This is a genomic window from Pseudomonas sp. A39, from assembly GCF_058145955.1.
Genome location: NZ_JBYVMD010000009.1, coordinates 110,817 through 166,214 on the forward strand (window position 1 = coordinate 110,817; position 55,398 = coordinate 166,214).

At 61.6% G+C, this 55,398-nt stretch carries 55 protein-coding genes (1 of these 55 cut by a window edge); 26 read left to right on the top strand and 29 right to left on the bottom strand.

Annotation, left to right across the window (positions count from 1 at the left end; genetic code table 11):
• The first annotated feature begins 17 nt into the window (after window positions 1-17).
• From AC3ZU9_RS09665 to AC3ZU9_RS09680, 4 genes are all read left to right on the top strand, one after another.
• Window positions 18-293 (top strand): DUF493 domain-containing protein, encoded by a 276-nt coding sequence (locus tag AC3ZU9_RS09665; RefSeq protein ID WP_015886061.1) that lies wholly within the window; start codon window positions 18-20, stop codon window positions 291-293.
• Window positions 293-940 (top strand): lipoyl(octanoyl) transferase LipB, encoded by a 648-nt coding sequence (gene lipB / locus AC3ZU9_RS09670; RefSeq protein WP_015886060.1) that lies wholly within the window; start codon window positions 293-295, stop codon window positions 938-940. Before AC3ZU9_RS09665 ends, lipB begins: the two co-directional genes overlap by 1 nt.
• Window positions 941-966: 26 nt before the next feature.
• Window positions 967-1,968 carry a lipoyl synthase gene (lipA, locus tag AC3ZU9_RS09675; protein ID WP_057444888.1) on the top strand — a complete coding sequence of 334 codons (1,002 nt, stop codon included), beginning with the start codon at window positions 967-969 and terminating at the stop codon, window positions 1,966-1,968.
• Between the two features lie 164 nt (window positions 1,969-2,132).
• The gene (locus AC3ZU9_RS09680; RefSeq protein WP_015886058.1) at window positions 2,133-3,053 is read left to right on the top strand and encodes a S66 peptidase family protein; all 921 of its coding nucleotides are present in this window, start codon (window positions 2,133-2,135) and stop codon (window positions 3,051-3,053) included.
• 130 nt (window positions 3,054-3,183) lie between these two features.
• On the opposite strand, the gene AC3ZU9_RS09685 is transcribed toward AC3ZU9_RS09680, so the two are convergent.
• The 5 genes from AC3ZU9_RS09685 to leuS all read right to left on the bottom strand — a co-directional run bounded on the left by AC3ZU9_RS09685 (window position 3,184) and on the right by leuS (window position 9,330).
• The gene (locus AC3ZU9_RS09685) at window positions 3,184-4,509 is read right to left on the bottom strand and encodes a lytic murein transglycosylase (RefSeq protein ID WP_015886057.1); all 1,326 of its coding nucleotides are present in this window, start codon (window positions 4,507-4,509) and stop codon (window positions 3,184-3,186) included.
• Window positions 4,510-4,570: 61 nt separating this feature from the next.
• On the bottom strand, window positions 4,571-4,735 hold the full coding sequence (gene arfA / locus AC3ZU9_RS09690; RefSeq protein WP_003176285.1) for an alternative ribosome rescue factor ArfA: 165 nt from the start codon (window positions 4,733-4,735) through the stop codon (window positions 4,571-4,573).
• A 217-nt stretch (window positions 4,736-4,952) separates the two neighbouring features.
• Complete coding sequence (gene holA / locus AC3ZU9_RS09695) at window positions 4,953-5,990, bottom strand: DNA polymerase III subunit delta (protein ID WP_064052972.1); 1,038 nt, start codon at window positions 5,988-5,990, stop codon at window positions 4,953-4,955.
• 39 nt (window positions 5,991-6,029) lie between these two features.
• Window positions 6,030-6,635: an LPS-assembly lipoprotein LptE gene (locus tag AC3ZU9_RS09700; protein ID WP_015886055.1), complete on the bottom strand. Its 606-nt coding sequence runs from the start codon at window positions 6,633-6,635 to the stop codon at window positions 6,030-6,032.
• An 88-nt stretch (window positions 6,636-6,723) separates the two neighbouring features.
• Window positions 6,724-9,330 carry a leucine--tRNA ligase gene (gene leuS / locus AC3ZU9_RS09705; RefSeq protein ID WP_490090639.1) on the bottom strand — a complete coding sequence of 869 codons (2,607 nt, stop codon included), beginning with the start codon at window positions 9,328-9,330 and terminating at the stop codon, window positions 6,724-6,726.
• Between the two features lie 262 nt (window positions 9,331-9,592).
• Here leuS and AC3ZU9_RS09710 point away from each other — a divergent pair, with 262 nt between their 5' ends.
• Together AC3ZU9_RS09710 and AC3ZU9_RS09715 are read left to right on the top strand one after the other, a co-directional pair.
• Complete coding sequence (locus tag AC3ZU9_RS09710) at window positions 9,593-9,910, top strand: hypothetical protein (protein ID WP_043205955.1); 318 nt, start codon at window positions 9,593-9,595, stop codon at window positions 9,908-9,910.
• Window positions 9,911-10,008: 98 nt separating this feature from the next.
• Window positions 10,009-10,770: a YdcF family protein gene (locus AC3ZU9_RS09715; protein WP_122810759.1), complete on the top strand. Its 762-nt coding sequence runs from the start codon at window positions 10,009-10,011 to the stop codon at window positions 10,768-10,770.
• 122 nt (window positions 10,771-10,892) lie between these two features.
• Here AC3ZU9_RS09715 and lnt read toward each other — a convergent pair whose 3' ends face one another.
• From lnt to miaB, 5 genes are all read right to left on the bottom strand, one after another.
• Entirely contained in the window at window positions 10,893-12,416 is a 1,524-nt protein-coding gene (gene lnt / locus AC3ZU9_RS09720; protein ID WP_064052967.1) for an apolipoprotein N-acyltransferase, read from the bottom strand.
• An 8-nt stretch (window positions 12,417-12,424) separates the two neighbouring features.
• Window positions 12,425-13,264, bottom strand: coding sequence for a CorC family transporter (locus AC3ZU9_RS09725; protein WP_010206772.1), 840 nt, complete (start codon window positions 13,262-13,264; stop codon window positions 12,425-12,427).
• A gap of 41 nt (window positions 13,265-13,305) precedes the next feature.
• On the bottom strand, window positions 13,306-13,764 hold the full coding sequence (gene ybeY / locus AC3ZU9_RS09730) for an rRNA maturation RNase YbeY (RefSeq protein WP_046036575.1): 459 nt from the start codon (window positions 13,762-13,764) through the stop codon (window positions 13,306-13,308).
• Entirely contained in the window at window positions 13,757-14,761 is a 1,005-nt protein-coding gene (locus tag AC3ZU9_RS09735) for a PhoH family protein (protein WP_015886050.1), read from the bottom strand. The genes ybeY and AC3ZU9_RS09735 overlap by 8 nt, the downstream gene beginning before the upstream one ends.
• 215 nt (window positions 14,762-14,976) lie before the next feature.
• Window positions 14,977-16,305: a tRNA (N6-isopentenyl adenosine(37)-C2)-methylthiotransferase MiaB gene (gene miaB, locus AC3ZU9_RS09740; RefSeq protein ID WP_015886049.1), complete on the bottom strand. Its 1,329-nt coding sequence runs from the start codon at window positions 16,303-16,305 to the stop codon at window positions 14,977-14,979.
• 131 nt (window positions 16,306-16,436) lie between these two features.
• On the opposite strand from miaB, the gene AC3ZU9_RS09745 reads away from it, so the two are divergent.
• Window positions 16,437-16,763 carry a DUF1820 family protein gene (locus tag AC3ZU9_RS09745; protein WP_003194436.1) on the top strand — a complete coding sequence of 109 codons (327 nt, stop codon included), beginning with the start codon at window positions 16,437-16,439 and terminating at the stop codon, window positions 16,761-16,763.
• Between the two features lie 146 nt (window positions 16,764-16,909).
• Here AC3ZU9_RS09745 and AC3ZU9_RS09750 read toward each other — a convergent pair whose 3' ends face one another.
• From AC3ZU9_RS09750 to AC3ZU9_RS09765, 4 genes are all read right to left on the bottom strand, one after another.
• On the bottom strand, window positions 16,910-17,464 hold the full coding sequence (locus tag AC3ZU9_RS09750) for a tetratricopeptide repeat protein (protein WP_015886048.1): 555 nt from the start codon (window positions 17,462-17,464) through the stop codon (window positions 16,910-16,912).
• 225 nt (window positions 17,465-17,689) lie between these two features.
• Window positions 17,690-18,973: a glutamate-1-semialdehyde 2,1-aminomutase gene (hemL, locus tag AC3ZU9_RS09755; protein ID WP_490090640.1), complete on the bottom strand. Its 1,284-nt coding sequence runs from the start codon at window positions 18,971-18,973 to the stop codon at window positions 17,690-17,692.
• 11 nt (window positions 18,974-18,984) lie between these two features.
• Entirely contained in the window at window positions 18,985-19,614 is a 630-nt protein-coding gene (gene thiE / locus AC3ZU9_RS09760) for a thiamine phosphate synthase (protein WP_015886046.1), read from the bottom strand.
• Window positions 19,615-19,632: 18 nt separating this feature from the next.
• On the bottom strand, window positions 19,633-20,430 hold the full coding sequence (locus tag AC3ZU9_RS09765) for a hydroxymethylpyrimidine/phosphomethylpyrimidine kinase (protein ID WP_015886045.1): 798 nt from the start codon (window positions 20,428-20,430) through the stop codon (window positions 19,633-19,635).
• 276 nt (window positions 20,431-20,706) lie between these two features.
• Here AC3ZU9_RS09765 and AC3ZU9_RS09770 point away from each other — a divergent pair, with 276 nt between their 5' ends.
• The 4 genes from AC3ZU9_RS09770 to AC3ZU9_RS09785 all read left to right on the top strand — a co-directional run bounded on the left by AC3ZU9_RS09770 (window position 20,707) and on the right by AC3ZU9_RS09785 (window position 27,178).
• Window positions 20,707-23,097, top strand: a complete 2,391-nt coding sequence (locus AC3ZU9_RS09770) for a hybrid sensor histidine kinase/response regulator (RefSeq protein WP_490090641.1) — start codon at window positions 20,707-20,709, stop codon at window positions 23,095-23,097.
• A 67-nt stretch (window positions 23,098-23,164) separates the two neighbouring features.
• The gene (locus tag AC3ZU9_RS09775; protein WP_093544230.1) at window positions 23,165-24,820 is read left to right on the top strand and encodes an acyl-CoA dehydrogenase family protein; all 1,656 of its coding nucleotides are present in this window, start codon (window positions 23,165-23,167) and stop codon (window positions 24,818-24,820) included.
• A 178-nt stretch (window positions 24,821-24,998) separates the two neighbouring features.
• Window positions 24,999-26,471 (top strand): AMP nucleosidase, encoded by a 1,473-nt coding sequence (gene amn / locus AC3ZU9_RS09780; RefSeq protein WP_490090642.1) that lies wholly within the window; start codon window positions 24,999-25,001, stop codon window positions 26,469-26,471.
• A gap of 71 nt (window positions 26,472-26,542) precedes the next feature.
• Window positions 26,543-27,178: a pseudouridine synthase gene (locus AC3ZU9_RS09785; RefSeq protein WP_046036578.1), complete on the top strand. Its 636-nt coding sequence runs from the start codon at window positions 26,543-26,545 to the stop codon at window positions 27,176-27,178.
• On the opposite strand, the gene AC3ZU9_RS09790 is transcribed toward AC3ZU9_RS09785, so the two are convergent.
• Both AC3ZU9_RS09790 and AC3ZU9_RS09795 read right to left on the bottom strand, forming a co-directional pair.
• Complete coding sequence (locus AC3ZU9_RS09790) at window positions 27,173-27,382, bottom strand: DUF2788 domain-containing protein (RefSeq protein WP_025999909.1); 210 nt, start codon at window positions 27,380-27,382, stop codon at window positions 27,173-27,175. The two genes, AC3ZU9_RS09785 and AC3ZU9_RS09790, sit on opposite strands and share 6 nt — an antisense overlap.
• Before the next feature lie 199 nt (window positions 27,383-27,581).
• Entirely contained in the window at window positions 27,582-28,061 is a 480-nt protein-coding gene (locus AC3ZU9_RS09795; protein WP_003176264.1) for an Lrp/AsnC family transcriptional regulator, read from the bottom strand.
• Between the two features lie 397 nt (window positions 28,062-28,458).
• Here AC3ZU9_RS09795 and AC3ZU9_RS09800 point away from each other — a divergent pair, with 397 nt between their 5' ends.
• Window positions 28,459-29,532 (top strand): DUF6515 family protein, encoded by a 1,074-nt coding sequence (locus tag AC3ZU9_RS09800; protein WP_046036579.1) that lies wholly within the window; start codon window positions 28,459-28,461, stop codon window positions 29,530-29,532.
• On the opposite strand, the gene AC3ZU9_RS09805 is transcribed toward AC3ZU9_RS09800, so the two are convergent.
• Window positions 29,529-30,422 (bottom strand): cation diffusion facilitator family transporter, encoded by an 894-nt coding sequence (locus AC3ZU9_RS09805; protein ID WP_015886039.1) that lies wholly within the window; start codon window positions 30,420-30,422, stop codon window positions 29,529-29,531. The two genes, AC3ZU9_RS09800 and AC3ZU9_RS09805, sit on opposite strands and share 4 nt — an antisense overlap.
• A 9-nt stretch (window positions 30,423-30,431) precedes the next feature.
• A complete protein-coding gene (locus AC3ZU9_RS09810; RefSeq protein ID WP_490090643.1) occupies window positions 30,432-30,851 on the bottom strand; it encodes a polyribonucleotide nucleotidyltransferase in 420 nt (139 codons plus the stop codon).
• 124 nt (window positions 30,852-30,975) lie between these two features.
• On the opposite strand from AC3ZU9_RS09810, the gene hrpB reads away from it, so the two are divergent.
• Window positions 30,976-33,486: an ATP-dependent helicase HrpB gene (gene hrpB, locus AC3ZU9_RS09815; RefSeq protein ID WP_490090644.1), complete on the top strand. Its 2,511-nt coding sequence runs from the start codon at window positions 30,976-30,978 to the stop codon at window positions 33,484-33,486.
• Between the two features lie 61 nt (window positions 33,487-33,547).
• On the opposite strand, the gene AC3ZU9_RS09820 is transcribed toward hrpB, so the two are convergent.
• Window positions 33,548-34,636: an endonuclease/exonuclease/phosphatase family protein gene (locus AC3ZU9_RS09820; RefSeq protein ID WP_046036581.1), complete on the bottom strand. Its 1,089-nt coding sequence runs from the start codon at window positions 34,634-34,636 to the stop codon at window positions 33,548-33,550.
• 40 nt (window positions 34,637-34,676) lie between these two features.
• Window positions 34,677-35,336, bottom strand: a complete 660-nt coding sequence (locus AC3ZU9_RS09825) for a YciC family protein (protein WP_122810787.1) — start codon at window positions 35,334-35,336, stop codon at window positions 34,677-34,679.
• Window positions 35,337-35,512: 176 nt separating this feature from the next.
• Between AC3ZU9_RS09825 and AC3ZU9_RS09830 the strand changes: the two genes are divergently transcribed.
• The 3 genes from AC3ZU9_RS09830 (at window position 35,513) to AC3ZU9_RS09840 (ending at window position 37,508) form a co-directional block, all read left to right on the top strand.
• Entirely contained in the window at window positions 35,513-36,259 is a 747-nt protein-coding gene (locus AC3ZU9_RS09830) for a DUF2076 domain-containing protein (protein WP_015886034.1), read from the top strand.
• Between the two features lie 117 nt (window positions 36,260-36,376).
• Window positions 36,377-36,853 (top strand): LabA-like NYN domain-containing protein, encoded by a 477-nt coding sequence (locus AC3ZU9_RS09835; protein WP_015886033.1) that lies wholly within the window; start codon window positions 36,377-36,379, stop codon window positions 36,851-36,853.
• Between the two features lie 43 nt (window positions 36,854-36,896).
• The gene (locus AC3ZU9_RS09840; protein ID WP_046036583.1) at window positions 36,897-37,508 is read left to right on the top strand and encodes a 3'-5' exonuclease; all 612 of its coding nucleotides are present in this window, start codon (window positions 36,897-36,899) and stop codon (window positions 37,506-37,508) included.
• A gap of 156 nt (window positions 37,509-37,664) precedes the next feature.
• Here AC3ZU9_RS09840 and AC3ZU9_RS09845 read toward each other — a convergent pair whose 3' ends face one another.
• Window positions 37,665-37,958, bottom strand: a complete 294-nt coding sequence (locus AC3ZU9_RS09845) for a DUF3077 domain-containing protein (protein WP_490090645.1) — start codon at window positions 37,956-37,958, stop codon at window positions 37,665-37,667.
• Between the two features lie 490 nt (window positions 37,959-38,448).
• Here AC3ZU9_RS09845 and AC3ZU9_RS09850 point away from each other — a divergent pair, with 490 nt between their 5' ends.
• Together AC3ZU9_RS09850 and AC3ZU9_RS09855 are read left to right on the top strand one after the other, a co-directional pair.
• Complete coding sequence (locus tag AC3ZU9_RS09850) at window positions 38,449-39,015, top strand: hypothetical protein (RefSeq protein ID WP_122810753.1); 567 nt, start codon at window positions 38,449-38,451, stop codon at window positions 39,013-39,015.
• Window positions 39,005-39,268 carry an acyl carrier protein gene (locus tag AC3ZU9_RS09855; protein WP_122810752.1) on the top strand — a complete coding sequence of 88 codons (264 nt, stop codon included), beginning with the start codon at window positions 39,005-39,007 and terminating at the stop codon, window positions 39,266-39,268. The genes AC3ZU9_RS09850 and AC3ZU9_RS09855 overlap by 11 nt, the downstream gene beginning before the upstream one ends.
• A gap of 89 nt (window positions 39,269-39,357) precedes the next feature.
• Here AC3ZU9_RS09855 and AC3ZU9_RS09860 read toward each other — a convergent pair whose 3' ends face one another.
• A complete protein-coding gene (locus AC3ZU9_RS09860) occupies window positions 39,358-39,819 on the bottom strand; it encodes an Lrp/AsnC family transcriptional regulator (protein WP_490090646.1) in 462 nt (153 codons plus the stop codon).
• A 160-nt stretch (window positions 39,820-39,979) separates the two neighbouring features.
• Here AC3ZU9_RS09860 and yedA point away from each other — a divergent pair, with 160 nt between their 5' ends.
• The gene (yedA, locus tag AC3ZU9_RS09865) at window positions 39,980-40,876 is read left to right on the top strand and encodes a drug/metabolite exporter YedA (RefSeq protein ID WP_015886027.1); all 897 of its coding nucleotides are present in this window, start codon (window positions 39,980-39,982) and stop codon (window positions 40,874-40,876) included.
• Between the two features lie 48 nt (window positions 40,877-40,924).
• Entirely contained in the window at window positions 40,925-42,259 is a 1,335-nt protein-coding gene (gene rhlE1 / locus AC3ZU9_RS09870) for an RNA helicase RhlE1 (RefSeq protein ID WP_015886026.1), read from the top strand.
• 136 nt (window positions 42,260-42,395) lie between these two features.
• On the opposite strand, the gene AC3ZU9_RS09875 is transcribed toward rhlE1, so the two are convergent.
• Complete coding sequence (locus tag AC3ZU9_RS09875) at window positions 42,396-43,622, bottom strand: TIGR03862 family flavoprotein (RefSeq protein WP_490090647.1); 1,227 nt, start codon at window positions 43,620-43,622, stop codon at window positions 42,396-42,398.
• Window positions 43,623-43,793: 171 nt separating this feature from the next.
• Window positions 43,794-44,714, bottom strand: coding sequence for a histone deacetylase family protein (locus AC3ZU9_RS09880; protein WP_015886024.1), 921 nt, complete (start codon window positions 44,712-44,714; stop codon window positions 43,794-43,796).
• Window positions 44,715-44,789: 75 nt separating this feature from the next.
• Here AC3ZU9_RS09880 and AC3ZU9_RS09885 point away from each other — a divergent pair, with 75 nt between their 5' ends.
• The 3 genes from AC3ZU9_RS09885 to AC3ZU9_RS09895 are packed head-to-tail and all read left to right on the top strand — an operon-like array spanning window position 44,790 to window position 46,863.
• The gene (locus tag AC3ZU9_RS09885; protein WP_015886023.1) at window positions 44,790-45,359 is read left to right on the top strand and encodes a GNAT family N-acetyltransferase; all 570 of its coding nucleotides are present in this window, start codon (window positions 44,790-44,792) and stop codon (window positions 45,357-45,359) included.
• A gap of 38 nt (window positions 45,360-45,397) precedes the next feature.
• Complete coding sequence (gene tesB / locus AC3ZU9_RS09890) at window positions 45,398-46,267, top strand: acyl-CoA thioesterase II (protein WP_015886022.1); 870 nt, start codon at window positions 45,398-45,400, stop codon at window positions 46,265-46,267.
• Window positions 46,264-46,863 (top strand): HAD family hydrolase, encoded by a 600-nt coding sequence (locus AC3ZU9_RS09895; RefSeq protein ID WP_093544242.1) that lies wholly within the window; start codon window positions 46,264-46,266, stop codon window positions 46,861-46,863. Before tesB ends, AC3ZU9_RS09895 begins: the two co-directional genes overlap by 4 nt.
• A 57-nt stretch (window positions 46,864-46,920) precedes the next feature.
• On the opposite strand, the gene AC3ZU9_RS09900 is transcribed toward AC3ZU9_RS09895, so the two are convergent.
• The 3 genes from AC3ZU9_RS09900 to AC3ZU9_RS09910 are packed head-to-tail and all read right to left on the bottom strand — an operon-like array spanning window position 46,921 to window position 49,268.
• On the bottom strand, window positions 46,921-47,910 hold the full coding sequence (locus tag AC3ZU9_RS09900) for a hypothetical protein (protein WP_102060223.1): 990 nt from the start codon (window positions 47,908-47,910) through the stop codon (window positions 46,921-46,923).
• Window positions 47,911-48,798: a KPN_02809 family neutral zinc metallopeptidase gene (ypfJ, locus tag AC3ZU9_RS09905; protein WP_490090648.1), complete on the bottom strand. Its 888-nt coding sequence runs from the start codon at window positions 48,796-48,798 to the stop codon at window positions 47,911-47,913.
• Window positions 48,799-48,854: 56 nt separating this feature from the next.
• Complete coding sequence (locus AC3ZU9_RS09910) at window positions 48,855-49,268, bottom strand: membrane lipoprotein lipid attachment site-containing protein (RefSeq protein ID WP_490090649.1); 414 nt, start codon at window positions 49,266-49,268, stop codon at window positions 48,855-48,857.
• Window positions 49,269-49,467: 199 nt separating this feature from the next.
• Between AC3ZU9_RS09910 and AC3ZU9_RS09915 the strand changes: the two genes are divergently transcribed.
• Window positions 49,468-50,346 (top strand): DMT family transporter, encoded by an 879-nt coding sequence (locus AC3ZU9_RS09915; protein WP_046036589.1) that lies wholly within the window; start codon window positions 49,468-49,470, stop codon window positions 50,344-50,346.
• 13 nt (window positions 50,347-50,359) lie between these two features.
• Here the strand turns inward: AC3ZU9_RS09915 and AC3ZU9_RS09920 are convergent, their stop codons facing one another.
• Complete coding sequence (locus AC3ZU9_RS09920) at window positions 50,360-51,694, bottom strand: MFS transporter (protein WP_015886016.1); 1,335 nt, start codon at window positions 51,692-51,694, stop codon at window positions 50,360-50,362.
• Window positions 51,695-51,915: 221 nt separating this feature from the next.
• On the opposite strand from AC3ZU9_RS09920, the gene quiC reads away from it, so the two are divergent.
• A complete protein-coding gene (quiC, locus tag AC3ZU9_RS09925; RefSeq protein WP_015886015.1) occupies window positions 51,916-53,817 on the top strand; it encodes a 3-dehydroshikimate dehydratase QuiC in 1,902 nt (633 codons plus the stop codon).
• Between the two features lie 77 nt (window positions 53,818-53,894).
• The gene (locus AC3ZU9_RS09930; protein ID WP_043205941.1) at window positions 53,895-54,536 is read left to right on the top strand and encodes a TetR/AcrR family transcriptional regulator; all 642 of its coding nucleotides are present in this window, start codon (window positions 53,895-53,897) and stop codon (window positions 54,534-54,536) included.
• Between the two features lie 134 nt (window positions 54,537-54,670).
• Here AC3ZU9_RS09930 and AC3ZU9_RS09935 read toward each other — a convergent pair whose 3' ends face one another.
• Window positions 54,671-55,398, bottom strand: the 3' portion of a protein-coding gene (locus AC3ZU9_RS09935; protein ID WP_236381415.1) for a shikimate dehydrogenase. It continues 121 nt past the right edge of the window; the window shows 728 of its 849 coding nt (coding positions 122-849); its start codon lies beyond the right edge, outside the window — the gene reads right to left on this strand; its stop codon occupies window positions 54,671-54,673.

Sequence of the window (55,398 nt, forward strand, 5' to 3'; positions counted from 1 at the left end):
TACGAGGCCGTTACGCCATGACCGATAAAGAAGTAAAGGCGCCAAAGATCGAATTCCCGGTGGTGGACTATCCCATCAAGGTGATCAGCGATACCGGTGTCGGCCGTAAAGACCTGATCCTCGAGATCGTGCGTAAACACGCGACGATCAACGATCAGCGCGTGGATGAGCGCTCCAGCTCTACCGGCAAATACACCACGATTCAGTTGCACATCGTTGCGACTGATCAAGACCAGCTCTACAACATCAACAGCGAACTGCGGGCCACCGGCTTCGTGCACATGGTGTTGTGATGTCTCACGTCCTGGGCTTTCGCGAGCTCGGCCGGATGGACTATGAGCCCGTCTGGCACGCCATGCAGCGGTTCACGAATGAACGCGGCACGTCGGCTGAAGATGAAATCTGGCTGGTGGAACACCCGCCGGTCTTCACCCAGGGCCAGGCCGGCAAGGCCGAGCATCTGTTGCTGCCGGGTGATATTCCGGTGGTGCAGGTCGACCGAGGGGGTCAAGTGACTTACCATGGGCCCGGTCAACTGGTGGCTTACCTGCTGCTGGACGTGCGCAAGCTTGGGTTTGGCGTGCGTGACCTGGTGAGCCGCATGGAGGCTTGCCTCATCGAGTTGTTGGCCAGTTACGGCGTGACCGCCGCGGCCAAGCCCGATGCGCCCGGTGTGTACGTGGACGGCGCGAAAATCGCTTCCCTGGGGCTGCGTATTCGCCACGGTTGTTCCTTTCATGGCCTGGCGCTGAATGTGGACATGGACCTGGCACCGTTCCGGCGGATCAACCCGTGTGGCTATGCCGGGTTGGCGATGACGCAACTGAGCGACCACGCCACACCGATTAAATTTGCCGAGGTTAGTGCCCGGCTGCGTGCGCAGCTCGTCAAACACCTCGACTATGCTGAGCAGACGACCCTTACGGGCGGAATCGACTGATTATGACTACTGATGCAGTGCAAACCATGATCCCGACGCTGGACATCACCGAGCGTCCGGCCCCGGCCCCGCGTGCCAAGGTGGAAGCCGGCGTCAAGCTGCGTGGCGCCGAGAAGGTTGCACGCATCCCGGTGAAGATCATTCCGACCACCGAACTGCCGAAGAAGCCTGACTGGATCCGAGTGCGCATCCCGGTTTCGCCGGAAGTCGACCGTATCAAGGCGCTGCTGCGCAAACACAAGCTGCACAGCGTGTGCGAAGAAGCCTCCTGCCCGAACCTGGGCGAATGCTTCTCCGGCGGCACCGCCACCTTCATGATCATGGGTGACATCTGCACCCGTCGTTGCCCGTTCTGCGACGTCGGCCACGGCCGTCCGAAGCCACTGGACGTCAACGAGCCGGAAAGCCTGGCTATCGCCATCGCCGACCTGAAACTCAAGTACGTGGTGATCACCTCCGTCGACCGCGACGACCTGCGTGACGGCGGTGCCCAGCACTTTGCCGACTGCATCCGCGAAATCCGCAAGCTGTCGCCGAACGTGATGCTTGAAACCCTGGTGCCGGACTACCGTGGCCGTATGGACGTAGCGCTGGAAATCACCGCCGCCGAGCCGCCGGATGTGTTCAACCACAACCTGGAAACCGTGCCACGCCTGTACAAGGCAGCGCGCCCGGGTTCGGACTACCAGTGGTCGCTGACCCTGCTGCAGAAATTCAAGCAGATGATGCCGCACATTCCGACCAAATCCGGCCTGATGCTGGGCCTTGGCGAGACCGACGAAGAAGTGATCGAAGTCATGAAGCGCATGCGCGAACACGACATTGACATGCTGACCCTGGGCCAGTACCTGCAACCGTCGCGCAGTCACTTGCCGGTGCAGCGTTTCGTGCACCCGGACACCTTCGCCTGGTTCGCCGAGGAAGGTTACAAGATGGGCTTCAAGAACGTCGCGTCGGGCCCGCTGGTACGTTCCTCGTACCATGCGGACGAGCAGGCCAAGCTGGTCAAGGCGAGCCTGGTTTCGTAAGCCGCACCGCTGCCTCAATGTGAGAGGGGGCTTGCTGTGGTGGGAGGGCGTGCTGTGGTGAGCGGGCTTGCCCCGCGCTGGGCTGCGAAGCAGCCCCACCTGATCTTAAGTAAACTCGCCCCCCTCCCACATTTTGTTTGGCGTTATTTCAGGAAGAACTGCGGATGACTGCTGCCGTACCTGCATTGCGTGCCGAAGGCACCATCGCCTTGATCGCCCCCGCTGGCCCCGCCACGCTGGACGTTGAAAAGGCCGGCCAATGGATGCGTACCCGTGGCTACGACCTGCGAATCTTCCCCGGCGTCTATGAACGCGACGGCTACCTTGCTGGCAGCGATGCCGTGCGCCTGCGTGACCTGCATGCCGCCTTCGCCGACCCTGAAATCGATGCCATCTTCTGTCTGCGCGGCGGCTACGGCACCCCGCGTCTGCTCGATAGCTTGGACTTTGACCTGCTGCGCGCCAACCCCAAGCCATTCGTAGGTTATAGCGACATCACCGCGCTGCACCTGGCAATCAGCCGTTACGCGGGCTTCGTGACCTTCCACGGCCCGATGCTCAATGCCGATCTGTTGGGCGACAAGCAACCCCCCACGGAGTCGTCACTGTTCAGCCTGTTGCGCGGTCAGTTGGGCGCCGGCAGCGAGTTGGTGCACCCGGTGGCCTACCCGTTGACCACGATCGAGCCTGGCATCGCCTGCGGGCGCTTGCTGGGTGGCAACCTGTCGATGATCGCGGCGGTCATGGGCACGCCTTACGAAATCGACGCAGGAGGCATCATCCTGTTTATTGAAGACGTCAACGAGCCGATCTACCGCATCGACCGGCTGCTGACGCATCTGCGTCTGGCGGGCAAGCTGGCACACGTTGCGGGTGTGCTGGTGGGGGATGTGGCGGGTGTGGACAAGGCTGCGCTGGAGCGGCTGCTCAAGCAGACCTTTGCGCCGTTATGCATTCCGGTATTGTCAGGCTGGCGCAGTGGGCATTGTGATCCGAACCTGACGTTGCCGATGGGCGCGTTGGTGAGGTTGGATGCGGGGGAGCAGCGGGTGGTGTTGGAGCAGGATGTGGTGTTCAGAGCCTGAAGCTGTTGTCGTCTGCAAAACGCTATCGGGAGCAAGCCCCCTCCCACATTTGACCGCACTCCAAAGGATGTACGCGGCCCAAATGTGGGAGGGGGCTTGCTCCCGATAGCATTAGTCGCCCTAGGCAGATCTAGCGGTTTTGCAGTGACTCGAGCAACTTCACCGTCGGATACCCATCCGCCGGCCAGCCCAGCGCTTGCTGCGCTGCACGAATCGCCTTGCGCGTGTTGGCGCCGATAATCCCGTCCGGGTTGCCTGCGTCATAGCCGTTGGCACTCAGCGCCGTCTGCAAGTCGATACGCTGTGAGCGGCTCAGTGGCAGCTCATCCTTCGGCCAATCGCCGCGAATCACACCCCCGCCACCGAAACGCTCCGACAGCAGTCCCACCGCCAGTGCGTAGGACGACGAGTTGTTGTACTTGAGGATTGCGCGGAAGTTATCCAGCACCAGGAACGCCGGGCCACGATAACCCGCCGGCAACAGCAAGGCGGCGGACAGTTGGTCGACGTTGGGCGGCATGCTGGCGCCTGGCGGCAGCTGGATGCCCAGCTTCAGCCATTCAGCCACCGTCTTGCGGGTGCCGCCATCGGCCAGGGCGTAATCGAAGTTCGTCGGCAGCTGTTTCACTTCCATGCCCCACGGCTGGCCTTTCTGCCAGCCGGAGCTTTGCAGGTAGTGCGCGGTGGAGGCGAGGGCATCGGCCGGGCTGTTCCAGATATCGCGGCGACCGTCGCCATCGAAGTCCACGGCGTGGGTGTTGTAGGTGGTGGGGATAAATTGCGTCTGGCCCATGGCCCCGGCCCAGGAGCCTTTCATCTGGTCGGCCTGGATATCGCCGTGCTGGATGATCTGCAGCGCTGCCAGCAACTGCGCTTGTGCAAACGCGGGGCGACGGCCTTCGTAGGCCAGGGTCGCCAGGGAGCGGATCACCGAGTTATTGCCCTGGAACTGGCCGAAATTGCTTTCCATGCCCCACACCGACACCAGCGCCTGGCGGTCGACGCCATAACGTTGCTCGATGCTTTGCAGGATGTCGGCGTACTTGATCAGCAATGCCTGGCCATTACGCACGCGCACGGGAGACAGGGCGCCGTCGAGGTATTCCCATACCGGGCGGGAAAATTCCGGCTGGCTGCGGTCGGCGCGGATCACCGCCATGTCAGGGGTGACGTTGGCGAAGGCATTGTCGAACACGGCGGCGGTGATGCCGGCCTGCAGGGCTTGCACACGAAAGGCCGCCTGCCATTCGGCAAAGGTCTGGGTCGGTTGGATATCGAGGTTATCCACAGCCAGCGGGGCCACGACAGCGGGCGCTACCACGGGTGCGGTCTGGAGCTTGGGCAGCGGTTGAGCGTCGGCGGCGGTGGGTTTCTCGGCGCAGGCGACAAGCAGAATGAGGCTGGAGGCAGCGATCAGTTGGCGCAGGTGCCAACGACGGGAAAGACTAGAGGGCATGCACAGGTCCAGGGATTACAAATCAGGTGCAGACCTTATCATGCCAGAGGGGCGCTTGCCTTCAGGCAGCCAGAAAGTAAGAAGCCTCCCAGCTATTAGACTGGAAGGCTTCGCGGCGGTAGCTGCCTTTGCCCTTGCCGGCGCGTTCCTGACGGCTGCGGAACAGTGGCTGGGCGATGATGGATTTGGCCTTGTTGGGGCCATGCTTGGATGGCTTTTTGCTCATGGTTACTTCTCTCTTGGAGGGGGGAAACGGTGCGAATCATCTGCCGAAGTTGCTTGCCTGTAAAGCCCAGCACATTTGTGGAAATGTAAATGCAATCAAAATGTGGGAGGGGGCTTGCCCCCGATGAGGGAGTGTCAGTAATACATCTTTGACTGATACACCGCTATCGGGGGCAAGCCCCCTCCCACAGTGGATTTTCAGTGATTTGAGAGAGGGGTTATTCGGCAGGAAGGGTCAGGCGCTGGCCAGCCATCAACAGCGACAAACGGCTCAGGCTCATCCATGGCGAACCGGCCGCCTGGCCCTTGATCTGCGCATCAATGCGTTGCGCCTCAAGCAAAAGCTGCGCCCAGCGTTGCGCCGAATGCCGTTGCAGGGCTTTGCTCATCAAGGGTTTGCGCTTGTCCCACACCGGCGGCTTGGCCTGGCTGAAGGCTTTGTCCAGCGGCGTGCCCTGGCTGTATTGCAGGGCGATGTTGGCCAGCACCCGCAACTCCCGGGCCAGGGCCCAGAGAATCACCGGTGGCTCGACGCCTTCACCGCGCAGGCCTTCCAGCATGCGCAGGGCGTGGGCGGGTTCGCCATTGAGGATCGCGTCCACCAGTCCGAACACATCAAAGCGTGCGCTATCCGCGACGGCGCCTTGGACGGTCTCGACGGTAATCTGCCCGTCTTCGGCCATCAGCTTGAGCTTTTCGATTTCCTGGGCGGCGGCAAGCAAGTTGCCTTCGACTCGGGCGGCGATCAGTTCCACTGCGTCCTGGGTGGCCGACAGCCCTGACTGAGACAGGCGTTGGCGAATCCACTGCGGCAACTGGTTGCTGTCCACTGGCCATATCTGGATGAACTGGGTTTGCGCCCCTTCCACCAGGGCCTTGCCCCATTTGGTTTTCTGCGCGCTGCCGTCAAGCTTGGGCAGGCTGATCAGCAAGACCGTGTCTTCGGCAGGCCGTGAGCAGTATTCAATGAAGGCGGCCGCGCCCTTGTCACCCGGCTTGCCCGACGGCAAGCGCAGTTCCAGCAGGCGTTTTTCGGCAAACAGCGACATGCTCGCGCCAGCTTGCAGCAACGTGCCCCAGTCGAAACTGGCGTCGGCGCTGAATACCTGGCGTTCATCGAAACCTTGCTGGCGCGCGGCGGTGCGAATCGCGTCGGCGGCTTCCTGGCACAGCAGCGGGTCATCACCGCTGACGATGTAGACAGGCGCGAGGCCACCTTGCAGGTGTTTGGCGAGTTGGGCGGGGGCGAGTTTCATAGGCAGGGCGAACGGGGCGTTTGAAGCGCCCCGTCTGGCTTACTCGACAGGTACTTCAACAGGCGATTGTTTCGGCGTGTTGTTTTCATACTCTTGCGCGGCTTTCAGTGCGTCGGCATCCGCCTTGGCCTTGTCGTCAGCGCGTTGCTGCAGGGTCTCGAGTTGTTCCGGGGTGATCATCGACAGGCGCAGGACCATGCGCTGTACCAGCTCACGACGCATTTCCTTGCGCACCTGGATGATTTCGGAATCCGAACCCACGAGGTTGTTGCCGTCGTGGCTGACGATTTTCTGCACTTGGATGTTGTCAGCCATCAAGGGCAGGTGGTCGCGGCCCTGGATTTCAAAGTTGAGCTGGGTGCTCAGTTCGATATCGGACGCACGCCCGGCGCTGGCGTAGCTCAGGTTGCGCTGGGTTTCTTTTTCATTGGCCAGGAACAACTTGTAGGTCGCGCCGGTGTAGACGTGAACGCCGCTGTTTTCCAGGACCTGACGCAGCTGCGTGACTGTCTGGCTGTAGGCGTCGCGGGCGCTGACGTCCAATTCCTTGATCGTCAGGTCAGTGGTGCCGGTGCCGCGCAGCTGGAAGCCGCAAGCGCTCAACAGCACGGCAAGGCCCATCACCAGCAAATTGCGTTTGATCATTTTGTTGCTCCCCTTGAAACCATGTGGGCCTTATCGAGGCCCTGAAGGCTTTGTTCGGCGCAGGGCTCAAGCCCCGCGCCCGATCCGATTAGCTAGCGACGATATTGACCAGTTTGCCAGGCACGACGATCACTTTGCGGATCGTCAGGCCTTCGGTAAAGCGCAGCACGTTTTCGTTGACGCGGGCAGCCGCCTCGACGTCTTCGCGGCTGGCGGTGGCCGGCATATCGATCTGGCCGCGCAGTTTGCCGTTGACCTGGATCACCAGTTGCAGCGTGTCCTGTACCAGGGCGCTGTCATCCTGCACCGGCCAGCGCGCATCAATGACGGCGTCGCTGTGGCCCAGACGGTTCCACAGGTCGTGGCTGATGTGCGGCGTGATCGGGGCCAGCAGCAGGGTGACCGTTTCCAGGCCTTCCTGCACCAGCGCACGATCCTGTTCAGTGGCTTGTGGCGCTTTTTCCAGCACGTTCATCAGCGTCATCACTTGGGCGATGGCGGTGTTGAATTTGTGGTTCTGGCCCACGTCCTGGCTGGCTTGCTTGATGGCCAGGTGGATGCTGCGGCGAATGAGTTTCTGCTCGTCGCTCAAGGCGGCCACGTCCAGTTTGCCTGGCAGGCCCTGGCTGATGTGGGCGTGCGCCAGGCGCCAGACGCGCTTGAGGAAGCGGTGCGAGCCTTCGACGCCGGAGTCGGACCATTCGGCGCTCATGTCGGGCGGCGAGGCGAACATCATGAACAGGCGGCAGGTGTCGGCGCCGAACTGATCGATCATCGACTGTGGGTCGACGCCGTTGTTCTTCGACTTGGCCATCTTCTCGGTGCCGCCGATTTCCACTGGCAGGCCGTCGGCGATCAGTTTGGCGCTGATGACCTTGGCTTTGCTGTCGCGCTCGAGCTCGACGTCGGCCGGGTTGAACCAGGTGTACGCACCATTGGCTTCACGACGATAGTACGTCTCGGCGACTACCATGCCCTGGGTCAGCAGGTTCTTGAACGGCTCATTGGAACTCACCAGGCCTTCGTCGCGCATCAGCTTGTGGAAGAAACGCGCGTACAGCAGGTGAAGGATGGCGTGTTCGATACCGCCAATGTACTGGTCCACCGGCAACCAATGGTCGGCCGCGGATTTTTCCACCAGGCCACCTTCATAGTGCGGCGAGGCGTAGCGGGCGTAGTACCACGAGGACTCGACGAAGGTGTCCATGGTGTCGGTTTCACGCTTGGCAGGCTGGCCGCATTTCGGGCAGCTGCATTCGTAGAACTCGGGCATGCGTGCCAGTGGCGAGCCAGCGCCGTCCGGCACCACGTCTTCCGGCAGGACGACCGGCAATTGGTCTTCCGGTACTGGCACGTCGCCACAGCTTTCGCAGTGGATGATCGGGATCGGGCAGCCCCAGTAGCGCTGGCGGCTGATGCCCCAGTCACGCAGACGGAACTGGGTGCGCGAGGCGCCCAGGTTTTTCTTGATCAGTGCGACTTCGATGGCGTCGAAGGCGCCCTGGAAGTCCAGGCCGTCAAACTCGCCGGAATTGATCAGCTCACCGTGCTCGCCGTAGGCGTCTTGCCACGGGGCCGGGTTGGTGTCGCCCGCGCTGGTGCGCACCACGGATTTGATCGGCAGGCTGTACTTAGTGGCGAATTCGAAATCGCGCTCGTCGTGGGCCGGCACAGCCATGACTGCGCCATCGCCATAGTGCATCAGCACGTAGTTGGCGACCCAGACCGGCAGCTTTTCACCGGTGAGTGGGTGCTCGACGAACAGCCCGGTCGGCAGGCCTTTTTTCTCCTGGGTGGCGACGTCGGCTTCGGCCACGCTGCCGCCTTTGCATTCGGCGATGAACGCTTGCAGCTCAGGGTTGTTCTGGGCGGCCTGGGTGGCCAGCGGGTGTTCGGCGGCCACGGCGACGTAGGTCGCGCCCATCAGGGTATCCGGACGGGTGGTGAAGACTTTGAGTGCGCCCGCTTCGCCGATCGAGTCGACGTTGTACGGGAACTGCACTTCCATGCCCTTGGACTTGCCGATCCAGTTGCGTTGCATGGTCTTGACCTGTTCGGGCCAGCCCGGCAGGTCGTCGAGGCTCGACAAGAGTTCATCCGCGTAGGCGGTGATCTTGAAGTAGTACATCGGGATTTCGCGCTTTTCGATCAGCGCGCCGGAACGCCAGCCGCGCCCGTCGATCACTTGCTCGTTGGCCAGGACGGTCTGGTCGATCGGGTCCCAGTTCACGGTGCCGCTTTTTTTGTAGATCACGCCTTTTTCGAACAGGCGAGTGAACAGCCATTGTTCCCAGCGGTAGTAGTCCGGCTTGCAGGTGGTCACTTCGCGTGACCAATCCACCGCCAGGCCCAGGCTGCGCAGCTGGTTCTTCATGTAGGCGATGTTTTCGTAGGTCCACTTGGCGGGGGCCACGTTGTTTTTCATCGCGGCGTTTTCCGCCGGCATGCCGAAGGCATCCCAACCCATGGGTTGCAGGACGTTCTTGCCTTGCATGCGCTGGTAGCGCGAAATCACGTCACCGATGGTGTAGTTGCGCACGTGCCCCATGTGCAGCTTGCCGCTGGGGTAAGGGAACATCGATAGGCAATAGAATGTCTCCTTGCCTGGCTGTTCACTGACTTCAAAGGACTTCTGCTCGTCCCAGAAGGATTGGGCGGCATTTTCTATTTCACGGGGCTGGTAGTGTTCGTGCATGGCTACTTTTGAACTGAATAGGGGTGGCCTAATCCTCTTCGGTGCATGGCTTGGGTTGATCGACACCAAAAAGCGGCGCGTCCGTGCCCAAACCCTGCGGGAAGTGGAGTTACAGGAAGCGCCGTAGCATACATGACCCCACTCTATCGAGGGAAACCCTGATTGCGCAGGCAGGGCCGTCTGTCGCGGCGCCAGGCAGGTACAGCCACGGGGGCTACGCTGTTTATTGGGGAGTGAGTCATATCTTCAATGAGGTGAGGGGATGGTTGAATCGCAGCGAATCGTATCGAAACCGGATATCTACGAAGGACTGATTGACCGATTGGGTCGTGCATTGGATGCAGCGAGGACGGCGGGCCGATTGCGTGATGAACGGCCTGTCGAGTTGGAACTGCGCGGCTTGAGCCGTGCGGAGCTGGAACTGATCAAGGCTTATCTGGAACGCAATGGGCGCAGCGCGCCTCCCTGGGTGGCAACCCCGCCCATCAAGGAGCCTACGCATTCAGCCAAGGTGGTGTGGCTCAAGGACTTGTCGGCCGGTCGTGGCCCGGAAAAGCTCCGGTCCGCCCGCTACAAGTAATTCACTGCCCCCCTGAACGGCATCACCGCCATTTCACTGTAAAGATTGTCGCTAAACCCCGTTACACCTTAGGCTTCGGGCATCTATGGAGATGCCCGATGCCTATTCGTTATTTCATCAAACAACTGCTGCTGCCGCCCGGCATTTTCTTGCTGCTGCTGGCGCTTGCCTGGTGGTTTCGTCGCAGCCGCCCGCGCTTGGCGGCTGGCTGCTTCGCCCTGGGTTTGGGGGGCATGTGGCTGATCAGCCTGCCGGTGGCGGTGGAATGGGGCGCACGGGCGCTGGAAAGCGAGCCGCCGTTGGCCCGTGAGGACTGGTCGACCCTGGCCCAGCGCGCCGATGCCATTGTGGTCTTGGGCTCGGGGCGTGAACGCGGTGATCCGGCCTGGGGCACCGACCAGCCCACGGGTATCGGCCTGGAGCGCCAGCGTTATGCCGCACGATTGGCCAAGGCGTCCGGGCTGCCGGTGCTGACCACCGGCGGCCTGCATTACGGCACGCCGCCCAGTGAGGCGGCGTTGATGGCGGTGTCGATGCAGGATGACTTTGGCGTGACGGTGCGCTGGAAAGAAGAGCGCAGCCGTACGACCTGGGAAAATGCGCAGATGAGCGCCGAGATCCTGCTGCCCGAGGGTATCAAGCGCGTGGTGGTCGTTACTCAAGCCTGGCATATGCCGCGTTCGGTGTGGAGCTTTGAGAAGGCCGGCTTTACCGTGGTGCCGGCACCCGTGGGTTTCCTGGGCGTGGACAACGCCAGGCCGCTGGGCGGGTGGATGCCGGAGTTCAAGTCGGTGTGGCAGAGCGGGCAGTTGATCAATGAAGCGGTGGGGCAGATAGGCTACCGGTTGTTTTACCGATAACACCGCAAATCCAAATGTGGGAGGGGGCTTGCTCCCGATCGCGTGTATCAGTATCGGATGTACCGACTGACATTTCGCTATCGGGAGCAAGCCCCCTCCCACATTAGTAGGTTTTGATTCTGTCAGACGGTTTTGGCCATCCGGCCCGCCAGCAATGCCCAGCCAAACAACCCCAGGCACACGATGATCAACGGCCATGAACGCCATTGCAGGTACGGCGTGAGGTTGTGCATTGGCACGACTTCTCCGTAGAGGATGCCGCGCTCGAATTGCGGGATTTGCGCGGTGATCTGCCCAAAAGGGTTGATCAGGCCGGTCACGCCGTTGTTGGTGGCACGGATCATCCAGCGTCCGGCTTCCAGCGCACGCATCTGCGCCATTTGCAGGTGCTGCAGGGGACCGATCGAGCGGCCGAACCAGGTGTCGTTGCTGATGGTCAGCAGCAAATCGCTCTGGGCTGACAGCCCGGCAGCGAATTCCGGGTACACCACTTCGTAGCAAATGAACGGCGCAATCTGATAGCCCTTGGCCTGGAGCATCGCCTGGTCGGACGGGCCGCGCGCGAAGTCCGACATCGGCAGGTCGAAGAAGGCAATCAGGCCGCGCAGCATGTCTTGCAGCGGCACGTATTCACCAAAGGGCACCAGCTTCTGTTTCAGGTAGGTACCGTCGCCTTCGCCGACCACGGTGATGCCGTTGAAGTAGCGCTTCTGGTGGTGCACTTCCTGGCGGATCGGTACGCCGGTGATCAGCGCGGTGTGCCGGTCGGCGGCGAACTTGCCCATCATGCCCAGGTAGCCCTCGACGGACTCCTTGAGCACCGGCACCGCCGTTTCCGGCCACACCAGCAAATCGACACGCTTGGAACTGAAGCTCATGTCGCGGTACAGCGCGAGCTGCGCGTTGAGCTGCTCCGGGTCCCATTTCATGCTTTGTTCGACATTGCCCTGAATGGCCGCCACGCTCAGCGGCGCGCCAGACGGGCTGGTCCAGGCGTGATGCTTGAGTGCCAAGCCGATCGCCCAGGGCGCTACCAGCAACACCAGGCCTGCGCCAATAAACGCGTTGCGCTTAGTGGCCAACAGGCGCGGCAGGTTGCACAGCAGGGCAGCCGTCAGTGCGAGGGCAAAGGAAATCAGCCACATGCCGCCCACGGGCGCCAGGCCAGTGAGTGGGCCGTCGAGTTGGCTGTAACCGGAGTACAGCCACGGGAAACCGGTGAGGAACCAGCCGCGAAATGCTTCCTGGCCGACCCACAACGCGGCAAACGTCAGCGCATCCGCCAACGGCGCCTCATTGCGGCGCAACCAGCGCGCCCACAGCCAGGCGGGCAGGGCGAAGAACCAGGCAATCGCGGCGGTAAACAGCAGCATCAAGAAGCCAGCCAGCAGCACCGAAGCGCCGCCGAAGTGATGGATGCTGTAGTAGATCCAGCTGGTGCCGGCGCCAAACAGGCCGAAACCGAAGCACCAGCCACGGCCCAGCGCCTGCCGAGGGCTCAATTCACGCAGCCCTACATAGAAGAATCCGACCGCTACCAGTGCAAACGGCCACAGATCGAACGGCGCCAGCGCCAGGGTCGTGATAGCACCGGCCACCACGGCCAGCACATTACCGGGCCAGCCGGGAGCGGTGAGACGGCGCATTTCAGTCCTTAGCGAGCAATAGGTGTCAGGCGGATCAGGTGGATACGACGGCTATCGGCATTCAGGATGCGGAAGCGATAAGCGCCGATCTCGGTGGTTTCGTTACGTTTTGGCAGATGGCCAAACGCACTCATCACCAGGCCGCCGACGGTGTCGAACTCGTCGTCGGAGAATTCGCTGTCGAAGAACTCGTTGAAGTTCTCAATCGGCGTCAATGCCTTGATCAGGAAGTCACCGCTGGGCAGTGGCTTGATGTAGCTGTCTTCTTCGACGTCGTGTTCGTCTTCGATGTCGCCGACGATCTGTTCCAGCACGTCTTCAATCGTGACCAGGCCCGCCACGCCACCGTATTCGTCGATCACAATGGCCATGTGATTGTGGTTGGCGCGAAACTCGCGCAACAGCACATTCAGGCGCTTGGACTCAGGCACGAAGGTGGCCGGACGCAGCAGGTCCTTGATGTTGAAGCTGTCGCCGTTCTCCTTGAGGATCAGCGGCAGCAGGTCCTTGGCCAGCAGGACGCCCATGACGTCGTCATGGCTTTCACCGATCACCGGGTAGCGCGAGTGCGCGGAGTCGATCACGGCCGGGAGGAATTCCCGTGGTGTCTGGGTCGCCTTGATGCTGATCATCTGCGAGCGCGGGACCATGATGTCCCGTACTTGCAGGTCAGCCACCTGGATGGCGCCTTCGACAATGGCCAGCGCTTCGCTGTCCAGCAACTTGTTTTGATGGGCCTCGCGCAGCAGCTCAAGCAGCTCCTGGCGGTTTTTCGGCTCGTGGGCAAAAGCCTGGGTCAGTTTACCCAGCCATGACTTCTGCCCGTTGCTCGATCGGTCTTCGCTCATAGCGATTACTCTGAATCCTTTATTGTTACGGTTGAGTGTTTTTAAGCGTCGTCGTCTGCATACGGGTCCGGATGACCCAATTCTGCAAGCAACGTTTGTTCCAGTGTTTCCATTTCCTCGGCTTCGTCATCGTCTATATGGTCGTAACCCAAGAGATGCAAGCAGCCGTGGATGACTAGATGAGCCCAGTGGGCCTCAAGTTCCTTGCCCTGTTCCTTCGCTTCGCGCTCCACCACCTCGACACAGATGACCAGGTCGCCCAGCAACGGGATATCCAGCAGTTCATCCGGCACGTCGGCGGGGAAGGACAGCACGTTGGTCGCGTAATCCTTCTGGCGCCAGGTGTGGTTCAGCTCGCGGCCTTCGGGCTCGTCGACCAAGCGAATGGTCAGTTCCGAGTCGGCAGTGCGCTGGCGCAGGGCCAGGGCGCACCATTCACGGAACTGTGCTTCGCTGGGGGCGGGCGCTTCGGTGGCCAGCTGCAGGTCTAGCTCAAGCATCGCGGCGCACGTCCTTGGCCGGCGCATCGTCGCGATGGTCGAAGCGCTCGTAGGCTTCGACAATACGCTGCACCAGCGGATGGCGGACCACGTCCTTGGGCATGAAGTGCGTGAAGCTGATGCCCGGTACGTCCTTGAGCACCTCGATCACCTGGGCCAGGCCCGACTTGGTGCCCTTGGGCAGGTCGACCTGGGTGACGTCGCCAGTGATCACGGCGGTAGAGCCGAAACCGATCCGGGTGAGGAACATCTTCATTTGCTCGACCGTGGTGTTCTGGCTTTCGTCGAGGATGATGAAGCTGTTGTTCAGGGTGCGCCCGCGCATGTAGGCGAGCGGGGCGATCTCGATCACCTGGCGCTCGATCAGCTTGGCCACGTATTCAAAGCCGAGCATCTCGTAGAGTGCGTCGTAGAGCGGGCGCAGGTACGGGTCGATCTTCTGGGCCAGGTCGCCGGGCAGGAAGCCGAGCTTTTCGCCCGCCTCGACCGCCGGGCGCACCAGCAGGATGCGGCGCACTTGCTCGCGCTCCAGTGCGTCGACCGCGCAGGCCACGGCCAGGTAGGTCTTGCCGGTACCGGCGGGGCCGATGCCGAAGTTGATGTCGTTGCCGAGGATTTCCTTGACGTACTTCTGCTGATTCAAGCCGCGCGGGCGAATCATGCCTTTTTTGGTACGCAGGGCCACGCTGGCTTCGGCCACAGGATTGTTGGCCAGGTCTTCCACTGCCGATTCCTGCAGGTACAGGTGCACCGTTTCCGGCGACAGTTCGCTGCCCTTGGTTTCGCGGTAGAGACGGCGCAGCAGGTTTTCTGCGGACGTGGTGTGTTGAGGTTCACCAATGAGCTCGAACTGATTGCCGCGGTTGCGGATCTCGATGCTCAGGCGTTGTTCGATCAGGCGCAGGTGCTCGTCGAACTGTCCGCACAGGTTGGCGAAACGGCGAGCCTCAAAAGGCTCGAGGAGAAAACGATGGGGTTCTACTATGGGTGCGTTCAAGGTCGCTTTTAGCCGCCCTTTGGCTGTTGAGGTGAAATAGAGAATAACGCCAGAGGCGCGGGTACGAAAGCACTTATCTAACCCTGATGCCATGCAGTTCAAATGTGGGAGGGGGCTTGCCCCCGATAGCGATGTGTCAGCAATAAATGTGTGATCTGATTCGCCGCCATCGGGGGCAAGCCCCCTCCCACATTGAGTCGGTGTTAATCAGGTCATTATTGCAACAACGACCCACGCAACGAATGGGGCTGAGCCGCATCGATGTGCACATCGGCAAACTGGCCGATCAGGGTCGGATTGTCGCAACGGAAGTTTACGATTCGGTTGTTCTCGGTACGGCCCTGCAGTTCACCCGGGTCTTTTTTCGAATAGTCGGTGACCAGGATGCGCTGGGTGGAACCGACCATTTGTCGGCTGATCTCGAAACCCTGCTGGTTCAAGCGATGTTGCAAGGCGTTGAGACGCTCTTTTTTCAGCGCTTCCGGGGTTTCATCCACAAGATCGGCCGCCGGGGTGCCGGGGCGCTGGCTGTAGACGAACGAGTAGGAAAAGTCGAAACCGACGTCTTCGATCAGCTTCATGGTCTGCTGGAAGTCTTTCTCGGTTTCACCGGGGAAGCCGACGATGAAGTCCGAGCTGATGCAGATGCCCGGCACCGCCGCGCGCAGTTTGCGCAGTTTGGATTTGTATTCCAGTGCGGTGTGGTTGCGCTTCATCGCTGACAAAATGCGGTCCGAACCCGACTGCACCGGCAAGTGCAGGTGCTTGACCAGTTCCGGCACTTCGGCGTGGGCCTGGATGAGGCTGTCGGAGAACTCCAGCGGGTGCGAGGTGGTGTAGCGAATCCGCTCGATACCGTCCACCGCTGCGACCACGCGGATCAGCTCCGCCAAGTCGGCCAGGCGGCCGTCCTGGGTCAGGCCGCGATAGCCGTTGACGTTCTGGCCCAGCAGGGTCACTTCGCGCACGCCGTTTTCGGCCAGGTGGATGATTTCCGACAGCACGTCGTCAAATGGCCGGCTGACTTCCTCGCCACGGGTGTAGGGCACCACGCAGAACGTGCAGTACTTGCTGCAGCCTTCCATTACCGACACATAGGCGCTCGGCCCGTCGATACGCGGCTCGGGCAAGTGGTCGAACTTTTCGATTTCCGGGAACGAGACGTCAACCTGTGGCAGCTTGGTGATACGGGCGGCGTCGATCATTTCCGGCAGTCGGTGCAGGGTCTGCGGGCCGAAGACCACGTCGACATAGGGCGCGCGGTCGCGGATCGCGGCGCCTTCCTGGCTGGCCACGCAACCGCCGACGGCGATCACCATGTCCGGGTTGGCCAGCTTCAATTCGCGCCAGCGGCCCAGCTGCGAGTACACACGGTCCTGGGCCCGCTCGCGGATCGAGCAGGTATTGAGCAGGATCACGTCGGCATCTTCGGCGCGGGCGGTGACTTCCAGGGCCTGGTGTTCACCCAGCAAGTCGACCATGCGCGAGCTGTCGTACTCGTTCATCTGGCAACCGTGGGTTTCGATGTAAAGCTTCTTGGCCATGGGAATCGTCAACTGGTGGTAAAGAACCGCGCATTATAGGGGTCATGCCCATCGGTTCCTAGCGCTGTGCATCGGGTGCCATGCTATAGTTCGCGCCCTCTTTTATATCCCCCATGTGTTCCTCGCCCACCATGACCAAACGTGAAGCTCCAATCTATAAGGTGATTTTCCTCAACCAGGGCCAGGTGTTCGAAATGTACGCCAAGCAGATCTATCAGAGCGATCTGTGGGGTTTCCTGGAGGTGGAAGAATTCGTCTTTGGCGAGCGCACTCAATTGGTCGTCGACCCGGGCGAGGAGAAGCTCAAGGCTCAGTTTGAAGGTGTGGTGCGCAGTTTTGTGCCGATGCATTCGATTGTGCGCATCGATGAAGTCGAGCGCCTGGGCACGCCGAAGATCAGCGAGGCGCGGGGCACCAGCAATGTGATGCCGTTTCCGATGCCGATGCCTGAGAAATAAGTCTTTTGTGGCGAGGGAGCTTGCTCCCGCTGGGGCGCGAAGCGGCCCCAATGCCATACAGGTGTGTCATATAGAAGTCAGTGAAGGGGGACTGGGGCCGCGTCGCAGCCCAGCGGGAGCAAGCTCCCTCGCCACAAGGGCAGGGTCTAGGGCAGGGGGGAGAAGGGCGATCGCCCATCCGCGCTCTGCAGTTCCTGCAGGTAATTACGGAAAATCTGGCCGAGTACCTGGGTCGCCACTTCGAGTTCATCGCGCTGCATGTGCTCGGCCACTTCGTCGGCCGTATCCAGCGCATCTTCCGCACCGTTGACCGCCGCCATTTTCAGCACGATATACGCTTGGACGTTATTGGCCGGTACGCCTTCGCCTTTGAAGAACATGTTACCCAGTTCGAATTGCGCCTGCGCATGGCCCTGCAACGACGCTTTCTCGAAGTAGCTCAAGGCTTTGTTGAGGTCGCGTGCAGGGTTTTTGCTGTCGTGGAAGTACTCGCCCAACTCGTATTGCGCTTGCGCATCCCCGCCGTCAGCCTGTTTCTGGCACGCGCTCAGGGATTCGGCCTGGCTGTCTGGCTGGGTATTGAGGGTGCAGCGACCCATCGCTGGGATTAACAACGAGTTGCCGCCTGCTTGTGCATGTGCCAGCAGCGGCTGAAGGAGCAACAGGCAGCCCAGAACCAGGGTGCGGCCGGTGCGTTTCATGGGAATCGACTTACCTCTGACGGGGCACGCGGACCCTCGGGGGATCCAATAAGCGCGCATTATGAAATAAGCAGGCCTCTGCTTACAAAGTCTTTACTCGTTTTTCTGCTGGTTGGGCAAGTTATCTGCCGGATTGCAGGTAATTTCTCGAAAAAACTCGGAAAGCTCTGTAGGCAAAGTAGCAAATCAGACACCGTTTGGGCGGTGTCTGATTTTTGCGGCCAATTATTTCAGTGCAGCGAAGGCGCGTTCAGCGGCGTCGAGGGTCAGTTTCAGCTCGGCGTCGCCATGGGCGATTGAGGTGAAGCCAGCCTCGAAGGCGCTCGGCGCCAGGTACACGCCGCCTTCCAGCATCAGGTGGAAGAAGCGTTTGAACAGGTCGGCGTCGCTGCCCATCACGTCATCAAAGGTGACGATGTCGTCGGCACCGCTGAAGTACAGGCCGAACATACCGCCCGCCTGGGTGGTAACAAATGGGATACCGGCGGCATCGGCGCGCTGTTGCAGGCCGTCGAGCAAGCGCGTGGTGTAGTCGGTCAGCTCGGCGTGGAAGCCTGGACGGCTGATCAGGCGCAGGGTGGTCAGGCCGGCGGCCATCGCCAGCGGGTTACCGGACAAGGTGCCGGCCTGGTACACCGGGCCCAGCGGCGCGATGTGCTGCATGATCTCGCGTTTACCGCCGAAGCAGCCCACCGGCATACCGCCGCCGATGATCTTGCCGAAGGTGCTCAGGTCCGGCGTGACGCCGTAGTGAGCCTGGGCACCGCCGAGGGCGACACGGAAACCGGTCATCACTTCGTCGAAAATCAGCACCACGCCGTGCTTGTCGCACTGCTCGCGCAGGCCTTCGAGGAAACCCGGCGCCGGCGGTACGCAGTTCATATTGCCGGCCACTGGCTCAACGATGATGCACGCCACGTCCTGGCCCACTTCATTGAGCATCTGCTCGACGGCGGCGATGTCGTTGAACGGCAGGGTCAGGGTGTGTTTGGCAAACTCCGCCGGGACACCGGCCGAGCTCGGCACGCCCTGGGTCAGCAGGCCGGAGCCGGCTTTCACCAACAGGCTGTCGGAGTGACCGTGGTAGCAGCCTTCGAACTTGATGATGCTGTCGCGGCCGGTGAAACCACGGGCCAGGCGGATCGCGCTCATGGTGGCTTCGGTGCCGGAGCTGACCATGCGCACCATTTCCATCGACGGCACGATGGCGCACACCAAGTCCGCCATTTCGGTTTCCATGGCGGTCGGCGCGCCGTACGACAGGCCGTGTTCCAGCTGCTTGCGCACCGCGTCCAGCACGTCCGGGTGGCTGTGGCCGAGGATCATCGGGCCCCAGGAGCCGACGTAGTCGACGTAGCGTTTGTCATCTTCGTCGGTGACGTAGGCGCCTTCGGCATGCTTGAAGAACAGTGGCGTGCCGCCGACGCTTTTGAACGCACGCACGGGGGAGTTCACACCGCCGGGGATGTGTTTCTGAGCATTGGCAAACAGCGTTTCGGAACGGGACATGAGGGGGCTCTCTAAACTGAAATTTTAAGCAGATCGTTGAACGCGCGAGCACGGCGCGTGACTTCCTGCGTACTGTCGGCGCCAAACAGGCCGTGCACCACCGCCAGCAGGTCGGCGCCGTGCGCCACCAGCGGTTCGGCGTTCTCCAGGGTGATGCCGCCGATTACGCAGATCGGCAGCTGCACGCGCGCACGGGCTTGGGCCAGCATCTCGACCGTGGCGGCCGGAGCGCCGGGCTTGGTGTTGGAATTGAAGAAGCGGCCGAAGGCGACGTAGCTGGCGCCTTCCTTGGCGGCCTGTTCGGCCAGTTCGATCTGGCTGTGGCAGGTCGAGCCGATGATGGCCTTGGAGCCCAGCAGTGCGCGGGCCGGGGTCAGTGGGCCGTCGGTCTGGCCCAGGTGCACGCCGACGCCTAGGCGCGCGGCCAGTTCAGCGTCGTCGTTGATGATCAGTTGGGTCTTGTAGCGCGAGCACAGCTCCCGCAGCTTTTCGGCTTCGCGCAGGCGGCGGGCTTCGTCGCTGCTTTTGTCGCGGTACTGCAGCAGGGTCACGCCACCGTCCAACGCCGCTTCGACGTAGGCGAGGAATTTGCCGGCCAACAGTTGGCTGTCGGTAATGGCGTAAAGGCCACGTAGTTTCATCAGGCAGGCCTCGTGCTTTTAAGAGCAGAAATCCAGCGGCAACCGGCGCGGTACAAACTGGCCCTGGCCGAGTTGTTCAGCGTCACGCAGTGTGCGCCAAGTGTAGTTGAGTGCCGATTGCACGGCGCTGACCAAGCCTTCACCGTGGGCAATCCGACCGGCCAATGCACTGGCCAACGTGCAGCCCGAACCATGATAGCTGCCGGGCAGGCGCTGGCAGGTAAAGGTCTGGCGCGTGCCGTCGCGGCTGTATAAGCGGTTGTGCACTTCGTGCTCGTCCCCGTGGCCGCCGGTGATCAACAGGTGCTTGATATACGGCAACAGCTTCTCGGCGCATTCGTCCGCGGTGCCTTCAGGCAGTTCAGCGAGGATGCGCGCTTCGGGCAGGTTCGGCGTGGCGATCAGCGACAGCGGCAACAGCCGCTCGCGCATCGCATAGCCGACTTCGTCCTTGCCCAGGCTGCCGCCGCCGCCGGCACGCAGCACCGGGTCGCACACCACTGGCAGGTGTGGATGCGCCTGCAGCAGCTCGACCACGGTGTCGACCATCGCGGTGGAGCCGAGCATGCCCAGCTTGACCGCCGCCACGTCCGAGTCGCTGAGCACGGCATTGGCCTGGGCCAGTACCCACTCGCGGTCGAGCACGCGGAAATCGCTGACATTGACGGTGTTCTGCACGGTCAGGGCGGTGACGGCCGGGGCCGCATGGCAACCCTGGGCGAGCAGGGCTTCGATATCTGCCTGCAAGCCGGCGCCACCACTGGGATCATGGCCGGAGAGACAGAGGACAACAGGGCGAGAGCTGTAGATATTCATGGTGCGCGAGCTTACCACCAAACGCTTTTGGCGGGGCCGTCTGGCGATGGTTGAATTTTGTCCGGATTACCGCGCTTTTTTGGCACGGTGCTGGCCGTTAAAACCGTCTGGGACGCTTGTTCTAGAGCCTTTCAAAAAATTATTTCAATGGTGTCCAATAGCCTTTAATGGCTATGCTAGAGTGGATCCAAACGACTAACTGTATGACCGGTGTACGTCATCTCAAAAGGAATGGGGGGCTTTTTGACATAACCGGACAGGCCACGCTGGGGCTCTATGCGCTATTTGCTGATTTTATTGTTGTGCGGGCTGCCGATGCTCGCCAGCGCCATCGAGTTCAACCAGGACACGCGAAGCCTGCCGCTGGGCCGAGCCATGCAAGTGCTCGAAGACCCGACCGACGCCCTCACGATTGCCGACGTCAGCGCGCCTTCCGCCGCCACGCAGTTCAAACCCCACGATAAAGACACGCTGAACGCCGGCTACTCGCGCTCGGTGTTCTGGCTGAAGGTCAATCTGCATTACCTGGCCCAAAACCCCGACGTGCAACGCACCTGGTTGCTGGAGCTGGCGTACCCGCCGCTCGACCACCTCGACCTCTACCTGCCCGACAGCACCGGCACCTACCGCCTGGCCGGGCGCACGGGGGATGCGCTGCCGTTTTCCGCCCGTGAGATTCGCCAGAACAACTACCTGTTCAAGGTCGACTTCACGCCGGGCGAGACAAAAACCGTCTACCTGCGCCTGCAAAGCGAGGGTTCGATCCAGGCGCCATTGACGCTCTGGTCCAGCACGGCCTACCTGGAACAACAGCCGCTGCGCCTGTATGTGTTGGGCCTGATCTATGGCGTGTTGCTGGGGATGCTGGTCTACAACCTGTTCATCTACCTCAGCGTGCGCGACACCAGCTACCTTTATTACATCTTGTATATCGCTTCGTTCGGCATGTATCAGCTGTCGGTGAATGGCGCGGCGGTGGAGTATTTCTGGCCGAACAACCCCTGGTGGGCGAATGCCGCGACGCCGTTCCTGATCGGTGCGGCAGCGCTCTTCGGCAGCCTGTTTGCGCGCAGCTTTTTGCACACCGCCCAGCACAGCCGCTGGATCAACCGTCTACTGCTGGCGCTGGTGGCGGGTGGTGGCGTAGTGATGCTGTTGTCGTTGATGACCAGCTACGCGCTGGCGCTGCGCCTGGCCACCGGTTTGGCATTGGTGTTTACCGTGACCATCTTTGTCGCCGCCATCAAGGCCTGGTATTGCGGCCAGCGGGTGGCGCGCTATTTCATCATTGCCTGGTCGGCGTTCCTGCTGGGTGGGGTGGTGAATACCCTGATGGTGCTGGGCTACCTGCCCAATGTGTTCCTGACCATGTACGCCAGCCAGATCGGCTCCGCCATTGAAGTGGCGCTGTTGTCCCTGGCCTTGGCCGACCGCATCAACGCCATGCGCGAACAACAGGCGCAGATCCTCTTCGATGCCAGCCAGAAGCTCGAGGTGCTCAACGCGCAACTGGCCCGCAGCAACCGGCTCAAGGATGAATTCCTCGCCACCCTGACCCACGAACTGCGCACCCCCATGAACGGTGTGATTGGCTCCCTTGAGCTGATGCAAACCGTGCCCCTGGACGCGGACCTGGCGCAGTACCAGCAAACCGCCGCCGGTTCGGCGCGGGACATGATGCGCATGGTCAACGGCATTCTCACCCTGACCGAATTGCAGGCCGGACGCCTGAATGCCCAGCCCCAGGTGTTCAGCCTGCGCGGTACGCTCGACACCTTGCGCCAGCAGTTCAGCGCCAGCGCCCAGAGCAAAGGCCTGGCGTTTTCCATCGACGTGGCGGACGAACTGCCGGACCGTGTGCTGGGTGACGCCGACAAACTGCTGCAGTGCCTCGATTGCCTGCTCGATAACGCGTTCAAGTTCACCCACGAAGGCTCGGTTCGCCTGCGGGTGGTCGGCGTGCCCCACAGTGACGGTGGCTTGCGCCTGAGCTTTATCGTCACCGACACCGGTATTGGCTTCGCTTTCCTCGACGAGGCCACGCTGTATCAGCGTTTCTTCCAGCTCGATGGTTCCACCACCCGCGAATACGGTGGCCTGGGTATCGGCCTGGCCATTTGTCGGCAGCTGATCGAGTTGCTGGGGGGGCGCCTCACTCATCATTCCGAACCGAGCAAAGGCAGTCGCTTCCAGCTGGAAATGGAAGTCAGCCCGCTACCGGCCGAATCCAGCCCCGTCCCGGATAAGCAGCGCGCCCCGCAGGACTGCTCGGTGCTGCTGGTGGATGACAACAGCGTGGGCCAACTGGTGGTACGCGGCATGCTGCTCAAGCTCGGCTATCGGGTGAAAACCGTAGACAGTGGGCCGAATGCACTGGCGGCCTTGCAGGGTGGGAATTTCGACGCGGTGTTGTTGGACCTTCCCGAAGGTGGCTTCTCATTGTGCTGTCAGATCCGTGCACTGCCTGGTTGCGGCGAGTTGCCGGTAATCGCCTTGAGTACCTCACTGATTGTGTCGGAGCGCGAGCACTGCCATGGCATCGGCGTCTCCGAACGCCTCGCCAAACCCGTACGTTTCGAGGCCTTGCAGGCGGTGTTGGCGCGGCGGTTACTGGGCACGGTAGAGGGCGAAAGCGCCGGACATTCGGCGGGTATGCCACTGTTTTAAGGCGTATGACGGTGCTTAACTGAAATTCAGGCCTCAAATAAACGTGGCCTTTTCCAGGAGGCCCGTCATGAACCTGCATCAGTTCGCCGAAACCCACGACGTCACCAACCAGCCCCCGTCCCTGGACGGCACCAACCTGTACCGCATCGATTTGCCCCTGCAGGAATGGTCGCGCCGCTTTGGCGCCGGCTGGGCACACGCGCGCATTGATGCGTACGGTGCGTTGGCCGGCGGGCCGCTGATGGAGGCCGGATTCCTGGCGAACCAGAACAAACCGGTGTTCAGCAGCCACGACCGTTATGGCCATCGCATCGACCTGGTGGAGTTTCACCCGGCTTACCACGAGCTGATGCGCACGGCCGTCGAGCACGGCCTGCCGTCGCTGCCGTGGGCTCATCCGCAGTCCGGCGCCCATGTAGCCCGCGCCGCCATGACCTACCTGCACAGCCAGGCCGAAGCGGGCACCGGCTGCCCGCTGACCATGACCTTCGCCTGCGTGCCGGCCCTGCGCCTGCAACCTGACCTTGCCAAGACCTGGCTGCCGAAGATTCTCAGCACCGACTATGACCCGCGCAACGTCGGCATCGCCCATAAGGCCGGTGCCACCATCGGAATGGCCATGACCGAGAAACAAGGCGGTACCGACGTGCGCGCCAACACCACCCGCGCTTACCCCGTAGGCGCGGGCGGCCCCGGCCAGGCGTATGAACTGGTGGGCCACAAGTGGTTCTGCTCGGCACCGATGTGCGATGCCTTCCTGACGCTGGCCCAGACCGACAAGGGCCTCACCTGTTTCCTGCTGCCCCGGCACCGCCCGGATGACACGCGCAACGAGTTCTATATCCAGCGCCTGAAAAACAAGCTCGGCAACTGCTCCAATGCCTCCAGCGAAGTGGAGTTCCGTGGCGCCCTGGCCTGGATGATCGGCGAGGAAGGTCGTGGCGTGCCGACCATCATCGAGATGGTCGCCATGACCCGCTTTGATTGCATGGTCGGCTCCAGCGCCCTGATGCGCCAGGCGCTGACCCAGGCCAGCCATCATTGTGCCCATCGTTCCGTGGGTGGCCGCGTGCTCAGCGAGCAACCGCTGATGCAGAACGTGCTGGCCGACCTGGCGCTGGAAAGCGAAGCCGCACTGGCCTTGAGCCTGCGCATGGGCCGGGCGCTGGATCACCTGGGTGATGAGCAGGAAGCCAAGTTTTCCCGTCTGGTGACAGCGGTGGGCAAGTATTGGATCTGCAAGCGCGCCCCGGCGATGATCAACGAAGCCGCCGAGTGCATGGGCGGTGCCGGGTATGTCGAGGACAGCATCCTGCCGCGTCTGTACCGTGAGGCGCCGGTGAATTCGACGTGGGAAGGTTCCGGCAATGTGCAGTGCCTGGACGTGCTGCGGGCGTTGTCGAAAGAGCCGGGTGTGTTGGAGGCGCTGTTTGTGGAGTTGGGGGATGGGCATGGCGACCGGCTGTTGGCGCGGCATATCGAACAGCTGAAGTCGGCGTTCATGGACACCCAGGACATCCAATACCGCGCGCGGCAGCTCACCGAGGACATTGCCGTGGCGTTGCAGGCCAAGTTGCTGCTCGAGGCGGGGATTGCGGCGGTGAGTGATGGGTTTATCGCCAGTCGGTTGGGCGAGTCGTCCGGCCGGGTGTATGGCACGTTGCCGCGAGGCGTTGACGTCGACGCCATCGTCGCTCGCTCAAGCCCGCATTCATCTATGTAAACGCGGTCAAAATGTGGGAGGGGGCTTGCCCCCGATAGCGGTTTGTCAGCGACAGAGGTGTTGGCTGACCGTCAGCTATCGGGGGCAAGCCCCCTCCCACATTTACTGCATTCCAACTCTGGTGTTTCGGTGCGGCCGGGATACAGGCAAGATAAAGGCCTGCAAGTCAGAACACAGGATGCTTACCGTGACCGAAGCTTTTGTTGTCGTTCAAACCGCCGAAGAGGCCGTCGATCGGCTGGCGGCTCTGCATGAGCGTGCTACCGGCGCGCTCAATCAAGCCCTCAAGCAATACCTCAAAGACCGCGTCGAGCCCGACGCCGCACAACGTGCGCTGTTTCGCTACCCGGAACTGCGCCTGACCTACCACTGCCACGGCGAAGTCCCTCAGACCACCCGCGCCTATGCCAAGGTCCAATTGCCGGGGACCTACAGCGTCACCGTCACCCATCCTGCAGCGTTTCGTAAGTACCTGCTGGAACAACTGGTGCCGCTGATGCACGACTTCACCGTGACGGTGGAAGTCGGCGTCAGCCAGCAGAACATCCCGTACCCGTACGTGGTGGAGCAGGGCGACGAACTGGCCGGCTCCGGCGTGACCGCTGCGACCCTGGCGCGCGTGTTCCCCAGCACCGACCTGTCGGCCGCCACCGATGGCATCGCCGATGGCCTCTACGATTGGGAAAACACCGACCCGCTGCCGCTGGCGCTGTTCGATGCTGCCCGCGTGGATTTCTCGTTGCGTCGCCTGGTGCATTACACCGGCAGTGACTGGCGCCATGTACAGCCGTGGATCCTGCTGACCAACTACCACCGTTATGTCGACCAGTTCATCCTGCATGGCCTGGAGCAACTGCGCAGCGACCCGCGCTTTATCCGCATGGTGCTGCCGGGCAACGTGGTGATCGACAAGTCCATGGACCACGGCGAAGCGTCGGCGATTGCCGCAGGCGTGGTGTGGCACCGTTACCAGATGCCGGCCTATCACCTGCAAGCCACTGATGGCCACGGTGTGACCCTGGTGAATATCGGCGTCGGCCCGTCCAACGCCAAGAACATCACCGACCACCTGGCGGTGCTGCGCCCGCATTGCTGGCTGATGATCGGCCACTGCGGCGGACTGCGCCAATCCCAGACCATCGGCGATTACGTACTGGCCCACGCCTACATGCGCCGCGACGGGATTCTCGACCGGGTGGTGCCGCCGAATATCCCGATCCCGGCCTTGGCCGAAGTGCAGATGGCCTTGCAGCAAGCGGCGGCCAATGTCACTGGCGAAAAAGGCGAAGAGCTGAAAAAACGCCTGCGCACCGGCACCGTGTTGACCTACGACGACCGTAACTGGGAACTGCGCTGGGCCCAGGAGCGCCCGCTGATCAACCTGTCCCGCGCCGTCGCCGTGGACATGGAAAGCGGCACCATCGCGGCCCAGGGTTATCGCCTGCGGGTGCCGTACGGCACGTTGCTGTGTGTGTCGGACAAACCGCTGCACAGCGAAATCAAGCTGCCGGGTTCGGCTAACGCGTTCTATGAACGTGCGGTGAGCCAGCACTTGAAGATCGGCATTGAGGCCGTGGATTTGCTGCGTACCGAACTTAACTCGCTGCACTCGCGCAAACTGCGCAGCTTCGACGAACCGCCGTTCCGCTAAGCGGTTGGGATGGTTATTTAACGGTCAGGCCACTAGCATTGTCGGTCCTGACCGTTAGATGTTCCTTTGCCATGTCCCGTCCTTCCCGTCCCGATTCACGCCGCCCTGGTGTGAAACCCCCGTATTCCGCTGCGCGGCGTGTCGCCAAGGCACCACCGGCCGAGCCGAAGTTGATCCTGTTCAATAAGCCGTTCGATGTGCTGACCCAGTTCAGCGACGAAGGCGGGCGCGCGACCCTCAAGGATTTTATCGACATCCCCGGTATCTACCCGGCGGGCCGCCTGGACCGTGACAGCGAAGGCCTGTTGCTGCTGACCAATGACGGCCAGTTGCAAGCGCGGATTGCCGACCCCAAGCACAAACTGGCGAAAACCTACTGGGTGCAAGTGGAAGGCGAGCCCACCGAAGAGCAGCTGCAACGCTTGCGCGACGGCGTAGCGCTCAACGACGGCAAGACCTTGCCCGCCGAAGCGCGGCTATTGGAAGAACCGGCGTTATGGCCACGTAACCCGCCCGTGCGCTTTCGCAAAAGCGTGCCGACCCATTGGTTGGAATTGGTGATTCGTGAAGGACGTAACCGCCAGGTGCGGCGTATGACGGCGGCCGTGGGCCTGCCCACTTTACGCCTGGTGCGTGTACGAATTGGCGATTGGACAATCGATGGCCTGGATCAGGGCCAATGGAAAGAAGTGCCGGCGCGCTTATAAAGCGCCGGACTCGATCAGGCCGATCACCACGCTCTTGATGATGAACGCGGCCACGCCCAGGCCCAGTACGAAGAACAGGATGAACGAGCCAAAGCGCCCAGCCTTGGACTTCTTCGCCAGGTCCCAAACGATAAAGCCCATAAAAATGATCAAGATCGTGACCAGGCCGGTCATCATCCATTCTTCGAAGAGGGCGGGGTCGATGTTGTTCATGGGGTATTTTTCCGACAGGGCAGGCGGGAAGTATACGGCAGCGTTACCGACGCAACATTGACCTGGATCGAAGTGCAATCCAAATGTGGGAGGGGGCTTGCCCCCGATAGCGGTGGGTCAGTTGATAAATAACTGACTGACACTCAGCCATCGGGGGCAAGCCCCCTCCCACATTTGACCTTCACCGATCTTAAGTGCGCAGGTGGGTCAGGGGCAGTTCGGTGCTGTTCAATACCTGATTGAGCACAAAGCTGGAACGCACGCTGGTCACGCCTTCAATGCGGGTCAAATGCCCCAGCAGCAGTTTCTGGTAGTGATCCATGTCCGGCACCACCACTTTCAACTGATAGTCAGCATCCATCCCCGTCACCAAACTGCACTCCAGCACCTGCGGCAGGGTGCGGATCGCTGCTTCAAAATTCTCGAAGCGCTCGGGGGTGTGGCGGTCCATGCCGATCAGCACGTAAGCCGTCAGGCTCAGCCCGAGCATCTTGCGGTCGAGCAAGGCGACCTGACGGGAGATGTAGCCGTCGTCCTCCAACTGCTTGACCCGGCGCGAGCACGGCGACGGCGACAAGCCGATGCGTTCGGCCAACTCTTGGTTGGAGATCCTCGCGTCGCGCTGCAATTCCGCCAAAATACTCAGGTCGTATCGGTCAAGCTTGCTCATTGGGATGGCCTTTGTCGTAACTATTGCGGTGAATTATCCATGAAGGGTTAAAAATTGCGCAAGCACTGTTTATTGACGCAATCTTCGCAATCATCTGTCGGGCGCAGGCGGGTATCTTTATCAACAGAATCACCGCCTGGACAACAGTCCACAGCAGCTCGCCCAATCAGGCCTGCTGCGGCCGCCACCCCAGCAGGGTTGAGCCGGCCTCCAGGCTGCACACTGTCCACAAGACGGCGTGAGGTGAGCCAACGTCAAAAGCGTTGAGCCAGGACGAAGTTCTCAAGGGGTGGCCGACGGGTCACCCCTTTTCTTTTGCCTGCTGATAACCTGTGCGAGAACCGGGCCTGGCTTTTCCAGTCTCATGGACAGGCCCTAATCCGCAGTGAGGAATAGCATGAAGCGCATCTGGCGTTTGGCAGGTGTAGGTTTGCTGATGGTCACCGTTGGCGCCCAGGCAGTCGCCGACGAGCGTGACAACGCACCGCGCGGTGACGGCGGTGGTCAGCATGAAAGAGGACCGGAGGGCGGTCGGCCTGGTGGAAATGAACAGCCGCGTCCGCAGAACAACCCACCGCGCCCGCAAAATGCCCCGCAACGGCCGGAAAACACTCAGGCACGGCCCGAAAACAATCAGCCGCGCCCACAGAATCAGCATTTTGATCGCGGTGGCCAGAACGGTGGTGGCCAATGGCAGGGGCGCCCCCAAGGCAATGAGCAGGGGCGACCGGTGCAACCGCCGCAACCGCAACCGGCGAATAACCTGCCGATCCAGAGTCGCCCCGACACCGTGCGCCAGACCCAGGAACCCCGCCAGGGTTATTACCGCGACATCCCTCGACGCAATGATGGCAACCCGCACTGGGAAGCCGGTGGCCCAGGCTCTCGCCCCGGTGACAACCGCTGGCCAGGCCGCCCCGACGGGCACGGCAATGGCTGGGGCCCAGGCCCCCAACATCGCCCCGGCTACGTGGTCGACCGCTTCCCCGATCACAATTACCGCGTGCCTTACCGTGGCCAGGATTACTTCTACTCCGGCGGCTACTGGTACCGCCCGCAAGGCCCACGTTATGTGGTGGTGACACCACCGTATGGCATCCGCGTGCATTCCCTGCCGGACTATGCGCGTGAAGTGTGGATAGGCAGTGCGCTGTTCTTCCTCGCCGCGGGCTCTTACTACACCTACGAAAGCAGCTCCCAGCAGTACGTGGTGGTGCAACCGCCGACCGCCGTGCCGTCGCCGCAGCCTACGCCGCAAGGTAATGGCTATGACGTGGTGGCGTATCCCGCCAACGGCCAGTCACCGGCCCAGGTGCAGCAGGACGGTTATGACTGTTATCGCTGGGCGGTGCAGCAAAGTGGTTTCGACCCGCAGCAAGTGACCTACGCCCCCGACCCGGCGGTGGTGCAAACCTACCGCCAGGCCCAGGGCAACTGCCTGAGCAGTCGTGGTTATCAGGTGCAGTACTAGGTTTTATTGCCCGTGACCACTTCCCGCGGGTCGGCGTGCACCAGCACTTCGGCGCGCGGGTAGGCTTTGTGAATGGCATCGGCAGCCTGGTCGCTGATGCCATGGGCCACTGACAGCGTCAATTCTCCCGGCAGTTCCAGGTGCAGTTGCACAAACCAGTGGCTGCCGGAAATCCGCGTGCGCAAATCATGCGCACCCAACACCCCCGGTACGCCACGGGCCAGTTCCAGCATGTGCTGGCTGACGTCCGGCGGCAGCTCTTCATCCATCAGCACCGCAAAGCTTTCCCGGGCGATCTGGATCGCGCTCCACAAAATGTAGGCGGCGATGCCCAGGCCAAACCAGGCGTCGACTTGATGAAAGCCCATGCCCGCCAGCACCAGTGCCACGAGAATGCTGCCGTTGAGCATCAAGTCGGAGCGGTAGTGCAGCGAGTCCGCACGCACGGCGTTGGAGCCGGTTTCGCGGATCACCCGGTGTTGCAGCATCAACAGCGCCACCGTCAGTACCAGGGAAAAGATGATCACGCCAATGCTTAACCACGGCGCGCCCACCGGCTCTGGATGTTGCAGGCGCTCGTAGGCCTGGAACGCGATCAATACCGCACTGCCGCCGATAAACAGCGCCTGGGCCATGCCCGACAGCGACTCGGCCTTGCCATGCCCGTAACGGTGATCGTCATCGGCCGGGCGCAGGGCGTAATGCACCGCGACCAGGTTCAGCAGCGAAGTCACGCCGTCCAGCAGGGAGTCGGTCAAGCCGGCGAGCATGCTCACCGAGCCGCTGAGCCACCAGGCGATGGCCTTGGTGATAATCAGTGCACAGGCCACGCCCACCGACGCGCGGGTGGCCAGGCGCAGGAGCCTGGCGTGTTCGGGGCTGATGGTCATAGACGGTCCTTAAGCGGCGGGTTGCAGGCCCAGGCTGGCGAGCTGTTGCACGCTGCCCTTGAACTGGATCATGCGCGGGTCGTCGAGCGGCAGGGTGCGGCCGGTTTCTTTCTGGATGATGCTTTGCAGTTTGGCGTTGTCGACCTTGCCATCGGCGCCAATGGCTTCGTGGAGTTTTTGCGGGTCGACCTGGGCGGTCTTGCCCGGTTCGAAATAAATTGCGCCGGTGGCGAAGTCCACGCCAAACGCGATCAGGCCAGGGATCACATAAAACAGCAGGCCCACGGCATCGAGCACGGCAATGGTCGGGTCGATCTTGCCGTCGATCTGGCCACGGCGGTCGGGGTAGAAAATCGAGCCGCAAGCCGTCAGTTGGCTCAGCAGGGTGAAGGCGAGGACACCGCCGATGACACGGGAAGCGATACGCATGGAAACTCTCCTGAACACGGTTGATACGGGACTATATAGCAACGGTCTTATGGCAATGGCCTTGAGACCATCGTCGGCACTCGGCAGTTCGCCGTTATACTCGCCGCTCTGCTTTGGAGCCAGTATGAATTCGTTGCCGATTGATGATGTTTTACCCGCCCTGCGTGACGCCTTGGCGATTCGCCATGAGGCCGTGCTGGAAGCGCCGCCCGGCGCCGGTAAAACCACCCGTGTGCCGTTGGCGTTGTTGAATGAGCCATGGCTGGCCGGGCAGACCATCCTGATGCTCGAACCCCGTCGTCTCGCCGCCCGTGCGGCGGCCGAACGCTTGGCCAGCGAGTTGGGCGAGAAGGTCGGTGAAACCGTCGGCTATCGCATCCGCCTGGACAGCAAAGTCGGCCCCAACACCCGCATCGAAGTGGTCACCGAAGGCATCCTCACCCGCCGCCTGCAGGACGACCCGGCGCTGGACGGCGTGGGCCTGCTGATCTTCGATGAGTTCCACGAACGCAGCCTTGATGCCGACCTGGCGCTGGCCCTGAGCCTGAGCGGCCGCGAGCTGTTTCGCGATGAGCAACCGCTGAAAATCCTGCTGATGTCCGCCACCCTCGAAGGCGAACGCCTGGCCAGCCTGCTGGATGACGCGCCGATCCTGCGCAGCGAAGGGCGTATGTTCCCGGTGCAGATGCGCTGGGGGCGGCCGTACCAGCCGGGTGAATTCATCGAGCCGCGTGTGGTGCAAACGATCCTCGAAGCCCTGCATGACGAAACCGGCAGCGTGCTGGTGTTCTTGCCGGGGCAGGCGGAGATTCGCCGGGTCAACCAGCAGTTGGCCGATGCCTTGGGCGATCGCACCGATGTGCTGCTGTGCCCGTTGCATGGCGAGCTCGACCTCAACGCCCAGCGCGCGGCCATCGACCCGGCGCCCGCGGGCAAACGCAAAGTCGTGCTGGCGACCAACATCGCCGAGACCAGCCTGACCATCAACGGCGTGCGCGTGGTGATCGATGCCGGGTTGGCGCGGGTGCCGCGTTTCGACCCCGGCAGCGGCATGACCCGCCTCGACACCCAACGTATCTCCCGCGCCAGCGCCACCCAGCGCGCCGGCCGGGCAGGGCGCCTGGAACCTGGGGTGTGTTATCGCTTGTGGTCCGAGGACCAGCATGAAGGGTTGGCTGCGTACGGCAGTGCGGAAATTCTGGCGGCCGACCTGGCCGGCCTGGCGCTGCAGTTGGCGCGCTGGGGCGTCACGCCTGCGCAGTTGGTATGGCTGGATGTGCCGCCGACTGCTGCGTATGCCCAGGCTCAGGATTTGTTGCAGCGCCTCGGCGCCTTGAATGACGACACGCTCACCGCCCATGGGCAGAAGATGGCCGAGCTGCCGGCCCATCCGCGTATCGCCCATTTGTTGCTGCGCGGGCAAGATCTCGGGTTGGCGGCGACGGCATGCGACGTGGCCGCCTTGCTGGGAGAGCGCGATATCTTGCGCGGTGGCGGTGCGGATTTGCACAGTCGGCTGGCGCTTCTGTCCGGCGAGGAGCGCGCCCGCGGCAGCCAAGGCGGCGTGCAGCGGGCCAAGCAACTGGCGCGACAATATCGTGGCTACTTAAGAGGCCAGGCGGCTCAACCCGTTGCCGACCCCGATCACCCGCGCTGGCTCGGTGCCTTGCTGGCCCTGGCCTACCCGGACCGTGTCGCCCAGCAACGGCGCCCCGGTGGTGCCGAATACCGCCTGGCCAACGGCCGCGCTGCAGTGTTCGCCGAGGCTGACAGCCTGATGAAGCAACCCTGGCTGGTCATCGCCGACCTGGGCAGTCGCCAGGGCCAGCGTGAAGAACGCATCTACCTGGCGGCGGATTTTGACCCGATGCTGTTCGACACGGTGCTCGCCGAACAAGTGTGCAACGTCGACCAGTTGGACTGGGATGAACGCGAAGGCGTGCTGCGCGCCGAACGCCAACGCAAAGTCGGCGAATTGGTGCTCAGCCGTGAGCCGTTGACCGGTCTCGACGAATCCGCACGCAGCCAGGCGCTGGTCAACCTGGTGCGCCGCAAAGGCCTGGAGCTGCTGCCGTGGACGCCGGAGCTGCGCCAGTGGCAGGCCCGCGTCATGCTGCTGCGCCAGCTGGACGCCGGTAAAACCAGCGAATGGCCCGACATCAGCGACAAGGCGTTGCTCGCCAGCCTCGAGCACTGGCTGATGCCCTACCTGGGCAAAGTCTCGCGGCTGAGCCACTTCGCCAGTCTGGATATCTCCAGCTTCCTGCACAACCTGCTGCCCTGGCCGTTGCCCCAGCGCCTGGACGAACTGGCGCCGCAGCACGTGAAAGTGCCGTCGGGTTCGTCGGTGCGGCTGGACTACAGCGAGCAGCCGCCGATTCTGGCGGTGCGTTTGCAGGAATTGTTCGGGCTGGCGGATACACCCCGCATTGCCGGCGGACGCCAGGTGGTGAAGCTGCACCTGCTGTCCCCGGCGCGTCGGCCGGTGCAGGTGACGCAGGACCTGGCGAACTTCTGGCGCAGTACCTACGCCGAGGTGAAGAAGGATTTGAAGGGGCGGTACCCGAAGCACTATTGGCCGGATGATCCGTTGGTGGCTGAAGCGACCGCGCGGATAAAACCTCGCAAGTCGTAACGCCACAGGTCCAAATATGGGAGGGGGCAAGCCCCCTCCCACATGGGTTTTGCGGTGTTGGTTATGGCGCGGCGGGCAGCAGGAAGCGGGCAATCACCGGAAGATGGTTGGAAATACGCAACGTATCCTCCTGGCGCACCTTCGCCTCCACCCGCTTGATCCGCGGGCTGTAGAACAGGTAGTCCAGCGTGCGGTCGGGCCCGTCCACGCTCGGGTCGTTGGGGAAGTGGGTCAACCATTTCTCACGGTCAATCCCGCTGGATTGGCTATTACTCGGGATCATCGGGTACTTGTCCCACAGCAAATGCAGCTCGCTGTCCGGCGAATACTGCCCGCGTTTGCCGGCGTCCAGGCGCAGGAATTGCCCCAGGGGCAGCAGGTTGAAATCGCCACCGATCAGCCAGGGCGTGCCACGGCCTTCGAATTTATCCAGCAGCTTGACCGTGGTTTTTACTTGTTCCTGCACCGCACTGCGCCCAGGGCTATCACCGTCCAGGCGGGTATTGAGCACGGCCAGTTGGCCACCGTCGCTCAGCGGCAGGTAGGTCAACAGCAGGGCGGGCTTGGGTTGGAACTGGCGGCTGATGATATTGGCTTCGGGCGCCGGCAGTTGCAGGCGTTCGGCGTGCTCGATCTGGTAGCGGCTCAGTGTCGCCAGCTTGCGACCGACGCTGCCGAAGATATGCCAGTCGGGAACAAAGTCGGCCTTCCAGTCGAAGGCCTGGACGCTGCAGGGGTAGAGGTCGACCAGGCGCTCTTGCAGCAGGGCAAGCTGGTCCTGGTAATGGGAGGGCTTGGCGTTTTCGTCGAGTTCCTGCAGCAGCAGGATGTCGGGTTGTTCATCGCGAATCACCCGTGCCACTTCGTCGAGGCTGGCGGCCATGTCTTCCACGGTGGGACGGTCGTCCGGGCCACTGCCGTCGGCGGTGTCGTACCAGAACACGTAGTTCTTGCCGGCCAGGTATTGGACGTTCCAGGTCATGACTTTGAGCGCCTGCCCCGGCAGCAGCGTGGGCGCACGCGGTGCAACGCAGCTCACCGGCAGGGTTTCCTTCGGCTCGGGGCGCCAGGTGAGGCTGTAGATCAGGGTGGCGAGCAGGCCTGTGATGATCAACAGGCCCAGCAGGGTGATGCGCAATAAACGGGTCATCGGCTCGGCTTATAGCGTTTCAGGAGTGGCACGGAGCATATCACCGTGCGTCTGCATCGCCACCGATCAGCATGAATAAACGAAACAGCACCACGCTGGTAAACAATTGCAGGAAGCTGTGGGCGCTGTCCAGCAACAGTCCCAGCAGCGGCGCAGGCTCGGGATACGCCGCAACACTGGCGCCCTTGAGCAGCCACAAGGGGGTCATCACACACAGCAGGCACACCAGGATCATCCAGAAATGCCCACGGCTCAGGCGGAAGCTTTCCTTCATCGCTTCCAGCGCCGGCATGCCGCGCAGCACCAGCAGGTACTCGGCAAAGGCCAGCACCACCATCAGCCACAGGCCCGGCAGGAAGTACAGCGACAGCCCCAACAGGATCAGCAGCGTGCTCATGGCCGTCAGCAGGGCGAAGCGCGGCCACAGGGTGAGGGACATGGCCCATATATCTTTAGTGCGCGGCGACTCGCCCCGTGTGCGAGCATCCAGAAACAGGATCAGCGCGCCGGTGTACAGCGGGTACACCAGCAACCCCACCACCACGCTGTAGCCGGGGAACGCATCCGGGCCCACCACGTGGTTGAGCACCTGTTGCAGCAGGGCTTCGAAAATCACCAACGGCAAGCACAGCTGGACGATGGCGCCCAGGTTGCGTTGGGTGAAGCGGAAAGAGTCGCGCAATACGTCTAACGGATTCATCAAGTTCATCGCAGGCCTGAAAGCAAGGGCAACACTTTAACCGATCATCACTGGCGGTAAGCAAACGTAAACCTTGAGTAAAGACCATTGAAACAACTCGTAACACCCCCATAACTAGGACGGCGCCTGATTAAAGGCGACACCACGATTTCTACCGGCAATCTAACGAGGTCGCCATGAACAGCGAAGAGCAAACCCTGATCGATGGACTGTTTTCACGGTTGCAGCAAGCCGAAACGGACTCAGCCCCCCGCGACGCCCAGGCTGAAGCGCGGATCAAGGAGCACATGACTCGCCAACCGGCCGCTGGGTACTACATGACCCAGTCGATTTTGGTGCAGGAACACGCGCTCAAGAGTCTCGACGCGCAGAATAAACAGCAGGCGCAGCAGATCCAGCAATTGCAGGATGAGCTGCAACGGGCTAAATCAGCACAACCTGCGCCTTCGAGTGGCGGTGGGTTCTTGTCGAGCATCTTTGGCGGTGGCGGTTCCCGTGACCCGCAACCCGCCCAAAATGCGCCGACGTCCTCCGGCGGTGGCTGGCGTGAACCGGCACGGCCGTCCTTTGGCCAGCCGGCGCCGCAGCAGAATTATCAGCAGCCGCAACAGGCGCCTGCCGCAGCGCCAGTGGGCAGCGGTTTCCTCGGCGGCGCAATGAAAACCGCTGCCGGCGTGGCCGGTGGTGTGTTGCTGGCCGAAGGTATCAGCAGCCTGTTCAACCACAACTCGCAACAACCGCAAGTGGTGGAAGAAATCATCCGCGAAGAGCCGGCGCCTGCCAGTGACAACGGCAACTGGGGCAATGATGACCAGAAGTTTGCCGGTAACGACAGTTGGGGCAGCAACAACTCGGACAGCTTCGCCGACAGCGATTATTCCGACGACTCTTCCTCTTTCGGCGATGACGATTCCTTCGTCTGACGCATCTTGGCCGGGGCGCTTCGTCGCCCCGGTCTGATTTTTCCCGGCAACTCACTCGCGGCTGGCATACTGGCACCCTTTCCGGGCCCTGGCGCCTGGCTGTCATGAGGAAGTGCGGTGAAGAAAATTGCAGTGTTCGCCGATGTTCAGAACCTCTATTACACCGTCCGCCAGGCCTATGGTTGCCACTTCAACTACGCCGCTTTGTGGGCTGATATCAGCTCGCGCGGGCAGATCGTCGAGGCGTACGCGTATGCCATCGACCGTGGCGACAGCAAGCAGCAGCAATTCCAGCAGATCCTGCGCAACCTGGGCTTTACGGTAAAACTCAAGCCCTACATCCAGCGCAGCGACGGTTCGGCCAAGGGCGACTGGGACGTGGGCATCACCATCGACATCATGGACGCCGCCGACCACGTCGACGAAATCGTGCTGGCTTCCGGCGACGGTGATTTCGACATGCTGCTCGACCGCATCATCAATAAGCATGGCGTCGAAGCGGTGGCCTACGGCGTACCGGGGCTGACGGCCAACTCGCTGATACGCGCGGCCAGCCGCTACGTGCCGATCGAAGGCGCGCTGCTGCTCAAATAGTGCACGGCGGCTTAATAAACAGTTAGACGGAGTGGGAACAGGTTTGGAACGTATAGCGGTCATCGACTTTGAAACCACCGGTATTACGCCGAACAGTCATTGCCGGGCCACGGAGATCGCCGTGGTCATCCTTGAGCGTGGCCAGATCGTGGACCGCTACCAGAGCTTGATGAACGCCGGCGTGCGCGTGCCGGGCTTTATCGAACAACTCACCGGCATCAGCAACGCCATGCTGCGCAGCGCGCCACCGGCCGAGCGGGTGATGAACGAAGTCAACGAATTCGTCGGCACCACGCCACTGATGGCGCACAACGCCGCGTTCGACCAGAAATTCTGGGACTACGAACTGGGCCTGATCCGCCGCACCCGCCTGCAAAAATTCGCCTGCTCTTTGCTACTGGCCCGCCGCCTCATGCCGGCCGCGCCCAACCACAAGCTCGGCACCCTCAACGCCTACGCGCAACTGCCCCACACGGGTAAGGCTCACCGGGCGATGGCGGATGCGGAAATGGCGGCCAACCTCACCGCCCATCTGGCCCAGGAGCTGCGCCGTACGCACGGCTTGCGCGAACTGTCCCATGAGCTGCTGTGCACCTTGCAGAAAGTGCCGGCGGCGAAGATCAATGAACACCTGAAGAAGCATCGCGGGTTCTGAGCCTGCCACAATCCCCAGAACACTGACGCTCTAAATGTGGAACTCAAAATGTGGGAGGGGGCTTGCCCCCGATAGCGGTCTGTCAGCTAGAGATGTATTGGCTGACACACTGCCATCGGGGGCAAGCCCCCTCCCACATGGGTTATGCAGTGTTCATTAAGGCTGCATACACTCCAGCGCACGATCCACCACTCCCTTTGCCATCCCCACCAAATGCATCACCGCCCGCTGCTGCGCCTTCATCGCCTCATTCGATGAAGGCGCCGTCTCCACCGCGCAATGCAGCAAATCCGCCGCATGGGCGAGGGCGTCTTCGAAACTCAGGTTGTCGTTCAGGGCGAAATGAGGTGCGTCCGGGGCGCAGGCTTTGAGGTAGTAGTCGATGGCTCGGCGGTTGAGCAGGGCATCTTCGCTGAGGAAGCATGGTGGATCGGGGGTTACTTTGACCATGGTGAACACTCCTTGCTGGGAAGAAGTCGACACCCCTCGCTTGCACGCGAATGAGGGTGGCAACTGTACGTAGGTGTGCAAGACCGGGGCAAGGAGCTAAACCCAGCAGACCCGAAGGTCTCCCACGCACAGCCGCCATAACGGGCGAACGCCAAGCATCAAGCTGGGCATTAAGCTGTAGGTTGATTTGTGGATTCTGCTTGCCGTCGGACTTGCACGTCCGGTCACCGAACATTCGATGACTGAGCGAGACTAGCTACCTGATCCAACGGAAACAAGGCCGTGGGATTCTCTCGGAAACGTCCTTCAAATGAAAGAGATGGGTCTTGCTGGCCATTGAAAATTCAGCTTCTGGCGGTCCGTTTCTGAATGGGCAGTAGGCTGAATCCTGTCACTGCCTAGGACCCTTCTGTTTTTCCTCTTCATCCACCTATCAACTCTTGCTGCGACCTACCATCCCGCCTGCCATTTACGTACAGGGATTACAGACGTGCAGGAAAGCGATCTTCATACAGCAATCATGAGAAGCAAGTTTGAGCTCGATTTGAGTGGCGTTGACCTAGGTTCAACGTCAAGCATGGCGTTTCATTTGGGCAACACGATGACAAGTTGTCCGGCGATCATGGCGTTGCCAAATCCCCCAGGCGTTAGCAGCAGCGGCAGCTATCAATTACTCAGACCCGTGCATGTCGATTCTAGGGTTCCAAACACCACGGTCGAGGACCTCTGGAAATGTACTCAAGAGCACTACGGGTTGACTGCTGCAACATTTATTACCGCATCGGCGGGAATACCGATCAGCAAAATAGCCGTGGGTACTTGGGTTCACGTAGGTTCCAGCAGGACGACAAACCTGGCCAGTCTCATTGGCATGCGCTTTTTCCCTCGCACGCTGATCAGACAGCCCACAATGGCGAGGGTGGCGAAGGCAACGTTTGGTACTGTCCGGATATTTGGCATTATCGGGCGAGGCATTCCCTTCGTGGCGGCGGGGCTGGCTATCTTTGATCTAATCAGTATTAGTAAGTGTGCCTATGAGGCAAAAAATGGAAGGTAGTCCGACCAGAGCAGAGATCAGCGAAAGGGTCTTGCAGTTGTTTGTCGACATCATCGGCTTCATCGACCGAAGCCAGGTGTCGGAACAAACGGATTTTATTCACGACTTTAAGATCATTGATGACGATCTGACCTGCTTTGTCATGCAGATCAAATGGCAGTTCAATCTACACGCCACTCAGGCGGATTGGGACCACATCACCACGATAAAGCAGATTGTCGATTTGATTGTTGAGCGCTCAAATCTGCTTTGATGCAACTGACGTCATCGCAGGCAAGCCAGCTCCCACAGTTGGAATGCATTTCAAATGTGGGCGCCGGGCTTGCCCGCGATGGCGGCGGTTCAGCCACCATTTTTCCCAATGCCCTCCAACTGCCCCAACGGCACCCGTCGCTCTATCGCGCTCGACAAAATGATCGACGTCTTGCTGAACCCGAACTTCGCGATCCGGTTGATTAGATTCTCCAACTCCGGCATCGAGCCCACCGCCGCCTGCATGATCACGCACGGGTCACCGGTCACCCGATGGCATTCCGTCAGCTCAGGGATTTGCGCCAATGCGTCATAAACCTTCTGGCTCCCATGATTGGTCAGTCGCAGTTCAATCACGCACTGAATCGGCAAACCCACTTTCGATAAGTCCACCTTGGCTTGATACCCGGTGATCACGCCGCAGGCCTCCAGCTTGGCCACGCGCTCGGCCACGGCGGGGGCGGAGAGGTTTACCGTGCGGGCCAATTGCGCGTAGGACGCGCGGCCGTCTTCGAGCAGGGCGCTGAGGAGCATACGGTCGTATTTGTCCATGATAAGGCTCCAGTTGCGTGCGGCTTTCGAAAACACGGGTTATAGCGTTCATAACCATGCTTTGAAAAGTGTAACGTCGTTTTAAACAGGTTTTGTAACTTATGTTTAACGACCTGCTTTTTTAGAATAAGCCTCCTATCTCATGCCGCAGAGCTACCCAATGCCTGGCCCACGTCGCTTCCCCTTACCGTTGATCGCTGCCTTTTTTGCGTTGTATGTGATTTGGGGGTCCACCTATTTGGTGATTCGCATCGGCGTGGAGTACTGGCCGCCGCTGATGCTGGGCGGGATTCGTTTTCTGGTGGCGGGTGCGGCGATGTACGGGTTTTTGCGCTGGCGTGGAGCGCCGGCGCCGACGTGGGAGCAGTGGAAGGCGGCGGCCAAGATTGGCATTTTGCTGCTGACCTTCGGCAATGGCGCAGTGAGTGTGGCCGAGCACACTGGCGTGTCGTCCGGCGTGGCGGCACTGGCGGTGGCGACCGTACCGCTGTTCACGTTGTTGTGCGGTTATTTCTGGGGCGCGCGCAATACCCGGCTGGAATGGGCGGGCGTGATCTTGGGGATGATCGGCATCGCTATGCTCAATATGGGCAGCACGTTGCAATCGAGCCCGATGGGTGCTGCTTTGCTGCTGTTTGCTGCGGCGTCGTGGGCGTTTGGTTCGGTGTGGAGTCGGCGCCTGCCGTTGCCACCGGGAGCCATGGCCAGCGCTGCGGAAATGCTGGTGGCCGGCGTGACGCTGTTGATCGCCAGCGCGCTCACCGGCGAACGCCTGCAAGCCATGCCGCCGCTGGAAGGCTGGCTGGCCCTGGCGTACCTGGCCGTGTTCGGCTCGATCATCGCCTTCAACGCTTATATGTACCTGCTCAAGCACGTACGCCCCGCAGCGGCGACCAGTTATGCCTACGTCAACCCCGCAGTGGCGGTGTTGCTGGGGATCGTGTTTATCGGCGAGACCATCGGCCTGGAAGAAGCCTTGGCGATGTTGGTGATCATCAGCGCGGTGCTGCTGATCAGCTTGCCCCAGTGGCGAAAGCCCAAGCCGGAAATAAGGTAAACTGCGGCGCATTACGCCCTTGCGCTGAATTTTTCCTACGGTAAATACATGACTTTCGCCACCCTTGGCCTGATCGAACCCTTGCTGCGCGCCCTTGAGACGCTTGGCTACCAGACCCCGACGCCGGTGCAGGCGCAAGCCATTCCGGCGGTGCTGGCCGGTCGCGACCTGATGGCCGCGGCCCAGACCGGCACTGGCAAGACCGCCGGTTTTGCCGTGCCGCTGCTGCAACTGTTGACCACCGAAGGGCCGAAAGTCGCCGCCAACTCGGCGCGCGCGCTGATCCTGTGCCCGACCCGCGAGCTGGCCGAGCAGGTTCATGCCAGCGTCGCCGAGTACGCCCAACACCTGCCACTCACCACCTACGCGGTGTACGGCGGCGTGAGCATCAACCCGCAGATGATGAAGCTGCGCAAAGGTGTCGATATTCTGGTCGCCACGCCTGGCCGCCTGATCGACCTGTTCCGCCAGAACGCGCTGAAACTCAACCAGCTGCAAACCCTGGTGCTGGATGAAGCCGACCGCATGCTCGACCTGGGCTTCTCCGAAGAGCTGGCGAACATCTACCGCATGTTGCCGAAAAAGCGCCAGACCCTGCTATTCTCCGCGACCTTTTCCGATGAGATCCGCCTGCTGGCCGGGCAGATGCTCAACGACCCGCTGACCATCGAAGTCAGCCCGCGCAACGTCGCCGCCAACACCGTGAAGCAGTGGGTGGTGCCGGTGGACAAGAAGCGCAAGCCGGAGCTGTTTGTGCACTTGATGCGCAAAGGCCGCTGGAAGCAGGTGCTGGTGTTCGCCAAGACCCGTAACGGCGTGGATGCGCTGGTGGATAAGTTGCAAGGCCTGGGCATCAACGCCGACGGTATCCACGGCGACAAACCACAAGCCACCCGCCAACGTGCGCTGGACCGCTTCAAGTCGAGCGAAGTGCAGATCCTGGTGGCCACCGACGTGGCGGCCCGTGGCCTGGACATCGAAGATTTGCCGCTGGTGGTCAACTTCGACCTGCCGATCGTGGCCGAGGATTACATCCACCGCATCGGTCGTACCGGGCGTGCGGGCAACACCGGCGAGGCGATTTCCCTGGTGTGTGCCGATGAAGTGAACATGCTGTCGGCGATCGAGATGCTCACGCGTCAGACCCTGACCCGCAAGATGGAGCCGGACTTCGAACCGGAGCACCGTGTGCCGGACACCGACGCCAGTGGGCAGGTGGTGAAGAAGCCGAAAAAACCGAAGAAGCCTAAAACGTCGGGGGGTGGCGGTAAGCGCAACCTGGGTAAGTGGGTGGACAGCGGGGATGCGGCGCCGGTGGAGCCTTCGATCAAGCCGGTGCGCAAGGTGCCGGTGTTCAATACTGGGCCGCGTAAGAAGAAGTGATTTTTCGGCGCTGCTGATGGCCTCATCGGGGGCAAGTCGAATCGTCGCACCGCCCCTCCCACATTTGACTGTATTCACACATCAAAATGTGGGAGCTGGCTTGCCTGCGATGCCGGCTCTGGATTCACCACACATCTCAGCGCTTAAGCCACTCCAACATCCCCCGCCCAGCCGCCCTTCCGCTGGCAAAGCATCCTGTCAGTAGGTAGCCCCCGGTCGGCGCTTCCCAATCCAGCATCTCCCCCGCACAAAACACCCCCGGCAACTGCTTGAGCATCAAGCGCTCATCCAGCGCCTCAAACGGCACCCCGCCCGCCGTACTGATTGCCTCATCCATTGGCCGTGTCTTCACCAGCGTCAACGGCAAGGCCTTGATATCCACCGCCAGTTGCACCGGGTCATTGAAGTGCTCGGCCGGTGCCAACTCACGCAACAGCGCGGCCTTCACCCCCTCCAACCCCAACTGACTGTGCAAATGCTTGCTCATCGAACGTGAACCCCGCGGCTTGGCCAAGGCGGCCTGGACCTTGTCCAGCGGCTTGCTCGGCAGCAAGTCGATATGCACGGTGGCCGAACCGTTGCGATTGATCGCCTCACGAATCGGCGCCGACAGTGCATAGATCAAACTGCCTTCGATACCGGTCGCCGTGACCACGCATTCGCCCAGCCGAGGCTTGTCATCCGCCAGCCCAATGGCAACGTTCTTCAGCGGCGCGCCGGCGAATTTGCTGACCATCAATTCGCTCCAGGCCGACACCTCGAAGCCGCAGTTGCTCGGTTGCAAGGGGGCGTAGGGCACACCTTTGTCTTCCAGCAGCTTGAGCCAGGCACCGTCGGAACCCAGGCGCGACCAACTGCCACCGCCCAACGCCAGCAGCACGGCGTCGCTGTGGACAACTTTATCGCCGTCCGGGCTGTGGATAAGTAAACCACCCTCTGCATTCCACCCCACCCAACGATGCCGGGTGTGGATAACCACGCCTTGATCGCGCAGGCGCTTGAGCCAGGCGCGCAGCAGCGGGGCGGCTTTCATATCGGTCGGGAATACTCGGCCGGAGGTGCCGACGAAGGTCTCGATGCCCAGGCCGTGAATCCATTCGCACAACGCCTCGGCGCCAAACCCACGCAGCAGCGGCGCCATGTGCGGCGCACGTTCGGCATACCGCGACAAAAACGCCGGGTACGCCTCGGAGTGGGTGATGTTCATGCCGCCCACGCCGGCCAGCAGGAATTTGCGCCCCACCGAGGGCATGCCGTCGTACAGGTCCACGCGCACGCCCGCTTGGCTCAGGACTTCGGCAGCCATCAGCCCGGCAGGGCCGCCACCGATCAGGGTGACGTGGTGAGGTGAGGTCTGGGGCATGGGCAGGGCTTTGGTGGCTTGAATAGGCCGCGTATTCTACCCGACGACAGCGTGGCTGCCTGATCAAAAAACGTACACTTTCCTACAAGCCTTACGGCTGCTCGCTTTCAGAGGCTTACGCTCAAGTTATCCACAGGTGGTTCCACAGGCAATGTGGGTAACGCCCACGATTCAGTGACAACCTGATGACGTCCACACCCGTTGCGCACTGTGGTGCAGGATGCCGTGGCGACGGGCCAGGGCGGGGCGGTCCTTGCTGTAGCCGCCGCCGATCACACCCATCACCGGAATATCGCGGCCCAGGCAGTGGCGCATCACGCTTTCGTCGCGGGCGGCGACGCCGGCGTCTGTCAGCTTGAGGTAACCGAGGGCGTCGTCCTTATGCACATCGACGCCGGCGTCGTAGAGCACCAGGTCCGGTTGATACAGCGGCAGCAGGTAGTTGAGCGCGTCGTCCACCACCTTGAGGTAATCGGCATCGCCCATGCCCATGGGCAGCGGAATGTCCCAGTCGCTCTGGGCCTTGCGTGCAGGGAAGTTCTTTTCGCAGTGCAGCGACACGGTGATGGCATCCGGCGTGTCGTGGAGGATGCGCGCGGTGCCGTCGCCTTGGTGCACGTCGCAATCGAAGATCAGCACGCGGTTGACCCGGCCGCTGGCCAGCAGGTAATGGCTGATCACCGCCAGGTCATTGAAGATGCAAAAGCCCGCGGGGTAATCGTAATGGGCGTGGTGGGTGCCGCCCGCCAGGTGGCACGCCAGGCCGTGTTCCAGCGCCTGTTCTGCCGCGAGAATCGAGCCGCCGACCGCACGCACGGTGCGCCGGGCCAGGGCTTCGTTCCACGGCAGGCCGAGGCGGCGCTGGTCTTCGCGGGACAGTTCGCCACTCATGTAGCGTTCGATATACCCCGTGTCATGGGCCAGGGCCAGAATCTGCGCTGGGCACAGTTGCGGGCGCAGCAATTGGCTGTCCTCGGTCAGGCCACTGTCCACCAGGTGGTCGCGCAACAGGCGGAATTTGTCCATGGGGAACCGATGTTCCGCCGGGAACTCGGGGCTGTAGTCATCGTGGTAGATCAATGGCAAAGGCATGGGATTTTCTGACGGGAACCTGCGAGGGATCTTAACAGCGCGGTACACTCACGCACATGGCAAGGGAGGGGACCCATGGAGCCGATACTTGAATTGGAAAGTGCACGCCTGGTGCTGCGCCAATGGCGCGACAGCGACCTGCTGGAATTTGCACGCATGTGCGCCGACCCGCAGGTGATGCGCTATTTCCCGGCCACGTTGAGCCACCTGGAAAGCGCCGCCTTGATCGGCCGGATTCGCGGCCACTTCGCCGAATACGGCTTTGGCCTGTGGGCGTTACAGCGCAAGGACACGGGTGAATTCATCGGCCTCACCGGGCTGGCGAATGTCAGCTTTGAAACCGACTTTACCCCGGCGGTGGAAATCGGCTGGCGCCTGGCCCGCGAGCACTGGGGCCTGGGATACGCCAGCGAGGCGGCCTGGACGGCGTTGCGCTGTGGTTTCGACCGTTTGCAGTTGGACGAAATCGTCGCGTTCACCACCGAAGCCAATCTGCCATCACAAAAAGTCATGCAGGCCATCGGTATGCATTACGATCCGCTGGCAGATTTTGAACACCCCAAGGTCGCAGCCGATGACCCGCTGCGCCATCATGTTTTGTATCGCATCACCCGCGCCCAATGGTTGGACACGCTGCACGGATAGGCAGCCCGGAATGCCCCGTAGATTTTAGGAGTTGCTCTATGAGCCAAGTATTGGAAGATCTGGTGGACTTGCTGACCCTGGAGCCGATCGAGGAAAACCTCTTTCGCGGCCGCAGCCAGGACCTGGGCTTTCGCCAATTGTTTGGTGGCCAGGTGCTCGGCCAGTCGTTGTCGGCAGCCAGCCAGACCGTAGAAGAAGCGCGGCATGTGCATTCCCTGCACGGTTATTTCCTGCGCCCTGGCGACGCGAAGTTGCCGGTGGTGTACTCGGTGGACCGCGTGCGCGACGGTGGCAGTTTCAGTACGCGCCGCGTGACGGCGATCCAGAAGGGCCACCCGATCTTCACCTGCACCACTTCGTTCCAATACGACGAACAAGGCTTCGATCACCAGACCACCATGCCCGTAGTGGTCGGTCCGGAAAACTTGCCGTCGGAGCTGGAACTGACCCAGCAGCGGGCGCACCTGATCCCCGAGCACATGCGCGACAAGCTGCTGTGCCCCAAACCGATCGAAGTGCGCCCGGTGACCGAGAAAGACCCGTTCAACCCGCAGCCCTCCGACCCGGTCAAATACGTGTGGTTCCGCGCCGACGGCGCCCTGGCCGACACACCTGCGCTGCATAAGTACCTGCTGGCCTACGCCTCGGACTTCGGCCTGCTGACCACCTCCTTGCTGCCCCACGGCAAGACCGTGTGGCAGAAAGACATGCAAGTCGCCAGCCTCGACCACGCGTTGTGGTTCCATGCCGACCTGCGTGCCGATGATTGGCTGCTGTATGCCATGGACAGCCCGTGGGCCGGTAATTCCCGTGGGTTCTCCCGTGGCAGCGTGTACAACCGCGCCGGGCAATTGGTGGCCTCGGTGACGCAGGAAGGTTTGATTCGTCATCGCAAGGATTGGGCATGAGCCTGGCGGACGTCAGGCACTGGGTGTTCGACATGGACGGCACCCTCACGGTGGCCGTGCATGACTTTGCGGCCATTCGCGTGGCGCTGGAGATTCCACCCGAGGACGACATCCTCACTCACTTGGCGGCATTGCCGGCGGAGGTCGCGGCGGCCAAGCATGCCTGGCTGCTGGAGCATGAACGGGAGCTGGCGCAGGGTTCCGTCGCGGCTGAAGGTGCAGTGGAACTGGTGCGCGAGCTGGCCGGGCGTGGTGATCGCCTGGGTGTCCTGACCCGTAATGCGCGGGAATTGGCGCATATCACGCTGGAGGCGATTGGCCTGGCGGACTGCTTTGCCGTCGAGGATGTGCTGGGGCGTGAAGATGCGCCGCCGAAGCCGGACCCGGGTGGTTTGCTGAAACTGGCAGCGGCCTGGGACGTGGCGCCGAGCGAGATGGTGATGGTCGGCGATTATCGCTTTGACCTGGACTGTGGCCGGGCGGCGGGGGCGCGGACGGTGTTGGTGAACCTGCCGGAAAATCCCTGGCCTGAATTGGCGGATTGGCATGCCGAGGATTGTGCGGTGCTGCGCCGGATGATCCAGCCCATACGCTGACAATCAAATGTGGGAGGGGGCTTGCCCCCTCCCATATGTTTAATCCGATTTTGGCAGTTATTTCCCGAAGAGTACTTTCTGGCCTTCCGGCGACGTAAACATCCCATCCCCGTTGTGCCCCACCCCCGGCACCTCCACCAGCCTATGGCTCAACTGCGGATGCCGCTGCTTGAGGTAGTCAAAATAGTTGTGCCCGCGAATCAGGCGATACGCGCCCTGGGTCTCGGCGGCGCAGCTTTTATCCAGCGCGGGATGGTTCGGGTCGGTGTCTTGCTGGCCCAGCAGGTAGGTGATGTTGCGTGACACGTACGTGTTTTCAAGCTGCTCGGCGCGCTGACCCTTGGCGTAGTCCGGCAGGTTTTGCATGCCGTATTTCCAGTCGTTGAAGCCGGGGCAACTGGCGGTGTCGAACTTCACCGGGCGCTGCGGGCTGAAGTAGGCGTAGGACGACGGGTTGGCCACCACGTAGCGCAGGCTGATGCCTTCGGTCTGCAGCATCGGGTGGTCGTGGCCCGTGAGGGCGAAACGCTGCACCACCTGGCCGCCGCCGGAGTGGCCGGCGACCACGATTTCTTTCAGCGCCGGGAACAATGTGCGGTTGCCCAGGTGCTTGATAATCTGGTCCAGCGCGCCGTAGGAACTGATTTGGCCCGGTCCGGTCGAGGGCTCGCCGGCCATCCAGTCGTTGCCCTTCCAACGCAGTACCGAGTGGCCCAGGTGGTTGCGCTTCACGTCGGACGCGTTGAGAAACTGCGGCGCGATCACCAGCGTGCTGGCAGTAAGCCCGGCTTGCTCGGCGGCATCTTCACCGCTTTGCAGGTAGGTCTGCGCGTTGCGCAGGCGGCCGTGCACGATGATCAAGGCGCGGGTGACCGTGGGCAGTGGCTGTCGCCAGTCCTGGCTCAAGCCCAGGCTGAGGTCGCCGGCCTCCAGGTGTAAACGATCGGGACTGACTTCTTTGACGCCATGCTCTTTTACGACAGGCTCGGCGGCCAAGGCGGAACAGGTGACTAGCGCACCCAGCAGCAATCCCAATCGTTTATTCATCTAGAGGCTCTTGGCGGCAAAGGTGTCGCATTGAGTGATCTGGCCCTGGGCGAAGCCGGTCTTGAACCAGCGCACGCGCTGCGCCGAGGTGCCGTGGGTAAACGAGTCCGGCACGACGCGCCCTTGACCCTGTTGCTGCAAGCGGTCATCGCCAATGGCGTTGGCCGCATTCAGTGCTTCCTCAATGTCACCGGGTTCCAGCCAGTTCAGGCGCTTTTGCGCACGGTTGGCCCACGCCCCGGCGAAGCAGTCGGCTTGCAGCTCCTGGCGCACCAACAGGCCGCCGTCGCCTTGCATCTGGCGGCCTTGCTGGCGTGCGGCCTGGATCTTCGACGAAATGCCCAGCAGTGTCTGCACGTGGTGCCCGACTTCGTGGGCGATCACATAGGCCTGGGCGAAGTCGCCGGCGGCCTGGAAGCGTTGCGACATTTCCCGGAAGAAATCCAGGTCCAGGTACACCTGTTGGTCAGCCGGGCAATAGAACGGGCCACTGGCCGAGGTGGCGCCACCGCAGGCGGAGTTGACCCGGCCACGGAACAGAATCAGTTTCGGGTTCTTGTACGCCAGGCCGTTTTCCTTGAACACCTGGCCCCAGGTGTCCTCGGTATCGCCCAACACGGCCCGTACAAAATCGGCTTGTTCATCGTTGGCCGGCGGCGCCTGGCGCGATTGGGTGCTCACCGAGGGCGCCTGTTCCATCTGGCCGGTCAGTTGGCCGAGGATCTGCAACGGGTCCTGGCCGGTCATCCAGCCGATGCCGACGATCAGCACGATCGCCGTCAGGCTCAAGCCTTTACCGCCCCCAAAGCGCATGCCGCCGCCACCCCCGCCACTGTCATCGCGGGCATCCACCACGTTGTCGCTGCGTCGGCCTTTTTTCCATAGCATGGGGCAATCCTCTTGATGAACGGTCCTACAGGGATGTTGGTTGAGTATGGCCGTTATTAGCGGCAATACCCTTCGCCGGTATCGACAATCAGGCAGTCCTTTTTATCCGCCAGCCATTTCAGCCCGGTGGCTTCACCGTCACCGGCGCGCAGCAGTTGTGGGCCGTCCGGACGGTTGAAGGCGATGCCGTCTTCATTGGCCTCACCTTTGAAGGTGCCGGCGTCATCGGCGTCGAGGCCGTATTGCATGGTGAGGAGGTAGTGACCACGGCCGATGCTGTCGTCCTTGGCGATGGTCAGGTACAGGCCTTCGACGCCGATCCACTTGCCCACCCATTTGTCGGTAGGCGGCGTTTGCGGCACGAGGGTCGCTTGTACGGACGCCGGTGCGGGTTTTGGCGCTTCCTTGGATTCCTGATTACAGGCAGTCAGCACAGCAAGGGCAGACAGAATAAAAAACGTTTTTTTCATAGCGGCAAGGCCTTGGTTAAAAAGTGTACAGCGCGAGGGCAATCGTGCAGCGTTGGACTCGAATCCCGTGATTTAGTGCGCTGTTCGCCCGGTGTTTGGTTATGCTCTTGGGGCAGACTCCGGCCCGGCTGCTAGATTACCGGGTTGAGCGCTGCTTCGTTCAGTGCTCAGCGTTCAGCTCGCCACGCAAGAGAATCCAATGACTGTCAGTACCCCCCTTTCCGGCATCAACCATCCTTTCAAAGGCATTCTGCTGATTGTACTGGCGACGTTCCTGTTCTCCAGCCACGATGCCCTGTCCAAATACCTGGCCGGGTTCTACCCGATCGTGATGGTGGTGTGGGCGCGCTACCTGGTGCACACCTTGTTGATGGCCGGCATTTTCCTGCCGCAATCGGGGTTGCGCGTACTGCGCAGCAAACGGCCGGGGATGCAGGTGGTGCGGGCGCTGTGTCTGCTGGGCACCAGCTTGTTCTTCACGGCGGCGCTGCATTACATCCCCTTGGCTGAAGCCACGGCAGTGAACTTCCTGGCACCCATCCTGGTGACGGCGCTGTCGGTGCCGCTGCTGGGTGAGCATGTGACACGCGGCCAATGGCTGGCGGTGATCTGTGGCTTTATCGGGGTGCTGGTGATCATCCATCCAGGCGGCGAACTTTTCACGCCGGCGGTGTTGTTGCCGCTGTGTTCGGCGCTGTTCTTCTGCTTTTACCAACTGCTCACGCGCATCTTGAGTAAGTTCGACACCCCCACCACCAGCAACTTCTTTGCCGGGCTGTGCAATACCTTGGTGATGAGCGCCATGGTGCCGTTCTTCTGGCAGATCCCCACGCTGTGGCATGGCGTGTTGATGCTGGCCCTGGGCACGTGCGGCATGACCGCGCACTTGATGCTGACCCAAGCGTTTCGCTTCGCGGCGCCGGCTTTGCTGGCGCCGTTCGGCTATTGCCAGATCGTGTTTGCGGGGTTGTTGGGCTGGCTGGTGTTCAACCATACCCCCGATGTGACCACGGTGGTCGGCATCGGGGTGATCTGCATGAGCGGGTTGGCCGCTGCCTGGCAGCAGCGGCGCAGATAGCTCAGACGGTTGCTCAGACGTCTACGGTAGGGATCTTGCGCGGCGCCATGAAGTACATCCAGGTCAGCGCAATGAAGTACATCGCTGGGATCAGGGTGAACAACACTGTGTAGTTGTTGTTCGTCACGGTGAGGATGTGGCCGACGATCTGGGTCATGAACATACCGCCGATGGCCGCGCACATGCCGCCGAAACCAAACACCGTACTCATCATGTGCTTGGGCGTGTAGTCCATCACCAGGCTCCAGATGTTGGCGGTCCAGGCCTGGTGCGCACCAATCGCCAGGGAGATGGCAAACACCGCGACCCACAGCTGGCTGGAACCGGCGGCCATGATCACGCCGACGATGCAGCAGGCAAACAGCAGCATCGACAGCAGGCGTGCCTTGATCGAGTTCATGCCTCGGCCGATCAGGAACGACGACAGAATCCCACCCCCCACGCTGCCGAAGTCGGCGGTCAGGTAAATGATGATCAGTGGAATGCCCATCTGGGTCACGTTGATGCCCAGGTTGTATTGCTGGTTCAGGAACGGCGGCAGCCAATACAGGTAGAACCAGAACACCGGCGCGGTGAGGGCATACGCGATGGCGAAGGCCCAGGTGCCGCGCATCCGCAGGATACGGCTGAAGGGGACGCCCGGTTGTTCCGGCTCGACTTGCTGCTGCACGTAGTCCAATTCGGATTGTTTGACCGAAGGGTGGTCTTCCGGGTTGTAGTACTTCAAACCCCAGAACACCAGCCAGATCGCACCGAGCGAGGCCATGCACAGGAACGCCGCCTGCCAGCCCCACACATGCAGGATCAACGGCAGCAGCATCGGGGTCATCATCGCGCCGACGTTGGTACCGGCGTTGAAGATGCCGGTGGCCACGGCACGTTCACCCGCCGGGAACCACAACCGCGTGGTCTTGACGCACGCCGGGTAGTTGGCGGCTTCGGTCAACCCGAGGATAAAGCGGCAGACCATAAAGCCCACCGCCGAGGTGGCCAGGCCGTGGGCGCCGGTTGCGAGGCTCCAGAGCAGTACGGCGAAGAAGAACACGCGTTTGACGCCGACCCGGTCGATCAGGCGGCCTTGCAGCACAAAGCCGACGGCGTAGCCGACCTGGAACCAGAAGTTGATGTTGGCGTAGTCCATCGCCGTCCAGCTCATCTCTTTGGCCAGGATCGGTTGCATCACGCCCAGTGCGGCGCGGTCGATGTAGTTGAGGGTGGTGGCGAAAAACACCAGGGCCAGCATGCCCCAGCGCGTTTTGCCCACGGCCAGGGCGCCGCGGATCTTGTCGCCGATGCCGGCGTGCGGGTTGCCCGGGCGGTCGGCCAGGACGGAGTTTTGCAGAGGCATGTGGTTGTACCCGTTTTTTGAAATTTTTATGGTGTGTTCTGGGTCTTTGTTACTGGATCGATGGTGCGCAGCGCTTAAAAAATCGTCAATTCGCCAAACAGGCATAGTGTTCGATAATCGCACCAAAAACTAACCGGTTCGTACATTTTAATTGCTGTCGACAGTTTAGCGGCCAATAATTTGCCGTAAATAAGACCAGTCTCAAATGCCGGGAGTCGCCCATGCAACGCTCTATTGCCACCGTTTCCTTGAGCGGAACCCTGCCGGAAAAACTCGAAGCCATCGCGGCCGCCGGGTTTGATGGCGTCGAAATCTTCGAAAACGATCTGCTGTATTACGATGGCAGCCCGCGTGAAGTTAGGCAGATGTGCGCCGACCTCGGCATTGCTATCACGTTGTTCCAGCCGTTCCGCGACTTTGAAGGTTGCCGCCGTGACCGCCTGGCGCGCAATCTCGAGCGTGCCGAGCGCAAGTTCGACCTGATGCAGGAGTTGGGCACCGACTTGGTGCTGGTGTGCAGCAATGCCTCGGCTGATTGCGTGGGCGATGAACGCATTCTACTGGATGACTTGAGCCTGCTGGCCGAACATGCTGGCCGCCGTGGCCTGCGTATCGGCTATGAAGCCTTGGCCTGGGGCAAGCATGTGAACACCTGGCAACAGGTGTGGAACCTGGTGCGTCAGGTCGATCACCCCAGCCTGGGCGTGTTGCTCGACAGCTTTCACACCCTGTCGCTCAAGGGCGATCCGAGCGCCATTGCCGACATCCCCGGCGACAAGATTTTCTTCGTGCAAATGGCCGACGCGCCGGTCCTGGCCATGGACGTCCTGGAGTGGAGCCGGCATTTTCGCTGCTTCCCCGGCCAAGGCGAATTCGACCTGGCGGGTTTCCTCGCGCCGATCATCAAGAGTGGCTACACCGGGCCACTGTCCCTGGAGATTTTCAACGACGGCTTCCGCGCCGCGCCAACTCGGGCGAACGCAGCGGATGGCCTGCGCTCCTTGCTGTACCTGGAAGAGAAAACCCGCGAGCGCCTTAAACAGGAAGCGCCCGCGCAACCTGCCGAGATTCTGTTTGATACCCCGGCGGCCAGCGAATACGACGGCATCGAGTTCCTCGAGTTTGCCGTGGACGAAAGCCTCGGCGCCAAGCTCACTCATTGGTTGGAACGCCTGGGGTTCGTCAAGGCTGGGCAGCATCGCTCCAAGAGCGTGAGCCTGTTGCGCCAGGGCGATATCAACCTGATTCTCAACTGTGAACCCTATTCGTTTGCCCACAACTTTTTCGAAGCCCACGGGCCGTCGTTGTGCGCCACCGCGATTCGGGTCAAGGACAGCGCGAAGGCGCTGGAGCGGGCTGTGGCGTACAAGGGCCAGCCGTATCGCGGCCTGGTCGGGCCCAACGAGTTGGAGCTGGCGGCGGTGCGCGCGCCGGATGGCAGCCTGATTTACCTGGTGGACCCGAGCGAAGGCGGGCTGTACGACACCGACTTCAACCTGCAGCCCGCCGCTTCAACCAGCGGCGGCTTGTTGCGCATCGACCACATGGCCATGGCGTTGCCGGCCGACAGCCTCGACAGTTGGGTGCTGTTCTACAAGAGCCTGCTGGATTTCGAAGCCGACGACGAAGTGGTGCTGCCTGACCCTTACGGCTTGGTGAAAAGCCGCGCCCTGCGCAGCCGCTGCAGTTCGATCCGCCTGCCGCTGAATATCTCCGAGAACCGCAACACGGCCATTTCCCACGCACTGTCGAGCTATCGCGGCTCGGGCGTGCACCACATTGCCTTCGACTGCGCGGATATTTTCGCCGAAGTGCGCCGCGCCAAAGACGCGGGTGTGCCGCTGCTGGATATTCCGCTCAACTATTACGATGACCTGGCGGCGCGTTTCGATTTCGACGACGAATTCCTCAGCGAGCTGGCGTACTACAACGTGCTGTACGACCGCGACGCCCAAGGCGGTGAGTTATTTCACGTGTACACCGAGCCGTTTGAAGGGCGGTTTTTCTTCGAGATCATCCAGCGCAAGAACGGTTATGCCGGCTACGGCGCGGCCAACGTGGCGGTGCGCCTGGCGGCGATGGCCAAATCGCGCAGCGGTGCGGTGCGCCAGGCGCGTTTATAACGGCTGGCCGGGTGCTTCCTTCGGGAGGCCTCGCGGCCCATAATCAGCGCCTGCATAACACTGGCCGTGAGCGCACCATGACCTCCGAGGCACCCCGCAAGAGCCGGAAGAACAACCCGGAAAAGACCCGCGAAAACATACTCCAGGAAGCCATTGTCGAGTTTGTCCAGCAGGGCCTTTCCGGCGCTCGCGTGGATGCGATCGCCGAGCGCATCCACACCTCCAAACGCATGATCTATTACTACTTCGGCAGTAAGGAACAGTTGTACGTCGAGGTGCTGGAGAAGCTCTACGGTGACATCCGCAACACCGAAACCCGCATGAACCTCACCGCCCTGGAACCGCGTGATGCTATTCGGCGGCTGGTGGAGTTCACGTTTGATCACCACGACCAGAACGTGGATTTCGTGCGCATCGTCAGCATCGAAAATATCCACAATGCCGAATACGTAAAGCGTTCGGATTCGATCAAGGCGATGAACAGCAACATCCTCGAGGCGCTGGGTGCGACGTTGCGTCGTGGGGCCGAGATGGGCGTGTTTCGGGAAGGGTTGGAGCCGCTGGATGTGCACTTGCTGATCAATTCGTTCAGCTTTTACCGGGTGTCCAACCGCCATACGTTCAGTGAGATCTTTCAGATAGAACTGTCGGATGAGGCGATCAAGCAGCGGCACCGCGAGATGATTTGTGAGTCGGTGATGCGGTACCTGCAGGCCTGAGTACTCAGGTTGGAATGCAATCAAATGTGGGAGGGGGCTTGCCCCCGATTGCGGCAGGCCAGTTCCTGATAAGGTGGCTGATCCACCGCCATCGGGGGCAAGCCCCCTCCCACATTTTGCTCCGGTTTCTACCGTCAGGTATTCATGCTTTGGAAGTGCAGCAGCATCCGCTGTGCATCCGGCGCTTCTCCACTGAACAACTCAAACGCCTTCACCGCCTGAAACACCGCCATGTTGCCGCCATCCAGCGTGCGGCAACCCAAGGCGCGGGCGTCGCGCAGCAGTTGGGTTTCCAGCGGGAAGTACACGATTTCGGCGACCCATAATTCAGCCCGCAACAAGGATGCAGGCACCGGCGTGCCGGGCAACTTGGCCATGCCCATCGGTGTGGTGTTGACCAAACCATCGGCCTCGGCCATCGCATTTTCCAAGTGTGTGCCGACCTGCGCACGCCCCGTGCCGAAGCGCTGAGCCAGGTTATCCACAAGGTCGCGCGCTCGGCTGGCGTCCACATCGAAAATACTCAAGTGCTCCACGCCTTCCGCCAGCAGCGCATGGGCCACTGCTGCACCTGCACCGCCGGCGCCCATCTGCACCACGCGTTGGCGGGCGACGTCGTTCAAGTTGCGCCGAAACCCTTCGGCGAACCCAAGGCAATCGGTGTTGTGGCCGATGCGTTTGCCGTCCTTGAACACCACCGTGTTAACCGCGCCAATGCCCCGGGCTTCGTCGGACAATTCATCAAGCAATGGCAGGATTGCCTGCTTGCACGGGTAGGTGATGTTCAGCCCGGTAAAGTGCATGAGCTCGGCGGCCTCCAGCAAGTCGGGCAGGGCATTGATGTCCAGGCGCAGCGGTTCAA

Coding starts and splice junctions, on each gene's coding strand:
- AC3ZU9_RS09750 (WP_015886048.1), bottom strand. CDS start 17,464: ATGAAACGCACCGGCCGCACCCTGGTTCTGGGCTGCCTGTTGCTCCTT.
- AC3ZU9_RS09805 (WP_015886039.1), bottom strand. CDS start 30,422: ATGACCATCAGCCCCGAACACGCCAGGCTCCTGCGCCTGGCCACCCGC.
- AC3ZU9_RS09680 (WP_015886058.1), top strand. CDS start 2,133: ATGACTGCTGCCGTACCTGCATTGCGTGCCGAAGGCACCATCGCCTTG.
- AC3ZU9_RS09830 (WP_015886034.1), top strand. CDS start 35,513: ATGAACAGCGAAGAGCAAACCCTGATCGATGGACTGTTTTCACGGTTG.
- lnt (WP_064052967.1), bottom strand. CDS start 12,416: ATGCGCCGTCTCACCGCTCCCGGCTGGCCCGGTAATGTGCTGGCCGTG.
- leuS (WP_490090639.1), bottom strand. CDS start 9,330: ATGCACGAACACTACCAGCCCCGTGAAATAGAAAATGCCGCCCAATCC.
- hrpB (WP_490090644.1), top strand. CDS start 30,976: ATGAATTCGTTGCCGATTGATGATGTTTTACCCGCCCTGCGTGACGCC.
- AC3ZU9_RS09725 (WP_010206772.1), bottom strand. CDS start 13,264: ATGAGCGAAGACCGATCGAGCAACGGGCAGAAGTCATGGCTGGGTAAA.
- AC3ZU9_RS09800 (WP_046036579.1), top strand. CDS start 28,459: ATGAAGCGCATCTGGCGTTTGGCAGGTGTAGGTTTGCTGATGGTCACC.
- AC3ZU9_RS09820 (WP_046036581.1), bottom strand. CDS start 34,636: ATGACCCGTTTATTGCGCATCACCCTGCTGGGCCTGTTGATCATCACA.
- rhlE1 (WP_015886026.1), top strand. CDS start 40,925: ATGACTTTCGCCACCCTTGGCCTGATCGAACCCTTGCTGCGCGCCCTT.
- thiE (WP_015886046.1), bottom strand. CDS start 19,614: ATGAAACTACGTGGCCTTTACGCCATTACCGACAGCCAACTGTTGGCC.
- ypfJ (WP_490090648.1), bottom strand. CDS start 48,798: ATGCTATGGAAAAAAGGCCGACGCAGCGACAACGTGGTGGATGCCCGC.
- AC3ZU9_RS09920 (WP_015886016.1), bottom strand. CDS start 51,694: ATGCCTCTGCAAAACTCCGTCCTGGCCGACCGCCCGGGCAACCCGCAC.
- AC3ZU9_RS09930 (WP_043205941.1), top strand. CDS start 53,895: ATGACCTCCGAGGCACCCCGCAAGAGCCGGAAGAACAACCCGGAAAAG.
- lipB (WP_015886060.1), top strand. CDS start 293: ATGTCTCACGTCCTGGGCTTTCGCGAGCTCGGCCGGATGGACTATGAG.
- AC3ZU9_RS09700 (WP_015886055.1), bottom strand. CDS start 6,635: ATGATCAAACGCAATTTGCTGGTGATGGGCCTTGCCGTGCTGTTGAGC.
- AC3ZU9_RS09915 (WP_046036589.1), top strand. CDS start 49,468: ATGACTGTCAGTACCCCCCTTTCCGGCATCAACCATCCTTTCAAAGGC.
- AC3ZU9_RS09900 (WP_102060223.1), bottom strand. CDS start 47,910: ATGAATAAACGATTGGGATTGCTGCTGGGTGCGCTAGTCACCTGTTCC.
- miaB (WP_015886049.1), bottom strand. CDS start 16,305: ATGGCCAAGAAGCTTTACATCGAAACCCACGGTTGCCAGATGAACGAG.
- AC3ZU9_RS09875 (WP_490090647.1), bottom strand. CDS start 43,622: ATGCCCCAGACCTCACCTCACCACGTCACCCTGATCGGTGGCGGCCCT.
- amn (WP_490090642.1), top strand. CDS start 24,999: ATGCTTACCGTGACCGAAGCTTTTGTTGTCGTTCAAACCGCCGAAGAG.
- tesB (WP_015886022.1), top strand. CDS start 45,398: ATGAGCCAAGTATTGGAAGATCTGGTGGACTTGCTGACCCTGGAGCCG.
- AC3ZU9_RS09745 (WP_003194436.1), top strand. CDS start 16,437: ATGACCAAACGTGAAGCTCCAATCTATAAGGTGATTTTCCTCAACCAG.
- AC3ZU9_RS09765 (WP_015886045.1), bottom strand. CDS start 20,430: ATGAATATCTACAGCTCTCGCCCTGTTGTCCTCTGTCTCTCCGGCCAT.
- AC3ZU9_RS09845 (WP_490090645.1), bottom strand. CDS start 37,958: ATGGTCAAAGTAACCCCCGATCCACCATGCTTCCTCAGCGAAGATGCC.
- AC3ZU9_RS09775 (WP_093544230.1), top strand. CDS start 23,165: ATGAACCTGCATCAGTTCGCCGAAACCCACGACGTCACCAACCAGCCC.
- quiC (WP_015886015.1), top strand. CDS start 51,916: ATGCAACGCTCTATTGCCACCGTTTCCTTGAGCGGAACCCTGCCGGAA.
- AC3ZU9_RS09715 (WP_122810759.1), top strand. CDS start 10,009: ATGCCTATTCGTTATTTCATCAAACAACTGCTGCTGCCGCCCGGCATT.
- AC3ZU9_RS09710 (WP_043205955.1), top strand. CDS start 9,593: ATGGTTGAATCGCAGCGAATCGTATCGAAACCGGATATCTACGAAGGA.
- holA (WP_064052972.1), bottom strand. CDS start 5,990: ATGAAACTCGCCCCCGCCCAACTCGCCAAACACCTGCAAGGTGGCCTC.
- arfA (WP_003176285.1), bottom strand. CDS start 4,735: ATGAGCAAAAAGCCATCCAAGCATGGCCCCAACAAGGCCAAATCCATC.
- lipA (WP_057444888.1), top strand. CDS start 967: ATGATCCCGACGCTGGACATCACCGAGCGTCCGGCCCCGGCCCCGCGT.
- AC3ZU9_RS09685 (WP_015886057.1), bottom strand. CDS start 4,509: ATGCCCTCTAGTCTTTCCCGTCGTTGGCACCTGCGCCAACTGATCGCT.
- AC3ZU9_RS09895 (WP_093544242.1), top strand. CDS start 46,264: ATGAGCCTGGCGGACGTCAGGCACTGGGTGTTCGACATGGACGGCACC.
- AC3ZU9_RS09810 (WP_490090643.1), bottom strand. CDS start 30,851: ATGCGTATCGCTTCCCGTGTCATCGGCGGTGTCCTCGCCTTCACCCTG.
- AC3ZU9_RS09795 (WP_003176264.1), bottom strand. CDS start 28,061: ATGAGCAAGCTTGACCGATACGACCTGAGTATTTTGGCGGAATTGCAG.
- AC3ZU9_RS09785 (WP_046036578.1), top strand. CDS start 26,543: ATGTCCCGTCCTTCCCGTCCCGATTCACGCCGCCCTGGTGTGAAACCC.
- AC3ZU9_RS09880 (WP_015886024.1), bottom strand. CDS start 44,714: ATGCCTTTGCCATTGATCTACCACGATGACTACAGCCCCGAGTTCCCG.
- AC3ZU9_RS09855 (WP_122810752.1), top strand. CDS start 39,005: ATGGAAGGTAGTCCGACCAGAGCAGAGATCAGCGAAAGGGTCTTGCAG.
- AC3ZU9_RS09885 (WP_015886023.1), top strand. CDS start 44,790: ATGGAGCCGATACTTGAATTGGAAAGTGCACGCCTGGTGCTGCGCCAA.
- AC3ZU9_RS09665 (WP_015886061.1), top strand. CDS start 18: ATGACCGATAAAGAAGTAAAGGCGCCAAAGATCGAATTCCCGGTGGTG.
- yedA (WP_015886027.1), top strand. CDS start 39,980: ATGCCTGGCCCACGTCGCTTCCCCTTACCGTTGATCGCTGCCTTTTTT.
- AC3ZU9_RS09770 (WP_490090641.1), top strand. CDS start 20,707: ATGCGCTATTTGCTGATTTTATTGTTGTGCGGGCTGCCGATGCTCGCC.
- AC3ZU9_RS09825 (WP_122810787.1), bottom strand. CDS start 35,336: ATGAATCCGTTAGACGTATTGCGCGACTCTTTCCGCTTCACCCAACGC.
- hemL (WP_490090640.1), bottom strand. CDS start 18,973: ATGTCCCGTTCCGAAACGCTGTTTGCCAATGCTCAGAAACACATCCCC.
- ybeY (WP_046036575.1), bottom strand. CDS start 13,764: ATGCTTGAGCTAGACCTGCAGCTGGCCACCGAAGCGCCCGCCCCCAGC.
- AC3ZU9_RS09910 (WP_490090649.1), bottom strand. CDS start 49,268: ATGAAAAAAACGTTTTTTATTCTGTCTGCCCTTGCTGTGCTGACTGCC.
- AC3ZU9_RS09860 (WP_490090646.1), bottom strand. CDS start 39,819: ATGGACAAATACGACCGTATGCTCCTCAGCGCCCTGCTCGAAGACGGC.